General features: G+C 30.3%; 46 protein-coding genes and 1 tRNA gene (2 of these 47 running past the window's edge). 19 read left to right on the forward strand and 28 right to left on the reverse strand.

The features are described 5' to 3' along the window. The 15 genes from CHB63_RS07700 to CHB63_RS07770 all read right to left on the reverse strand — a co-directional run. Positions 1-1,166, reverse strand: partial view of an ATP-grasp domain-containing protein gene (locus CHB63_RS07700; RefSeq protein WP_089377873.1) — the 5' portion only. It extends 10 nt beyond the left edge of the window; only the first 1,166 of its 1,176 coding nucleotides appear in the window; its start codon is at positions 1,164-1,166; its stop codon lies off the left edge, out of view. 342 nt (positions 1,167-1,508) lie between these two features. After that, a complete protein-coding gene (locus CHB63_RS07705) occupies positions 1,509-2,396 on the reverse strand; it encodes a dienelactone hydrolase family protein (RefSeq protein ID WP_089377874.1) in 888 nt (295 codons plus the stop codon). Positions 2,397-2,541: 145 nt separating this feature from the next. Further along, positions 2,542-3,975, reverse strand: a complete 1,434-nt coding sequence (locus tag CHB63_RS07710) for a nucleoside hydrolase-like domain-containing protein (RefSeq protein WP_089377875.1) — start codon at positions 3,973-3,975, stop codon at positions 2,542-2,544. Positions 3,976-4,193: 218 nt separating this feature from the next. Further along, positions 4,194-4,829: a hypothetical protein gene (locus tag CHB63_RS07715; protein ID WP_089377876.1), complete on the reverse strand. Its 636-nt coding sequence runs from the start codon at positions 4,827-4,829 to the stop codon at positions 4,194-4,196. Positions 4,830-4,892: 63 nt separating this feature from the next. Continuing rightward, entirely contained in the window at positions 4,893-5,381 is a 489-nt protein-coding gene (locus CHB63_RS07720) for a hypothetical protein (RefSeq protein WP_089378130.1), read from the reverse strand. Between the two features lie 20 nt (positions 5,382-5,401). Further along, positions 5,402-6,244: a C-GCAxxG-C-C family protein gene (locus CHB63_RS07725; RefSeq protein WP_089377877.1), complete on the reverse strand. Its 843-nt coding sequence runs from the start codon at positions 6,242-6,244 to the stop codon at positions 5,402-5,404. 196 nt (positions 6,245-6,440) lie between these two features. Continuing rightward, positions 6,441-6,953 (reverse strand): hypothetical protein, encoded by a 513-nt coding sequence (locus tag CHB63_RS07730; RefSeq protein WP_089377878.1) that lies wholly within the window; start codon positions 6,951-6,953, stop codon positions 6,441-6,443. 177 nt (positions 6,954-7,130) lie between these two features. After that, a complete protein-coding gene (locus CHB63_RS07735) occupies positions 7,131-7,553 on the reverse strand; it encodes a hypothetical protein (protein ID WP_141107285.1) in 423 nt (140 codons plus the stop codon). A 95-nt stretch (positions 7,554-7,648) separates the two neighbouring features. Beyond that, positions 7,649-8,773 (reverse strand): restriction endonuclease, encoded by a 1,125-nt coding sequence (locus CHB63_RS07740; RefSeq protein ID WP_089377880.1) that lies wholly within the window; start codon positions 8,771-8,773, stop codon positions 7,649-7,651. Between the two features lie 162 nt (positions 8,774-8,935). Next, a complete protein-coding gene (locus CHB63_RS07745) occupies positions 8,936-9,502 on the reverse strand; it encodes a TIR domain-containing protein (protein WP_089377881.1) in 567 nt (188 codons plus the stop codon). 3 nt (positions 9,503-9,505) lie between these two features. Then, positions 9,506-10,006, reverse strand: coding sequence for a hypothetical protein (locus CHB63_RS07750; RefSeq protein ID WP_141107286.1), 501 nt, complete (start codon positions 10,004-10,006; stop codon positions 9,506-9,508). Between the two features lie 376 nt (positions 10,007-10,382). Continuing rightward, a complete protein-coding gene (locus tag CHB63_RS07755) occupies positions 10,383-12,872 on the reverse strand; it encodes a cation-translocating P-type ATPase (protein ID WP_089377883.1) in 2,490 nt (829 codons plus the stop codon). Positions 12,873-13,084: 212 nt separating this feature from the next. Continuing rightward, the gene (locus CHB63_RS07760; protein ID WP_089377884.1) at positions 13,085-14,512 is read right to left on the reverse strand and encodes a hybrid sensor histidine kinase/response regulator; all 1,428 of its coding nucleotides are present in this window, start codon (positions 14,510-14,512) and stop codon (positions 13,085-13,087) included. Between the two features lie 10 nt (positions 14,513-14,522). Continuing rightward, on the reverse strand, positions 14,523-14,966 hold the full coding sequence (locus CHB63_RS07765) for a DUF7793 family protein (protein WP_089377885.1): 444 nt from the start codon (positions 14,964-14,966) through the stop codon (positions 14,523-14,525). Positions 14,967-15,211: 245 nt separating this feature from the next. Next, the gene (locus CHB63_RS07770) at positions 15,212-16,126 is read right to left on the reverse strand and encodes a glutaminase (protein ID WP_089377886.1); all 915 of its coding nucleotides are present in this window, start codon (positions 16,124-16,126) and stop codon (positions 15,212-15,214) included. 169 nt (positions 16,127-16,295) lie between these two features. Here CHB63_RS07770 and CHB63_RS07775 point away from each other — a divergent pair, with 169 nt between their 5' ends. Both CHB63_RS07775 and CHB63_RS07780 read left to right on the forward strand, forming a co-directional pair. Next, a complete protein-coding gene (locus tag CHB63_RS07775; protein ID WP_089377887.1) occupies positions 16,296-17,030 on the forward strand; it encodes an NYN domain-containing protein in 735 nt (244 codons plus the stop codon). Positions 17,031-17,088: 58 nt separating this feature from the next. Continuing rightward, a tRNA-Ala gene (locus CHB63_RS07780) sits at positions 17,089-17,162 on the forward strand. Positions 17,163-17,166: 4 nt separating this feature from the next. Here the strand turns inward: CHB63_RS07780 and CHB63_RS07785 are convergent. Continuing rightward, the gene (locus CHB63_RS07785; protein WP_089377888.1) at positions 17,167-17,658 is read right to left on the reverse strand and encodes a hydrolase; all 492 of its coding nucleotides are present in this window, start codon (positions 17,656-17,658) and stop codon (positions 17,167-17,169) included. Between the two features lie 304 nt (positions 17,659-17,962). Next, complete coding sequence (locus tag CHB63_RS07790) at positions 17,963-19,276, reverse strand: DEAD/DEAH box helicase (RefSeq protein ID WP_089377889.1); 1,314 nt, start codon at positions 19,274-19,276, stop codon at positions 17,963-17,965. A gap of 169 nt (positions 19,277-19,445) precedes the next feature. On the opposite strand from CHB63_RS07790, the gene CHB63_RS07795 reads away from it, so the two are divergent. Continuing rightward, positions 19,446-20,255, forward strand: a complete 810-nt coding sequence (locus CHB63_RS07795) for a Cof-type HAD-IIB family hydrolase (protein WP_089377890.1) — start codon at positions 19,446-19,448, stop codon at positions 20,253-20,255. Positions 20,256-20,261: 6 nt separating this feature from the next. Here CHB63_RS07795 and CHB63_RS07800 read toward each other — a convergent pair whose 3' ends face one another. Continuing rightward, on the reverse strand, positions 20,262-21,827 hold the full coding sequence (locus CHB63_RS07800) for an NAD(P)/FAD-dependent oxidoreductase (protein ID WP_089377891.1): 1,566 nt from the start codon (positions 21,825-21,827) through the stop codon (positions 20,262-20,264). A 122-nt stretch (positions 21,828-21,949) separates the two neighbouring features. Here CHB63_RS07800 and CHB63_RS07805 point away from each other — a divergent pair, with 122 nt between their 5' ends. Continuing rightward, positions 21,950-22,936, forward strand: coding sequence for an aldo/keto reductase (locus tag CHB63_RS07805; protein ID WP_089377892.1), 987 nt, complete (start codon positions 21,950-21,952; stop codon positions 22,934-22,936). 11 nt (positions 22,937-22,947) lie between these two features. Here CHB63_RS07805 and CHB63_RS07810 read toward each other — a convergent pair whose 3' ends face one another. From CHB63_RS07810 to CHB63_RS07825, 4 genes are all read right to left on the reverse strand, one after another. Next, complete coding sequence (locus CHB63_RS07810) at positions 22,948-26,835, reverse strand: Ig-like domain-containing protein (protein ID WP_089377893.1); 3,888 nt, start codon at positions 26,833-26,835, stop codon at positions 22,948-22,950. 72 nt (positions 26,836-26,907) lie between these two features. After that, positions 26,908-27,192, reverse strand: coding sequence for a hypothetical protein (locus CHB63_RS07815; RefSeq protein ID WP_089377894.1), 285 nt, complete (start codon positions 27,190-27,192; stop codon positions 26,908-26,910). 82 nt (positions 27,193-27,274) lie between these two features. Next, positions 27,275-28,705, reverse strand: a complete 1,431-nt coding sequence (locus CHB63_RS07820; RefSeq protein ID WP_089377895.1) for a flotillin family protein — start codon at positions 28,703-28,705, stop codon at positions 27,275-27,277. Positions 28,706-28,713: 8 nt separating this feature from the next. Continuing rightward, on the reverse strand, positions 28,714-29,292 hold the full coding sequence (locus tag CHB63_RS07825; RefSeq protein ID WP_089377896.1) for a hypothetical protein: 579 nt from the start codon (positions 29,290-29,292) through the stop codon (positions 28,714-28,716). 155 nt (positions 29,293-29,447) lie between these two features. On the opposite strand from CHB63_RS07825, the gene CHB63_RS07830 reads away from it, so the two are divergent. The 3 genes from CHB63_RS07830 to recJ all read left to right on the forward strand — a co-directional run bounded on the left by CHB63_RS07830 (position 29,448) and on the right by recJ (position 31,802). Next, complete coding sequence (locus CHB63_RS07830; protein WP_089377897.1) at positions 29,448-29,867, forward strand: OsmC family protein; 420 nt, start codon at positions 29,448-29,450, stop codon at positions 29,865-29,867. 65 nt (positions 29,868-29,932) lie between these two features. Beyond that, the gene (locus tag CHB63_RS17415) at positions 29,933-30,058 is read left to right on the forward strand and encodes a hypothetical protein (RefSeq protein ID WP_262494207.1); all 126 of its coding nucleotides are present in this window, start codon (positions 29,933-29,935) and stop codon (positions 30,056-30,058) included. 46 nt (positions 30,059-30,104) lie between these two features. Next, positions 30,105-31,802 carry a single-stranded-DNA-specific exonuclease RecJ gene (gene recJ, locus CHB63_RS07835; RefSeq protein ID WP_089377898.1) on the forward strand — a complete coding sequence of 566 codons (1,698 nt, stop codon included), beginning with the start codon at positions 30,105-30,107 and terminating at the stop codon, positions 31,800-31,802. Positions 31,803-31,892: 90 nt separating this feature from the next. On the opposite strand, the gene CHB63_RS07840 is transcribed toward recJ, so the two are convergent. Then, positions 31,893-32,939 (reverse strand): endonuclease/exonuclease/phosphatase family protein, encoded by a 1,047-nt coding sequence (locus CHB63_RS07840; RefSeq protein WP_089377899.1) that lies wholly within the window; start codon positions 32,937-32,939, stop codon positions 31,893-31,895. A 126-nt stretch (positions 32,940-33,065) separates the two neighbouring features. Between CHB63_RS07840 and CHB63_RS07845 the strand changes: the two genes are divergently transcribed. From CHB63_RS07845 to CHB63_RS07860, 4 genes are all read left to right on the forward strand, one after another. Beyond that, the gene (locus CHB63_RS07845) at positions 33,066-35,819 is read left to right on the forward strand and encodes a TonB-dependent receptor (protein WP_089377900.1); all 2,754 of its coding nucleotides are present in this window, start codon (positions 33,066-33,068) and stop codon (positions 35,817-35,819) included. A 10-nt stretch (positions 35,820-35,829) separates the two neighbouring features. Next, complete coding sequence (locus CHB63_RS07850; RefSeq protein ID WP_089377901.1) at positions 35,830-37,887, forward strand: DUF5689 domain-containing protein; 2,058 nt, start codon at positions 35,830-35,832, stop codon at positions 37,885-37,887. Between the two features lie 352 nt (positions 37,888-38,239). Continuing rightward, positions 38,240-38,566: a hypothetical protein gene (locus tag CHB63_RS07855; RefSeq protein WP_089377902.1), complete on the forward strand. Its 327-nt coding sequence runs from the start codon at positions 38,240-38,242 to the stop codon at positions 38,564-38,566. Between the two features lie 320 nt (positions 38,567-38,886). Then, complete coding sequence (locus tag CHB63_RS07860) at positions 38,887-39,219, forward strand: hypothetical protein (RefSeq protein ID WP_089377903.1); 333 nt, start codon at positions 38,887-38,889, stop codon at positions 39,217-39,219. Between the two features lie 61 nt (positions 39,220-39,280). Here the strand turns inward: CHB63_RS07860 and CHB63_RS07865 are convergent, their stop codons facing one another. Then, on the reverse strand, positions 39,281-40,252 hold the full coding sequence (locus CHB63_RS07865) for an endonuclease/exonuclease/phosphatase family protein (RefSeq protein WP_089377904.1): 972 nt from the start codon (positions 40,250-40,252) through the stop codon (positions 39,281-39,283). A gap of 164 nt (positions 40,253-40,416) precedes the next feature. Here CHB63_RS07865 and CHB63_RS07870 point away from each other — a divergent pair, with 164 nt between their 5' ends. Together CHB63_RS07870 and hflX are read left to right on the forward strand one after the other, a co-directional pair. Next, the gene (locus CHB63_RS07870; protein ID WP_089377905.1) at positions 40,417-42,429 is read left to right on the forward strand and encodes a tetratricopeptide repeat-containing sensor histidine kinase; all 2,013 of its coding nucleotides are present in this window, start codon (positions 40,417-40,419) and stop codon (positions 42,427-42,429) included. A 48-nt stretch (positions 42,430-42,477) separates the two neighbouring features. Continuing rightward, a complete protein-coding gene (gene hflX, locus CHB63_RS07875) occupies positions 42,478-43,689 on the forward strand; it encodes a GTPase HflX (RefSeq protein WP_089377906.1) in 1,212 nt (403 codons plus the stop codon). On the opposite strand, the gene CHB63_RS07880 is transcribed toward hflX, so the two are convergent. The 3 genes from CHB63_RS07880 to CHB63_RS07890 form a co-directional block, all read right to left on the reverse strand. Beyond that, positions 43,686-44,783 carry a CNNM domain-containing protein gene (locus CHB63_RS07880; protein WP_089377907.1) on the reverse strand — a complete coding sequence of 366 codons (1,098 nt, stop codon included), beginning with the start codon at positions 44,781-44,783 and terminating at the stop codon, positions 43,686-43,688. The two genes, hflX and CHB63_RS07880, sit on opposite strands and share 4 nt — an antisense overlap. A gap of 146 nt (positions 44,784-44,929) precedes the next feature. After that, positions 44,930-47,671 carry an endonuclease gene (locus tag CHB63_RS07885; RefSeq protein WP_089377908.1) on the reverse strand — a complete coding sequence of 914 codons (2,742 nt, stop codon included), beginning with the start codon at positions 47,669-47,671 and terminating at the stop codon, positions 44,930-44,932. Between the two features lie 181 nt (positions 47,672-47,852). Beyond that, positions 47,853-51,686: a reprolysin-like metallopeptidase gene (locus CHB63_RS07890; RefSeq protein ID WP_089377909.1), complete on the reverse strand. Its 3,834-nt coding sequence runs from the start codon at positions 51,684-51,686 to the stop codon at positions 47,853-47,855. 154 nt (positions 51,687-51,840) lie between these two features. On the opposite strand from CHB63_RS07890, the gene CHB63_RS07895 reads away from it, so the two are divergent. The 3 genes from CHB63_RS07895 (at position 51,841) to serS (ending at position 54,766) form a co-directional block, all read left to right on the forward strand. Then, on the forward strand, positions 51,841-52,770 hold the full coding sequence (locus tag CHB63_RS07895; protein WP_089377910.1) for a bifunctional riboflavin kinase/FAD synthetase: 930 nt from the start codon (positions 51,841-51,843) through the stop codon (positions 52,768-52,770). Between the two features lie 137 nt (positions 52,771-52,907). Next, positions 52,908-53,429, forward strand: coding sequence for a hypothetical protein (locus CHB63_RS07900; protein ID WP_089377911.1), 522 nt, complete (start codon positions 52,908-52,910; stop codon positions 53,427-53,429). Positions 53,430-53,491: 62 nt separating this feature from the next. After that, positions 53,492-54,766 carry a serine--tRNA ligase gene (serS, locus tag CHB63_RS07905; RefSeq protein ID WP_089377912.1) on the forward strand — a complete coding sequence of 425 codons (1,275 nt, stop codon included), beginning with the start codon at positions 53,492-53,494 and terminating at the stop codon, positions 54,764-54,766. On the opposite strand, the gene CHB63_RS17145 is transcribed toward serS, so the two are convergent. Beyond that, positions 54,759-54,899, reverse strand: coding sequence for a hypothetical protein (locus tag CHB63_RS17145; RefSeq protein ID WP_176420300.1), 141 nt, complete (start codon positions 54,897-54,899; stop codon positions 54,759-54,761). The genes serS and CHB63_RS17145 overlap by 8 nt on opposite strands. 137 nt (positions 54,900-55,036) lie before the next feature. Between CHB63_RS17145 and CHB63_RS07910 the strand changes: the two genes are divergently transcribed. The 3 genes in view from CHB63_RS07910 to rsmA are tightly spaced (at most 7 nt apart) and all read left to right on the forward strand, a layout consistent with a single transcriptional unit that may run on beyond the window. Further along, positions 55,037-56,812, forward strand: coding sequence for a tetratricopeptide repeat protein (locus CHB63_RS07910; RefSeq protein WP_089377913.1), 1,776 nt, complete (start codon positions 55,037-55,039; stop codon positions 56,810-56,812). A gap of 7 nt (positions 56,813-56,819) precedes the next feature. After that, positions 56,820-57,152: a DUF4286 family protein gene (locus CHB63_RS07915; RefSeq protein ID WP_089377914.1), complete on the forward strand. Its 333-nt coding sequence runs from the start codon at positions 56,820-56,822 to the stop codon at positions 57,150-57,152. 4 nt (positions 57,153-57,156) lie between these two features. Further along, on the forward strand, positions 57,157-57,671 hold the 5' portion of the coding sequence (rsmA, locus tag CHB63_RS07920; protein WP_089377915.1) for a 16S rRNA (adenine(1518)-N(6)/adenine(1519)-N(6))-dimethyltransferase RsmA. It continues 262 nt past the right edge of the window; only the first 515 of its 777 coding nucleotides appear in the window; the start codon lies at positions 57,157-57,159; its stop codon lies beyond the right edge, outside the window.

Genomic DNA, 57,671 nt, shown 5'->3' on the forward strand with positions numbered 1-57,671 from the left:
ATTGTTATATATTTTTTTAGGTTTGAAGCTAAAATTTCACTTGTTTCGTCCTCATTATTTATGGAAGTTTCGGTAAATAAAAATCCAAAAACAGCATATTTTTTAAAATCAACTTTGCGCAAATTTAAGGGTTTTTCAAAGTCTTTTAAAAGTAAGTTGTAATTAAATGCTTTAATGTTGCTTTCTTTAATTCCAGAATTGTTGTCTAAAACTATTAAATTGTATTTTTTATCTCTTCTGGATTTTAAAATCTCGTTCCAATTTGGTGTTTTTTCATATAAAAAATGCTCGTAAGAGTTAATACCATAAGCAAAATAGGAAATATCTCCGGTGGTACACCAACCTCCAAAACGAAGTGGATTTATTTCTATTGGTTGCACTTTACCATTTTCATTAATTCTAACCTCAACGTGCATTGGAAAATTAGTTAACTGAGCTTTTTTACCAACTATTTGAAGAAAAGCTTCAATTTTAGGCTTGTGTTTTTCTATAATTTCTTTTGAAGTTATATACACTCGATCGCTCACATCTTTGGCAGATGAAAATATGTGGTGCATAATATTTAATACAACTGGCTCACCATTTTTATTAAAATAACAATCAAAAGCATACTCTTCACCTTCAATAAATTCTTCAATTATAAAATCGGTAACATCAACAACTTCTTTGGGGTACATTCCTTTAAAAGTTTCAATTTCCTGATCAATATTTTCAATAATGGTTTTCCATTCACCATGGTTATCAACTTTGTGAACTGCCAAACTAAAAAAACCAACAGCAGGTTTAATTATAAACGGATACTTTAATTTTGAAGCATCAAATGATTTTAAATCTTCAAATTTTATTCCTTTAAAAAAGTAGTTTGGATAATGATCTTTAACCATTTTTCTAAACAAAATTTTATTTTTAAAAAGTTGAATCTGGCCCGGTAATTTTGAGGTTTTTAAATGTTGTTCAATCCAGCTTATTGAATTTTCTGAATTGGTATACAACGGATAATTGTCCTGTTTTTCTATGGTTTTTATTGCTTCTTTTTCAGAAATCCAGTTTAAAGAATCATCAGCAATCATAGATTTTGCAACTGCAGTTGCTACAATTGGAAAGTTGTTTTCTTTGATAGTTTTCAATAAAAAATCTGAAGCAAAAGGTTTGTCTATTAATATCATTTTTAAAGTATGCTACTTTATAAGTTTATAATGTAAAAATACAATAAAGATTATTAATCATCTATTTAGTCAATGCGCAATAAATGCATTAATCTATGCGTAAAAGGCGCAAAGAAAATAGCTACCGTGCTTAAAAAACAACACCACTAAAAAGAGCATAAATAGAGGCAAACAACTTGGCCGAATCGGTGAACATTTCATTAACAGGTCCCATTTCGGTTAAAATCATAGCAGCGTTATAAATGCTATCCACCCAATTTAAATTTCCAATAAAATGATAGCCTAAAACACCTTTTTTGCAAACTCTTTTGGAGGTAATATATTATGATTCTTTCTTTTCATTTATTTAAGTTTCTCTTTAAAAAAATCAATAGTACGTTTCCAGGCTAAATCGGCAGCAATTTTGTCAAATCTTGGTGTTGTATTGTTATGAAAACCGTGATTTACTTTTGGGTAAAAATGAGCAATATGATCAATGTTATTTGCTTTAAGTACTTTTTCAAATTCTGGCCAGCCTTCATTTACTCTTGTATCTAATTCGGCATACTGCAACATTAATGGAACCGTTATTTTCTCTGCATCTTCATTTGAGGGTTGTCTTCCATAAAATGGAACAGCAGCAGCCAATTCAGGAACTTTTACAGCCATCATATTAGAAATCCAGCCGCCAAAACAAAACCCAACAACCCCTATTTTTCCGTTGCAATCTTCACTGGATTTTAGGTACTCAAAAGCTGCAATAAAATCTTCCAGCATTTCATTTCTATCTCGTTTTTGTTGTAAAGCTCTTCCATCGTCATCATTTCCCGGATATCCGCCAAGTGGTGTTAAAGCATCCGGAGCAATGGAAATAAAACCTTCAATGGCTGTTCTCCTGCCAACATCTTCTATATAAGGATTTAGACCTCTGTTTTCGTGAACAACAATTACACCTGGCAACTTGGCTTTTGCATCACTAGGTTTAGATAACAGCGCACGAATTTTTCCACCACCTTTTGGAGAATTATAGGTAATAAATTCCGAAGTTATTCTTGGATCATCTTGTTTAATTTCTTTGGTATCTCTATAATTAGGCGACATAAAACTTAACAGTGATGAAACTGTAAGTCCGCCAACGGCATAGAGCGACAGTTTTTCAATAAATTGTCTTCGTTCTAATTTATTATGTGCGTAATCATCATATAAATCAAAAATTTCCTGATTAATGTCTTCTTTCTTTAGTGGCTTCATAAAGTGAACTTTTTAGTATTAATTATAGTAGATTTTTAAATATACAAATTAATTTAATACTCGTGTAGTTATATGAAATATAAACAGTTACCAATTTAAACTTTTAATTATTATTGAAATTGATTGCTGTTTGTTTTAGCAACTGTTATTTAGGTAATATAGTTACAATTATTCTTTTATATCTAGATAATGACGGTATTCCTTTGTCAGTAACTTTCAGTATAAAGTGAGCAGTTTCTATTTTATCTACTATAGGAGCTTTCGCATTAGCAAGATGCACATTCTCGGCTCCTCCAATTTTTATAGGTTTTTTGTAGGTTCCAGCTTCTGGGTAATTAAACCAAAGAAAACTGATATTATCACCATCAGGATCAGTTGAAGAAAAGGCATCGAAACTTATATTTTCTCCGGATTTTACAGTTATGTTTTCTGAATGACTTAATACAGGTACCGGTGGATGATTGGCTTCCTTAAAACTTTTTGTACACCAATCCATACGAGCGGCAAAATCATTTTGAAAATCATCTCTCCAACGCCATAATGAAACTTTATTGTTGGTGAAAGTAACAGTATCTTGTTTTACTGATCTTCCAAATTCTTTGGGAGTATACGGAGTATAACTTTCAACGGCATCTGTCCATATTTCACGTGTTTCAGGTTCAAAAGGAACTCCTGAACCTCCCTTTTTCTGTTTGCTAAAATCGGGTTTGTACAATTCGTATCGTCCTCCCCAACCGCCCCATTCCGGGTGTTCTGCTACATTTAATCCGTTAGGTATTAATGATAAAAACGATGGAGTATCTCCTTCCACTCCCCAAGCTACATCTGGATAGGCTGCTCCTAAAACACTATGATTTTGTTGAATGTTTTTTGCGAGCCAATTATTACTAATTTTATCGTTATTTATTCCTTTTATTACACTATTAATTGCAACCCATGTTGCACTACCATAATCATCTCCAGGGCTAACGATGTAAAATAAGTTAGGAAAATTATTTCTAATCCAAATACCACTATCGTCTTGATCAGAGATGGTATAAACTCTAAGTTTTGCAATCAGTTTTTTTGCTTCGGATGCTGATTTTGTATTTTTAATTTTATAAAGTGCTTGTGCTAAATTATTTGAGCCTCCCCAAACAGGAATCCATAATGGACGCTCGTCTTTTTCTTCCAATACTTTTATAATCCAGTTAGAACCTTCTGAATCTTTTCCTTCGCCAACTCCTAGCATGCCATATTTTGGCAAGCCTTTTTTAACGAGTTTTAAAAGCGTTTCTTTAGTGGGAAATCCAGCTTCATGTTTTGTAAGGTTTGGTTGAACTTCACCATAGGCTTCAATTACTTTTACAATAGATTCAGGATCAATTCTTGTTTTATGCCAACAAGAAGTAGTTGCAATTAAACCCTTAATGTCAATTTGATTTGAATATAAAAATAAACGAACCAAAGATTGCGTATCGTCCGGGTCTGCTTCAATATCTGTTAATATTATTACACGGTGTTTTTGAGCTACTTGGGCAAAAAGAGATTGCGTACCTAGGATACATAAAAAAGCAACTAAATAGAAAGTATTTTTCATAATTTTAATTAACAGTTATTCTAACTTTAAAAGTATTAAAAATTTACATCTTTTGTTTAAACTTTTTAGCTTATATCTTTAATAATGCAATCAGTATTTTGTATTCTTACTTTAATTATTCTAAATAATTTATATTGGGGGAAGTATGAGATATATGAGTTACTAATGAAAGATTAATAACCCTTGTGTTTACGGTTTCTTATTTTTGATGTTAGTATTTAATTGTTATTTTTAAGCTCTTTTTTAAATAGAACTGCAAGGAGTAACATTGCCAATGGAGCTGTAATTCCCCAAGGAGCGCCTAATAAAAGTAATTTTTCTGAAAAGGTAGGGTAGAAGTATACAATTGAAATTAAAGGAATTGTAAGGGCATTGGCTATAAATGAAATTTTAACCCATTTTTGAAAACCTTTTTTTGAAAAAACAGGTACGGCTATTAAAGTTGCCAATCCCATAAAAATGTAACCAATGGCGTCATAATCCCAAAATAGCGAATGTGGTGTTTGTTCGAGAATTTGAATTTCATGTACGGCACCTTTAATTTTCATAGGAATTACTGTTGCCAGTTGCACAACATAATTTGCAATTACAAATACGGCATAAATTATTGAAAATATAAGAGCTGCGTGACTCCATATCTTTTTTTTAACAGGTGTTATATAATGAAGTGCAAGTATTTCTAATACAAAAGGAATAACAATGCAAAGAGAAGTGCCATAAATTAAAATTTCATCCATTGGAAAACGTAGAACACGTATTATCTGCAATATTTGAACAACTAAAAACAGCAAGGTTGCTATAAAAGCCATTAATCCAGACCAATAACCAATTTTATATATTGTTTTATTTACCATTTTACTAAAATTTTAAATTATTACCAATCTGCACTATAAACGTGATACGTTTTCAATAAAACCTTACCGAGTTACTTTCTTAGTTTTAGATATCCAAAGGAAATTCAAGTCATTATTTTTTAGAATAAAATAGATTGCTAAAGCTGCTATTAGGGATGAAGGAAAGCCAGAACCAATACCAAGAGGTGCAATTGCCAGAAAAAAAACGATGGCTCCAAAACACGCAATTTTAACAATCCGCCCTTTTAGAAATAATCCTATTGCTATTATACCCTGCCCAATTGCGATAAGTGAAACCATTGTAATAATATGCGATTTAAACCATCCATTAATAAAATTAGCGTATAAACTAAAAGGAGTAAGTGCTGCATAATTCAAATAATTACTAGGATTATTGTGAGCAGTAGTGTAGTTTAACCAACAAGCCCACATAAACAATATGGCAAAAAGCAAACGTGAAATTGTTGTTTTTTTAAGAGATAGTATTAAAACGATAACAGCAATTGTATTTGAAAAAATCCAAGGAATAAAATATTCTCTTAACAAATCCATATGCATAGTAAATTTATTAATTAGGACTCAGCAAGTGTATTGATGAGTTTGGCACAACCACCTTTTTTAATAAATGATGTGTGATCATCAAAATTCATAAAATGTTCTCCTGAGATATCAGAACATAAAATTTTTGAATCTGTTGCAAAGTAAAATGCTTCTAATACGTTTTTTAAATCTGGATTTTTTAACGGCGAGCTCTTTTCTTCTTCTCTGCACCATTCAAGAGATTTTATCCAAATTGCTGCACTTAAAGCACCGCAACCAGAACCACTTAAACCCAGTCCGCCAGCAAAACCTGCTACCATCATCATTTCTTCTGTGCTTGCACCCATTTTTTTTGCAACCTCTGTAGCGCAGCTAACGCAAATTTTAGATAAATAGGTTTCCTTATTTGTCAAACCTTCAATAGCCGATTGTACAGCTTCCGGAGCCCATTTTTCGGCCAAATTATAACAGTGTAAGAATCTTCCAGAGAAAAAATACTTTGCAAAACTCAATTTATTAGAAAAATCACATTTAGTAATTTCTCTACAGTTAATTGTTTGTTCTCTTTTTATAAATGATTCCATGATACTTTGTGTAGCATTTATAGCAACACAAATAGCTTGATTTTGGTTGTTGCATTTGCGATACGCTTCGGCACCAACAGCTAAGGAAGCTCCCCAAAGCATACCGCATTGATACCCTTGCTGCATAATACCACCAGCCAATGGATCGGAAGCACGCTCTTCTTGTTCTTTTGGGTGACCAAATTCTCGATTTAAAATATAAAAGAACGTACGAGAACAGGTTCCTAACTTTCTAAATACTTTTTTCCCGTCTTTAGGACCATCTTTAATATTATATATAGTTGAATCCATTTTAAATATTCTTTTGGGTATAACAAGAAAGATAAAAAGGGATAAAATGTAATCAAATGATATTGATCAGTTTATATATACGTTTTAATTGCTTATAAAGGGTTAGTATATGGAAAGTTGAGGTTTGAAAATAAAATTTACTGTTGTTTTAATTTGGTATTTTTTCTTGTATAGTTGCAGGTTTCTTTCTTATTGATTATTTATTTTTATTAAACAAAAGATCAGCTGGGCAGCCTAGTTCCTTCTGTTTACAATATTTACAGGTCAATTGCCCACGAATATAACTATTACCTATTGTTATTAATATAATTAGCAACAACAATTCAACTAATAGAATACAATCAAATTTTAAAATTAAAAGAACAATCCCAATAACTATAGGTATTAATGATAGTAGCATATCTGGAATCATATCTTTCCAAGTTATGCGCTTAATACAGAATTTAGAAATATCACCTTTTTTAAAAAACCATGAACTAATTTTACCTTTTCCAAATCCACAAATCTTACCCCAATAATAATAATTTGTACAACGTTTTTTTATCAGCCTGTATTCAAAAAATAAAATATACAATAAAAACAGCAATGAAAAAACGAATCCTAATCTAAAAATGATGAGAAAGCCTAGTACATAAATGGCCAAAGAAACTAAATTTGAAAGTATTACGATCCTAATCGGGTAGTTTTTATAACTTTTTATGGTTTCCATATCTCAATAATTTATGTTGCTTTATTTTATTCAATTGCAACGTTAGCGATTATGGGTGATTGGGTTTTGAAATCGTAATTTAGTACTATTTAAATTTAATGCTTTTTTGTTTTAGAAACAACCTGTATTACTGCATTTAGCTAAATTATGGTGTGTTTTAGCTATTAAATTGTCTTTTTAAAGATTTTTATCAATAGCAATTCTTATAAAAAGGAGGGATAAAATAATTGTAATTGGGGTAAAAATTAGGGTTTCTAAAGCGTTTATCGATTGTAAATTCCCAAGGGTGTTTAAAGCGAAAAATGCTGCAAAAAACCAAAGCAACACAGTTATTAAAATTTTGGGAATGTTTAATTTTATATAATTGCCTTTTATAGCAACAACAAAAATAATGAGTAGCGTAATTAATACGCCTATAGACTCAAAAACCAACATTTGCTTTTTGCTTTCCAGTCTGCCTCCCCAGGCATATTGATAAGAAATAACACCACTTAGTATTAGCAAATGGTAAATTAACATGCAACTTAAAAGTACAATTATAGTTTTAATTGCAACTTTAAAATTGATATATTTAAGTACTCGCATATGATAATAAAACATCTAAATTTTGTTACTTAAATTTAGGGTTTTTATGTTTTAGGAACAAGCTATTTTACTGAATTAAGCAATTTTTTTATGCGTATTGTTGGGCGTTGTTATTTAAATATATTTATTCGATTTTCATTTTTTGGATCTTTGATGTATTCAGAGGAGTTTGATTCACTTTCAATAAATGAGTATTTTTTACTCTCGAAAGGGGAATCATTGACAAAATCAACAATTAAATGTGGACTTTCATTATGATAATAATCTCCAATCTCATCAACAACCAATATTCTGTCAAAATGAATAGATTGTAATTCAAAATAATATGCTTTATTCCGATTATCTAATTTATTCCAAATATCATAAGCTTTGAAATATTCTTCATTATTCTTGTCGTAATAATTCACGGGTAAATGATCTAATTCTAGATGGTTTGGGAATGAATCATCATAGGACTCAATAATGTCCCATTTATTATTTTCCCAATCCACATATGCAAAATGTTTTTTAACAACTAATAATATGCTATCCACGGGCATATAGCCATAGACATAGTAATATCTCCATTGGAAATTCTCATTTGGTGAAACTTTGGGATAATTTTCACAAATTGTAGGTTTTATAAATACGATTTCATTTCTTACTTGTCCTATTTCTCCAATAGCTTTTATTAATTTTCTTTTAGTAGTTAATCTTGATGAAATTTGAGATTTTAAGTTTCTTTTTCTTTTTTGCAATGATATTCCAAAATAAGCAAATAGAAGGTGGTCATATTTTGGAAGAAATAATAAATCTTCTATTTCAGCTTTACCTAAGATAAAAAACTCATTAACACCTAATTTGTTTAGTGTTAATTTGAAAATGTCTCTAGATTTTTTAGAAAAATTAGAAGAAGCAACCAAAATATATCCATATGGAGGTAAATCTTGTTGTTCAATATCATTTTTAATTATAGATTCAACTTTTTTAGGGGTTATTTTTTGTTCCCTTTTGCATTGTATTATCCAATCTCTTTCTTCAAGTTGGTATTCGTTATTTTCAGAATCAGCATTGACCAATGTTACATAATTCTCTATTGCAAGGATGTCAATGCCATTATCAGAACCCATTTTACCTGTAGCTTCAATTGATTTCCATTCTTTAAAATCATACATCAATTGTCTAACTAAATCTTCAAATCTATGAGGTTCTAAATCTTCAAAGTGAAGAGGGTTAATCGTTCTTGTAATTTTCATTTCATTTTTTTTGTTAAAATACCGCCCAACGGTTTTGTGGATGATTTCGTTGCGTGTTTCAGCAACTAAATTAGCAAATACAAACCGAATAGAAAATCCGCGAGGATTTTCGTAAGTAGGCGAGTACTAGCAATGAATTATACACGTTGTTGCCAACAGTTTTTATATTTCATTCGGCTGATAAATTCGGTCATAAACCGAGTCCTTATAACCTCCAAAACTAAAAGTAGGTAGTTTATTGTGATTATATTCGTTTATCGCTTCATTAATTATTCTCTCTCTAAATGGAATATGTAGAGTTTTAACGGTATCATTATCCATTCTGTCTTTCAATGATTTAGGAATTAAATTAATCAAATTTTGAGGACAATGAGTTGATATTCTTGTTCTATGATTAACATAAGAAACAATAACAGGCAAATTACATTTATCAATTGCATATTCAATTTCGTATGGAACAAAGTCAGTATCCAATTTTGTTGTGTTACCAACAAGTAACAATAATCGACTACTGTTATCAAGTCTTGCTCGTAAAGTCCTCTTTATAGTTTCTTCTTTACTCCATTGTCGAAGCATAGCTCCTTTTTCGTGAGGATTGATTAATTTAAAATCCTTTCCTTTCATTTTATTCCAACCTTTTAATAAGTTGTAATACTTAATATCTGATTTAGTTATATCTGTATTTCCATCTGCTGCAAATGCAACATATGTTCCGTTTCTGTAAGCCATAATTTATGTTGTAGATGAAGTTTGTGGTATTGATTTACCTAATATTATTGTTAAGAATATGAAACTTATTATTAGTTGAGTGATAGTCAAATTAATTCCAACTTCAGTAATTGGTTTTACATATTCATAGTCTGCTGTGATAGAATTAGCATAGCTAAACCACAATGATTTAATATTTAAAGCTAAATCGTTACTCCATTTAAAGTCGGTAACATAAGGAAGACGAAATAAATAAGCGAAACATAAATTAGAAAATCCTATCGATAACAATAATGTTATAAATCTTCTCCTTACTCTATCAATAGTATAGTTGTCAGGATTTAATGATTCAGCTTTCCAGACGTGATAATAGAAATAAGTATATATGTTTGATATTATTAAATACCATACAATAAAAGTTAGAAATGAGTTGTTAATAGAATATTTAAGTAAGATAATTACAAAAGTCCACTTTAATATTATAAAAGTATCGACTGCAATTCGAGAAGTCTTTACAATACTCAAAATATTGGATTTATCTGCGAAAATTTTCACAGATAGATTTTTGATTAATTCCACAAGTGATAAATACTTGAGATTATCAAATATAAATTTTAGTATAGTATAAATTATTCCATTTTGCATTGGCTTTGGTCAAATTGTTGGCAACTTGTTATATGTTAATAAAAAGTGTATTTATCCCCAATAAATTTAAACTGCAAAACAGCCAAAAAATGGATTCTAAAAAGTTATACAAACTTGTATGTAATGGATAAAAGCAATTTTTACACGTTAAATATACGTAAAAATAAAATATGTAAACTATTGAAATAGTGATAATTATCAGGGTGTGGTATTTTTAAAGCTACTTTTTGGGTAATTTAGTTGGTTTTATTTTATGTTAAACCTGCTTTCTGGTTTTTAAATATTTTAGCGTTTCCAAAATTACCAACATAACAATAGCTAAGGCAACAGAGCTAATAAAGTGTTTGAAACCTGGGTTGTGAAAATTAAAAAGGCTTTGTAAATAAGGCACGCCAATTATTAAAAACAACATAATAATTGCCACAGATAATATAATAATAACGGCATAATTTTTTTCTTTAAAAACGGCTATAAAACTTCTTGTTTTAGAGAGGTTAGTTAGTATTAAAAAAATATTACCAATTATTAAAGCAGCGAATGTAATGGCACGTACTTCTTGGTTGCTATGCCCTTGGTAAATAGCATTAAAATACACTGAAACCACCATAAAAAACAATAGAAAACCGGCCAGTGCACTGGTAATCATTTTTTGTTGTCCAAAAAATTTAGTGTTGGGGTCTCTTGGTTTTCGGTTCATAATACCTTTTTCTTCCTGTTCGTATTCAAAAGCAATAGCACAAACGGGGTCTATAATTAACTCCATAAAAACAATATGCAAGGGCAGCAATAATATTGGTAGCTCAGCAAAAAAAGCAGGTAATAAAGTAAGGCCAATAATAGGCACATGAATTGCAACTATATAAGACATTGCTTTTTGCAGATTGTCAAAAATTCTTCTTCCAGAACGTATTGCAGCTACTATAGAAGCAAAATTATCGTCTAATAACACTAAAGAAGAAGCTTCTCTGGCAACATCGGTTCCTTTGCTTCCCATTGCAATACCAATATGTGCCGCTTTTAATGCTGGGGCATCATTTACGCCATCGCCTGTCATAGCCACAATTTCGTTATTGGCTTTTAAAGCGTTTACAATTTGTAATTTTTGCTTAGGAACTACGCGGGCAAAAATGGTTGCCTTTGTTATTTTTTCTTGTAGTTCATCGGCGTTCATATTTTTTAGTTCGTCGCCTGTAATTAGTACATCAGATGCCAAGCCAATTTGCCCAGCAATGCTTTTTGCCGTTGCCGGATAATCTCCGGTAATCATAATTACTTTTATTCCGGCATGGTTGCATTCTTTTATGGCTTGTGGTACTTCTGGCCTAATAGGATCTTCAAAACCAATAAAACCAAGAAAATTGAAGTTAAAATCACCTTGTTTTTTGGGAAGTACTTTGTCTTTTACCGAAGCGGTTGCAACTGCAATTACCCGAAACCCCTTTTCAGCCATTTTATTAAGAACCAATAGGTGTTTTTCGGTTGCTGTTTTAGTGAGCTTACAAAAGCCTAAAACTGCTTCTGGGGATCCTTTAATTGAAGCCGAAATTGATTGGTCCTCAATTTTTTCCAGCACATGGGTCATTGTAAATAATTCTTTACTTAAGGGGTATTCTTTCAATAATTTATAGCCATTTTCTTTTTGTGTTACATTTAGACCAAATACATTGTCAATAGCAGTTTCCATTGGATCAATAGAATCCTTTTGCGAAGCAAGTTGTGCGGTACTTATTAAGCCAAAAAGCTGTTTTTGGTTTTTATAGAAGTCTTTTTTTACAAAGGTTTTTTCACCATTGTACAAAGCAGTAACTTCCATTTTGTTTTGGGTAATGGTTCCTGTTTTATCGGTACATAAAACGGTTGCAGATCCCAAAGTTTCAATTACGGAAGGATTTCTGGTTAATACGTTTTTTTTTGAAAGCCTCCAGGCACCCATTGCAAGAAATACAGTAAGTACCATGGGAAATTCCTCAGGTAAAATTGCAATTGCGGTAGACAACCCATTTAACGTTGATTGTACTAGATTTCCTCTGGTGAAATAAAATGCTAAAACAACTCCAATACAAAGTAAAACCCCAATAATAAATAATCTTTTTACCAGTACTTTCATTTCTAGTTGTAATCGGGTTTTATCTTTTACAATTTCCTGAAGTGAGGTTCCAATTTTACCAAATTGTGTTGAGGTACCTGTAGCAATTACTTTTACCAATGCGGTTCCCTGCACAACCAAGGTTCCGCTAAATACAAGATTTGAGGCATTCTTTTCATCACCAACAACACTTTTTGTTACCGGAATTGATTCTCCTGTGAGCATAGATTCATCTACCACTAAGTTTACGGTTTCCTGTAGTTCTGCATCTGCTGCTATGCGATCGCCTTCATGTAAAATAAGAATATCGTCTGGTACCACCTGATTACCGGGAATTCTGGTTTCCGTCCCGTCTCTAATTACTAAAGCTCTTGGCGAAGCCAGTTTTTTTAATGCATCTAAGGCTTTTTCGGTTTTTTGATATTGATAAAATGTGATGGAAATTATAATTAATATGGTTATAAGCAGGATAACGCCTTCGGTGTGGTCGCCAAGAATTATGTACAACATACTGCTGGTAATTAATAAAAGAAACATGGGTTCTTTTACCACTTCTAATGCAATATACCAAACACTTTTAGGCTTTACCGTTGGTAATTCATTACGACCAAAGATTTTTAACTTCTTTTTTGCCTCCGCTGTGGTTAGTCCTCGAATCACGGTGTATAAAATTAATAGTGTTAATTATTCAGCATACAGTGTTGCACCGTATTTTCTGAATAACATTTTATTACAAAATAATATTGCAATAACTGTTAAAGTTAAGAAGCTTAACGTATGGATTTAATGATATTGGTCAACAATTAAGATTAAAGAAGGGTTTTATGGAATATTAATTTCTAATTCTAAAATATGTTTGGCTTAAATTAGAGCTAGATAATCACACTATTTTTTAATATAATTTTAGTGATCGTTTTATTTTGTGAATTGATGATATTTTTCTTTTTAAGTTGATTTTTTACTATGTTTTTTAATTGAACAGAATTAACAGGCTTAGCAATATAATCGTTACAACCTGCAGCAAGGGTTTTTTCTCTATCACCACTCATTCCAAAAGCTGTTTGCGCAATAATAATTACGTCCTTATTAAATTTTCTAATTTCACGGGTAGCCTCATAACCATCCATAAAAGGCATTCTCATATCCATTAAAATTAAATTAATATCTGGGTTTTTACGGCATTTGTCTATGGCTAACAAACCGTTTTCTGCTGTTAAAATTTCTTTACTAAACGTAGTAATTGCATTTGTAATTAAGAATTCCGAAACTTCATCGTCTTCAACAATTAACGTTTTTAAATTTAAGAGTTCATCGTCAGTTTCAGGAGCTTCTATTTCAAGATTATTAATTGTTATTTTTTCTTCTTTTACATAATTGTAAGGAATGGTAAAATAAAATTCAGAACCTTTTCCTTGTTCGCTTTTAACCCATATGCTACCTCCTAACATTTCTACATACGCTTTGCTAATTGCCAAACCTAAACCTGCACCTTCGTAACCGCTGGATAAAGAAGTATCAGTTTGTATAAAACGATCAAAAATAGAGGTATGGTGTTTTTCTGCAATTCCAATTCCTGTGTCTTTTACATAAAATTCCAAGAATTCTCCTTTTTTCTCATAACCAAATTCTATAGTTCCAGAATTACTGTATTTAATGGCATTTTTAACAAGATTGGTTATAATTGCATAGAATTTTTCGCGATCCGTTTTAATAATAGATTCGTTTTTTGACAATCCATAATTAACTAATAACTGCATCTTTTTTGCTTCCACTTCGGGTTTAAAAAAGTTATAAATATATTCGAGTCGGTTATTAATATTTGATTTTGAAATGGAGGCTTCTACTTGTCCCGATTCTACTTTTGAAACGTCAATAAGGTCGTTAATAATATTAAGCAAACGATTACCGCTTTTTTGAATAATATCTATATATTTTGTTTGGTTTTCAGGTGTAAGGTTTGGTGTTTTTAATAGATCAGTAAAACCAAGAATACCATTCATAGGAGTTCTTATTTCGTGACTCATATTGGCTAGAAAGGCAGATTTTAATCGGTCGCTTTCTTCAGCTTTGTCTTTTGTTATTTGAAGTTGAGCATTCAATTCAGTAATTCTATCATTTTCCAGTTCAACCTCATGATTTTTTTTTATATCATCAACCATCATATTAATACCCATAGCTAAGGCATCTAAATGATTGTTTTTTTCTGAAACTTTAATTTGAGCAGAATAATCACCTCTGGCAACCTGCATAATTACTTCAATGAATTCATTTATTCTATCTTTGTTTTCTGTTGAATTCATAGGGAGTGTTTTAATAATTGTTATTTAAAACCTTTGGAGCTTCGATATTATTTTTTTCTGATAAATATTTCAATCCCTTTTCTTTAGTTTTAAAAAAACGCATGTTGTTTTGATTGTAAACTCCAATAACAAATGATGCAATTACTCTTGCAACTGGGTTTAGACCAAAGGTTGCAACTTTATGGGTGTTTTTATGAGAACTAAGCTCTATCCATATTTTTCTTGCTTCAGGAGAGTTTTTTCCACATTTATTAAGGTCTATTAAGTAATTAGTTTTTCCGTTTATTTTCGATGAAAAATTTAAACAAACAGATTTGTGGGCTATTGCCATTTGAGAAGTTTGCTCACCAACGGAAACAACATAAATTATGTTATCATTAATAAGCGAAAGTTTATTTTTACCAACCCAAATTTCGTTTTCACTAATTTGATTTATTTTAATATTTTGTAGCATAGATCATTGAGGGGAAATGTAATATTTTAGTTTACATGGTATGAAGAAACCTATTGAATAAAAGGTCATTCTATTAATTTCAGTAATAAATATATTTAATTAATATTGATTTTATTTAAAAAAATACTAACAAATTAGTAAGGTACAAATGTCTCTTTTTTATTTTAATGATTCTATGATAATTATCAATTATATTAAACCAATTAGCTTGCATAAAGGTTGTTATAATTCCGAATAATTACCTCTTAAAAAATGGAAGATTTTGTTTTTGTAGTAAAAAGTTCTAGGAACCGCATTCCTTTTTTAGAATTTCCTTTTTTATTTAATCGGGGACTCCAAACTACAATACTATATTTATTAGGGTGTATTGCAACTATACCACCTCCAACACCACTTTTACCTGGCAGCCCAACCTTAAATGCAAATTCACCAGCTTCATCATAAAAACCACATAATTGCATAATAGCATTAATTCGTTTTGATTTGCTTTCAGTAAGTATTTTTTTGTTTGTAATAGGATCTATACCATCAGTTGTTAAAAATAAAAAGGTACGAGCAAGTTCTTTACAAGTCATTTCAATAGAGCATAAATTATAATAAAAATCCATAACTATATTTATGTCATTTTTAATGTTGTTAAAAGATTTCATTAAATTCACTAAAGCAACATTTCTAAAGCCAGTTATTTTTTCAGATTCAGCCATTCTTGAACAAAAATCCAAGGTAGGATTTCCTGAGAGTTCTCTAATAAATTTAAGAAAATCACTTTTAGGGCTTTTAAGATTGCTAATAAGAATATCACAAATTACAATTGCTCCAGCATTTATTAAAGGGTTCCGCGGAATTCCATTGTTATATTCTAATTGAACAAGTGAGTTAAAAGGAGTTCCAGAGGGTTCAACACCAATACGCTCCCATAATTTTTCACCTTCTATTTTGTATGCTAAGGTTAAGGATAACACTTTTGCAATACTTTGTATAGAAAATTTCTCGTTAGCATCTCCAATGCTGAAATGTTTATTGTCTATTGTTGTAAGGTGAACCCCAAATTTATCGGGATCAACTTTGCTTAATTCAGGAATGTATGAGGCTACTTTTCCTTGAGCCTTTTTCTTATTTAAAGAATTATTTATTTCTGAAAATAGGTTGTTATAATTCATAATTTAAGAGGAATCAAAGTGTTTTCGTTACTTTTAAAACGATGTTAAATGTATAAAATATTTTAGTGTAAAGTTTATGTGTAGCATTATTTAGTAAATAGATTATAAAAGTTTTTAATGTTTTAAATGTAGTTTTAAGTTTAAGTGAAATTTTATATCTTTATCACTTATGATAAAAGATATAAAATTAGCGGTATTAATAGACGGCGATAATATTCCTTCAAGATATATTAAAGAAATGATGGAAGAAATTACAAAATATGGTACGCCAACTATAAAACGTATTTATGGAGATTGGACCAAACCGCATTTAAGTAAATGGAAAACTATTTTGCTTGAAAACGCAATTACACCTATTCAGCAATACGGATATACAACCGGTAAAAATGCTACAGATTCTGCCATGATAATTGATGCTATGGATATTTTATATTCAGAAAAAGTAGATGGATTTTGTTTGGTTTCTTCTGATAGTGATTTTACAAAATTAGCTACCCGGCTTAGAGAAGCTGGTTTGGTTGTGTATGGAATTGGCGAAAAGAAAACACCAGACCCGTTTATTGTAGCTTGTGATAAATTTATTTATTTAGAAATTTTAGATACAGATGATGAACCCGAAAACGGGAAACAAAAACCTAAAAAGGCGAGTATAGATAAAATAACACCAAAGGTTATTAAATTGCTTAGAAATTCTGTTGATGATGCCGCAGATGATGATGGCTGGGCTTTTATGGGCGATGTGGGTTCCCTTATTTTAAAAAAACAACCAAACTTTGATGCTCGTAATTTTGGCTTCCAAAAGCTAACACCACTGTTTAAATCTTTACCACAATTTGAAATAGAACAAAGAGACAGAACAAGCGGGCGCTTTAAATTAATTTATGTTAGAAATAAAAAGAAATAGTTAGTCGTTTTTTATGTTAGAATAATTAAAAAAAAGCGCATATTTGCTTAAAATTATCGGGGATGTAGCTCATCTGGCTAGAGCGCTTGACTGGCAGTCAAGAGGTAGTGGGTTCGACTCCCATCTTCTCCACAAATTAGGCTATTTCTGCAAATAACACCATATAATTATTTCCATATTTTTTAGCACATTTTGGGCAATAAGCATAATGAACATAGTGGTTTTTAGCCTTTTTCCCTTGCTCACTTAAATATGTATTTAGTTGTTTTATAAATTTTGGTATTGAATTATAAGGGCCATCAAAAACTTTACTCATAAAAACACCAGTTAAAGAAGTGTTTTTGGCATTGGTTACATTACCAGTTACAGATAATAATAAATCTGATTTAAAAGGACTTGGATCTGTAAATAACAACAAAGTATCTTCAATATTTTCATCTATTTTTTTTGATTCTTCCGCAAGTTTCATCATCCTTGTTACTTTTTTACCAATCATTCTGGGAATTGGAATATGAAAAAAAGTAGGTATAGATGATTTTATAAATGGTTTTTGGTTCCAATTAAATGTTTTTTTATCCCATTTTTCTGTGCTGAATTTAGGACAACATTGATTACTTTCTTTTTTCATGAGTTCTAGATTTTAATGCTAAAATTTAGAGTGTGAAAAAAACGTGTGCAATGATAATGATCAGTTTAATAAAAATTAAGTTTACAAGGTTTTGAAATAAGAGAAAACGACATAAAAAAACCTACTACATTGCTGTAATAGGTTTCTAAATATTAGTATTAACAAAAATATTTAATTAGGAGAGAGTCCAAAATCACTATCTACAATAACATTTGTATCACGGTGATCTAAATGTTTTTGAACCGAACATTCAGCTACTGAAATTACGCTGCCTCACAAGTTTTATAGGATTTCAACTAAAAATCTAACTCCTTTTTCTTGGGCTAAAATTACGACGCTGAGGTTTGTTAGTGTTTTCAGCTTCTTTTGTTTTGTTAGTGTTTCCTCCTTGTTTTGGCTTATTACTACTATTCTGCCTTCTGTTTTGTTTTTTACGTTGATTTTTTGAAGGTTTTACAGGTACAGGAATTTCTTCATTTTCATCCAAAGGAAAAGGATGCTCAGTTATTAATGGTATTTGTTGATTTATTAATTTTTGAATATCTTTTAAATATGCTTTTTCTTCCTGATTGCAAAAGGACACAGCAATTCCACTTGCTTTTGCACGTCCGGTTCTACCAATTCTGTGAACATAAGTTTCAGGTATATTAGGTAAATCATAATTAATAACTAACGATAATTCTTCAATATCAATCCCTCTTGCAGCAATATCTGTTGCAATTAAAACATTTAGTTCACCTTTTTTAAAATTACCTAATGCACGTTGACGTGCTCCTTGAGATTTATTACCATGAATAGCTGCTGATTTTATATGGGCTTTTGTTAAAAAGCGCACAATTTTATCAGCTCCATGTTTCGTTCTCGAGAAAACTAGTACACTTGATTCTGGATTTTCTTCCAATAAATGAATTAGTAATTTGGTTTTATTTGATTTACTCACAAAATAAACAGCTTGTTCAACTTTTTCGGCTGTAGCTTGTTTGGGTTTTATAGTAACTCTTTCATATTCGCCAAGAATTTTTGTTGACAGTTCAGCAATTGCAGGAGGCATAGTTGCCGAAAAGAAAAGTGACTGTCTTTTAAAAGGTAGTTTGGCAATAATTTTTTTTATGTCGTGAATAAAGCCCATATCTAACATTTGATCAGCTTCATCTAAAACAAAATATTTAATGTCTTGTAAACTTATAAATCCTTGTGAAATTAAATCTAACAAACGACCAGGAGTTGCAACCAAAATATCGGCACCTCTTCTTAATGCATCTGTTTGTCCGCCTTGTTTAACACCTCCAAAAATCACAACATTTTTTATTCCGGTATATTTACCATAAGCAGTAATACTTTCATTAATTTGAATGGCTAATTCTCTGGTTGGAGTTATTATTAAAGATCTAATTTTTCTTTTTCCATTATGATCTTGTTTGTTATTAAACAAGTGTTGTAAAATAGGAATTGTAAAAGCTGCAGTTTTACCTGTTCCGGTTTGTGCGCAACCTAATAAGTCTTTTCTATCTAATAAAATAGGAATTGCCTGTTCCTGAATTGGTGTTGGATGTGTATAGCCCTCTTCTTTAAGGGCTTTTAAAATTGGTTCAATAATTCCTAAATCTGTAAATTTCATGTAGTAGTTTATAAAGCGGCAAAGGTAGGTGATTTGTTTTGATATTCAGTTTTTACTTAAAATCACTATAAAATTGATACAAATACATCGATTTAGTAGAAATAAAACATAGTTAATGTGGGTTAAAAAAGGTTTGCTTATTTTTGCCAACTTATTAATAATCCGCTAAATGAGTTATCAATTAATTTGTACAGATATAGACGGTACACTTTTAAATAAAGACCGTGAATTATCAGAAATAACGATTCAAGAAGTACAACGAATTTCACCTATTCCGTTTGTATTAATTTCGTCACGTATGCCTAAAGGAATGCGACATTTACAAAGTGAATTTGGAAACACTACTACACCGTTAATTGCATATAATGGTGGTTTGGTGTTAAATAGTAAAAACGAAATTTTACATTCAACAGCAATTTGTAATTTAGTTTTAGCAGAAATAATAAACCAATGTGATAATACAGAGATCCATTTAAGTTTATTTCATGCAGATGAGTGGTATGTGCCTTCAATGGATTATTGGGCAAAGCGAGAAGAGAACAATACAAAAGTAACTCCAGTTGTAAAATCGAGTACTGCTGTTTTATCATCATGGAAAGAAGAAGGAAAAGGAGCGCATAAAATTATGTGTATGGGTGATGCAGAAGAAATAGATGCATTATACAAAACTTTGGAAATATCTTTTTCAAATGAAATTATGTTGTATCGTTCTAAAGACACCTATATTGAAATTTCACATAAAGAAATTTCTAAAAAAACAGCTATTGATGTGTTGTTGAAAAATTATTATACCAATGTTACTATGGATAAAGTAATTGCTTTTGGAGATAATTATAACGACATTGAAATGTTAAAAGCCGTAGGATTAGGTGTGGCAGTTGCAAACGCAAATCTTGAAGTTTTAAAAGTTGCGGATGCAGTAACAGATACCAACAAAAATGATGGTGTTGCCAAAGCAATTAAAGAATTTATTAAGTAGTTATATTTATTTAATAGCAAAAGTTTTTACTGCTTCTTCAGCGCAACGCTCACCATCCATAGCAGCTGAAACAATTCCACCAGCATAACCACCTCCTTCACCACAAGGAAATAAACCTTGTAATTCAGGATGTTCTAAGTTTTCATTTCTTGGAATATTTACAGGTGATGAGGTTCTGGATTCTACACCAACTACATTTGCTTCTGCAGTATAATAACCGTGCATTTTTTTTCCAAAGGCCTCAAATCCTTTTCGTAATTTACCACCAATTAATTTTGGTAATAGCGAATGTAATGGAGCCGATTTCAACCCTGGCTGATAGGAAGTCGGATTTAAATCTTTTGATAACCTACCTTCAACAAAATCGGTTAAACGTTGTGCTGGTGCGGTCTGACTTCTTCCACCTGCATTGAAAGCTAATTTTTCTAAGTCTTTTTGAAATTCTAGTCCTTTTAGTTCTCCAAATTTTTCATATTTAAACAAATCTTTTTCGGCATTTATTTCAACAACAATTCCCGAATTTGCAAATAAATTATTTCTTTTAGAAGGCGACATTCCATTTACAACAACTTCACCATTTGCAGTTGCTGCTGGCACTATAAATCCACCAGGACACATACAAAATGAATATACACCTCTATCATTTATCTGGTGCACCAAGCTATAGGATGCTGCTGGTAATAATTCATCTCTTTTACCTTTGCAATGGTATTGAATGGAGTCTATTATTTCTTGCGGATGTTCAACCCGAACTCCCATTGCAAAAGACTTTGCTTTTATCGCAATATCTTTTCTTTTTAATAAATAATAAATATCTCTAGCCGAATGTCCTGTTGCTAAAATTACCGCATTTACAGTCATTTCTGTGCCATTTTGAAGTTGAATTGCTTTTAATTTTTGGTCTTTAATAACAAAATCAACAACTCGGCTTTCAAAATGAATTTCTCCACCATATTTTAAAATAGTTTCTCGTATGTTTTTTACAACTTTTGGTAGTTTGTTTGTTCCAATATGTGGATGTGCATCTACTAAAATCTGGTCAGTTGCTCCGTGATACACCAAGTTTTCAAAAATTCTTCTAACATCTCCACGTTTTAAACTTCTTGTGTATAATTTCCCATCAGAATAGGTTCCTGCTCCACCTTCACCAAAACAATAATTAGAATCTTCATCAACAATATGAAACTGATTTATTGCACGTAAATCACGACGCCTATCTTGCACGTTTTTTCCTCTTTCCAAAACAACAGGTTTAAAACCTAACTCAATACAGCGCAAAGCGGCATACATTCCGGCAGGACCAAAACCAATAATATGGATTTCTTTAGCTGAAGAAACATCTTTATAATCAAAAGAATATTCAGAAGCATCAGGGATTTGTTCACCTATATAAACGGCAAGTTTATAATTAAAAATAATGGCAGCTTTTCTGGCATCAATAGATTTGCGTAACACTTTTACAGCAGTAATTTTATTGACATCAATTTTTAAATGACGAGCAGCACTTTTTTGAAGAAATCCTTCTTGCTTTTCTTGATAAATTGGAACTCGTATTTGAATCTCTTTAACCATATCGGCAAAATTACTCAAATTTGGTTGAAATAACTATTGCTATAAAAGTGTGTAATAATTCAATTTATTTTTGATTGCAGTTTTTTTGAATTACTTTTATCAATCTAAAATTAGACACGAAAATGAACTACAGAACATTAGGAAAAACGGGACTTAAAATTTCAGAAATAAGTTTAGGAACCTGGCAGGTTGGAGGTAAATGGGGAAGTAATTTTAATGAAAAAACGGCTGAAGAAATCATAAATACAGCAATAGATAAGGGTATTAATTTTATTGACACTGCAGATGTTTATAGTGATGGGTTGAGTGAAAGAGCTGTTGGTAAAGTAGTGCGTTCACGCTCTGAAGAAGTTTATATCGCTACCAAATGTGGAAGGCAGTTAAATCCACATAACAATGCTTCCTATAATGTTAATGTATTAAGAAAATTTGTAGAAGATAGTTTGTCTAATTTAGGTGTTGAACGGATAGATTTAATCCAATTACACTGTCCGCCAACTGAAGTTTATTATCGACCAGAAATATTTGCCTTGTTTGATGATTTAACAAAAGAAGGGAAAATTAGAAATTATGGAGTTAGTGTAGAAAAAGTGGAAGAAGCTTTAAAGTCTATTGATTATGAGGGGGTTGCAACGGTTCAAATAATATTTAATATGCTGCGTCAACGCCCAAGCGAATTGTTTTTTAGAGAAGCAAAAGCCAAAAATGTTGGTATTTTAGCAAGAGTTCCATTAGCTAGTGGTTTGTTAACTGGAAAATTTAGCAAAGATTCTAAGTTTTCGAAAGATGACCATAGGAACTTTAATATTGATGGAGCTGCCTTTGATAAAGGGGAAACTTTTTCGGGAATTGATTATAATTTAGGCCTAAAAACGGTTGAAGAATTAAAACAGGTTTTTGGGGAAGACCAAAGTTTGGTACATAAAGCATTGCAATGGATTTTAGCTTTTGAAGAGATAAGTTGTGTAATTCCTGGAGCTTCAAATGTATCTCAATTATTAAATAATTTAGAAACTTATAATTCTAAACCATTATCAAAAACGGAATTTGAAAAAGTAAATGCTATTTATACTAAAAACATTAAAAATAGCGTGCATCACTTGTGGTAATTAGAAGATTATTACCTTCTAATTAAACTAAAATGACCTTGTTTACTGCGAGATTTTCCTGTTTTATCTGTTAGTTCAACGGTAAACCAATAATCTGTAGAAGGTAATTCTTTGTTATTGTAAAAACCATCCCATCCATTCATATTTGGGTTAATTTGCGCCACTAATTTACCAAATCTATCAAAAATATTAAGTAGAGAGTTTGGGTAATATTCTGAACTAATTCCAATAATATTCCAGGTGTCGTTTTTGCCATCATTGTTTGGTGTAAAGAATTTTGGATAGCCAATAATTGAAACTTCTAAAGGAACAGTTCCACAATTATCGGTATCTCTTACATACAATATATGTAGGCCAGCAGGAACATTATCAAAATAAGGCTCATCTTGAAATGGTCCAAATTCATCGTTTAAAGAATATTCATAATCGTCATCACCTAAATTGTTATTGGCATCATTTATTGTAATTGTATTGTTGTTAGAATCGTCTACAATTGTAAGATCATCCAAATCAATATTTGCAACATCAGATTTTTCAACAAAAATGGTTCTTGGTAAAGATTCGCAACCTAAATTAGAAGTTGCAATAACTGTAAAAAACCCTCCTTCAAAAGTAGGGTAAGAAGTTTGGTTGCTTACAATACTCCCATTGCTATCAAACCATTCATAGGTATAATTTCCGTCTGGATTTATCGGTTCTAAAACTGTTGGAGGTGTGTTTAAGCACAATATTTGTTCAGGTAAAACTTCAAAACTTGGTAACGGATTCACAACAAAATTCAAAGTAGTTGAAATACTACAAGTTGGGTTAATTGGATTTTGAATTTCAACGCTAATAACTTGTGTTTTTGTAATAAACGGATTTGGTAGCGGACTTGGTAATGGGTTATTATTTGAATCAAAATAAAACACTTCCATAGAAGTTTGTCCGCCTAATAATTTAGTCTCAATTGTTGAAGTGTCAAAACTGGAAAAACCATCAGTTGTGTCTTCTCCATCATCACATAAAGGTTCAATAATTACTGGGTAAATTTCAGGAGCGTCATTCACAATAAATTCCAAGGTAGTTTCGTCAAAACAAGCAGGACTAATTGTTGAGGTGCTGTTTTCTACTTTTATAGTAATTACCTGACTTTTTGTTAAAAACGGATTTGGTAATGGACTTGGTAATGAATTTCCAGCTTCGTCAAAATAACTAATTGTAATGTCGGTTTGTTCGTTTCTAACCGTTTCTTCAATTGTTGAAACGTCAAAAGGAAATAGCCCATCCTGATCATCATCACATTGTCTATCTATAGTTACCGGATTTGCAACTGGTAAAGGCTCCACATATAAAGTTATAACGTGGTTTAAACCTAAACAAGCATTTACATCGTCACTATCAATTCTAATATAAATTTCTTGTTCCCAGGGAGTAGTGTTTTTATAATTTGAAATATCTGGAATTGCATTTATTTCAGAGAGGGCATCTTCTAAACTTTCAAAATAAGAGATTCTAACTTCTTGTGAAGAAAATAGTGGTTTGGTATCAATTAGTTTTTGCTCGGCATCACTAAAATTAAAAGTAGTGCTACCATCTTGGTCGTTTGAAGGGTAATCTTCACACAAATAATATTCTAAATGAAAATCGCTTGGAATTTGAGTTGCACCAACTTTTAAATTAATTTTAGCAAATCGTTCGCAATTGTTTATGGTTTTAATTTTAACAAAAACTGAACTATTAATAACACTTGGATTTTCATAAGCTATTGGATCTTCAATCAAATTGGTATAAGCAGCGTCTCTATAAAATTTAAAAGTTTCATTTTGATAATCTGCAGATATTAATTCATTGGCTTCATTCAAGTTAAAAACACTAAAACCATCATTGGTTTCATCGTTATCGCATTGCTCTAAAGTAACTTCAGAATTAATTATAACAGGTAATTTATATACTTCAATTTCAAAAGAACTTGTAACGCTACATTTAGTTAAATTTTTGTTTTCAATCTTAAAATAAATAGTTTGAGGTCCGCCAATTGTTGTGTTTTTATAATTTGAAGTATTTGTAATTTCCACACTTAATGCTGCATCTGAATAATAATAAATATTAAAATTAGCAGCGTTTTTTCCATTTAAAATAGATGATTCTCTTTGAGTTAAATTAAAAAATTCAATTCCGTCGGTATCAGTCCCAAATGAATTTGAATCACAAACACCTATTTTTTCAATTGGATCAATAGTTTCAGGCATTTCATAAATAAAAACTTTAATTGCTAATCGAGCTGCACTTTCACAACCATTAATAGTTTGTGAAGCAAAATAAGTGGTGTTGTTTTTTAAATCCTCACTGCTAGTTAAAGCAGTTGTGCTTGTTGCATTTGCATACCATAAAATAGCAGTTCCATTAATTGATAAATTAGTTAAAGTAGCATTTTCTATATCACAAAAGTGTTGTTCAGGTTTTGCAGTTGTTGGGGCATCCAAATGAACAACAGTTACAGTTATTGGTTTTCGAACTGTTGTAACACATCCATTATCTGTGGCGTCAACATAATAAGTCGTTGTATTATTTAGAACGGGAGTTGTAAAATTAGAACCAGTAAAAAGAGCAGAGCCACCTGTTAATGAAGTATACCAATTAATTTCCCCAGCTGAAGCTGTTGCAGATAGTGTTCCTATTCCATTTTCACATAATGTATCTTCAGATATGTTTGTGATGGTTGGAATGACATTTACAATAACATCAATTTTAGTTCTTACACCTGTTTCACATATACCATCTGATGACGCCAAAGCATAATAGCTTGTGCTTGTTGAAATTGGTGAAGGGCTTATATAGGTATCTCCACCTCCTAAATTAGTCCCGCCAGTTAAAGCATCAAACCAAAGAACAAAACCTGTATTGGATGTTGCAGATATCGTTGCTTTTCCAGAACCACAAATAGGTGCTGGTGCAATAAGATTTGTAATTTCAGCAACTTTTAAGGTAGTTTCATTAATTCCAAAATCAACCACTGGGTCTCCTGACATTCCGCCGTATTCAACAATATATCCACTAATGCTTGAGTTGGAATTTGGATAATCATTCCATCTTCCGTTATCATATACATGAGCATAATTTTCTTCTCCTTGTATTCCCGAGTTCGGCCAATCATTGGGTTCATTTGAACTCCAATAAGCAAATGGAGGGCTTATATCTGTCCCATTTGTTGTACCGTTAATACCACCTATCCAGAAGGATTTGCCTGCTTCAGGTCCTGTAACCCATTTCCAAGTTCCTTCAACATCATCATCACTTCCACCTATCCAACCCTGGCCAGTTGCTTGTTCACCTGCGAGTTGTGCCTCTTCTAATGAAGTTATGGTTGCTAAATAACCTATTAATCCATAATAATCTTTGGTTTGAGCAGCGATTTTTGCATTTGACCAAGTAATACCAGCAGCGCTAATGTACTCGTAATAGTGCCCAGTTGATGGTAAATAGTTTTTTTCATTAATTGTGAAAGAAAACTTTTTTTCTCCAGGAACTGAATTTGAGCTGGTAAAATAAACATCCTTAACAGCATTTTCCAAATCAGCCACAGCTTCACTTCCTGTTTTTGAAGAAGATAATGTTAATTTTCCTTCAGAAATATTAAAAGTGGCTGATACTGGGTGACTCCCATTTAATTTTAACCTATCCTGAGAACTAATATATCCTTCTGAGATTTGAATAAATAGTTTAGTGATTTCAATATTATCAGGATTTGAAATAGAAAATGAAGTAACTATTTGTTGTTCTGTAGATGGACAAAAGAACGAATTTCCAATAGCATTTATTTGAGGAGGTTTACTTTGTGACCAAGTATAATTAGTAATGCAGCTTAATAGAAATACTAAAAGTAAAAATTTATATAATTTGGTTCTAATAAACCACATAATAATTATAATTGAAATGTAAAAATAAGGAATTATGCACGAATTATAATTACTATTTTATTCTCTATTTTTTTAGTAATAATTAAATAGTAGAATAATTATTAAAACAGCAACAGCGCCAATAATCCAAAAGAGTAATTGCTTTTTATTTTCTAGTAGCGCTTCTTTTCGAATTTTTTTCTTTATTTCTGAGAAATTATAACCGCTAGTTTTGGGAAAATTGTATTCAGTTTTTATGTTTTTTACATTTGAATAATTATTCCCACCTCTAAATTCTTTTTGGCGATTAGCTTTGCGAATTTTACTGTTTCTTAATCTTTCTAGATAACCCGGTATGGAACCTGATCCAAAACTCATAATAAATTGTTTTTTAATTTAAAAATCCATATTTCTTAATACAGGAGATATGGATTTTTAAAATTTTATAAATTAAAGATGGTTACTCTTTTTTATCTGATTTATTTTCAGAAGGCTCTTCATTTGTAATATCTTTAACCTCTTCTCCTTTTAAATAACCAGGTAATTGCATACCAGCCATATTAAACATTTCTTGTAAAGGAGGTACTGCTTTGTACATTCCAGAAATAAAGTTGGAAGTGGAAGTTTTACCATCTTTTCCTCCACCATTTTCCCAAACAGTTACTTTATCAATTTTAATATTTTTAATTGCTTCAGCTTGTGTTTTAACCAATTCAGGTAATTTATCAGCAACTAATAATAATACAGCATCTTTGGCATCATCACCGGCAGCTTTTACAATTTGTTCTAAACCTAAAGCTTGTTTGGTTAAAATCTCATACATACCTTTTGCTTCAGCTTCTTTTTTCATAAAGATTGCATCCGCTTCACCTTTTGCAATACGTCTGATTTGTTCAGCTTCAGCTTCAGCATCAATTTCAATTTTTTGCTTGTCAATTTTAGCAGGCACAATAATATCAGCTCCTTGTTCGGCTTCTTTTCGTTTTGCTCTTGCATTTTCAGCAATTTGCTCAGCGGCATAAGCTTCTTCTAATGCTTTTGCGGCTTGAACTTTTTCTGAAGCAATTGCAATTTTTTCAGCTTCGGCTTCACGTGATCTTCTATCTGCATTTGAATTTGCAACCTGTACTTTTGCAGTATTTTCTCCGTGCACTGCATTTGCATTAGCAGCAGCCACCTGAATACGTTGATCTTGCATTGCGTTGGCTTCACCAATAGAACCATCTCTTACTTTTTGAGCAACAGAAACTTTTGCTTCGTTTATAGCTTTTGCAGCCGCTTCTTTACCTAAAGCTTCAATATAACCTGATTCATCATGAATATCGGTAATATTTACGTTGATTAATTTTAAACCTACTTTTTTTAATTCCGCCTCAACACTGTGTGTAATATGTGATAAGAATTGATCTCTGTCTGAATTAATTTCCTCAATATCCATTGAAGCTACAACCAAACGTAACTGACCAAAAATAATTTCTTGTGCTAAATCTTGAACAGCATCTAATGTTAAACCTAACAAACGTTCAGCAGCATTTTGCATAACACTTGGTTCAGTTGAAATACCTATTGTAAAACGAGAAGGTACATTTACACGTATATTTTGTTTACTTAATGCATTGGTTAAATTAACTTCAATTGACATTGGAGTTAAATCCAAAAACTCATAATCTTGTATAATTGGCCAAATAAAAGAGGCACCACCGTGAATGCATTTTGCCGATTGGCCGCCACCTGTTTTTCCGTATACAACCAGTATTCTATCAGAAGGACAACGTTTGTATCTTCTTATCATAGAAAAGAAGAAAACAACTATTATAAATATAATGGCTCCAACTAAATATACACCTGTTAGTCCAGCTTGTAATGGTAATAAAATTGATAATAAATTCATAGTTATTTTTATTTAGATATTTTTTCAACAAGTAATATTTCGGCACTTACAATTTTAGAAACTTTAACCATTGTACCTGTTTTTAAATCTTCAAGTTCATCAGTTATTGCTTCCAATTCGCGTAAACTTCCTTGTACTTTAATTTGTACTTTTCCCATTTTAGTTCGATTAGCTCCAATTGGTAAATAAACTTCTCCAATAACTCCAATGGCATTTTTCATTTTTAAGGTACCCGATTCAGCTAATTTATGCATCCAAAAGAACAATAAAGTTGTTAAAACCATCATTGCTAAACCTGCAATTGTAGAGATAATTAAAGTTGCAGTTGTTGAAAGGTCGTTATCAACACAAGTAACACCTGTCCAACCAAAAATGGTAAAAAATGCAACTATATTTTTAAATGTAAAAAATTGAAAGCCTACACCACCGTCATCTGCTTCAAAATCAGAAGCATCGGCTTCCATATCTGCATCTCCACCGCCAATAAAAGTTAAAATAAAAACGATTAAAAAAACTACAGAACCTATTAAAGCAATAATCCAATAAGTTTGTTCTAGGGATGACATACCGTCAAAAAATTCTTTCATAGAGTACAATTTTAAATAAGTAATCGAATATACTAAATAATGGTTGAATATTAAATAATTATCCTTTCATATTTATTGGTAGTTATTTTGTTAATATTGTTACGTTTAAAGGCAAAAAATTAATTTAAATTTGTGGTTCAAAAAATAATATAACAATGACAAATAAAATTGAAGTTAGTTGGAAAGGTCAAATGCTTTTTGAATCTGTAGCTCCCGAAGGAAGCGTAATGATTGATGCTGCTGAAGAATCTGGTGGACAAGGAAAAGGATTGCGTCCAAAAGCAATGATGTTAACTGCCTTGGCAGGTTGTACAGCAATGGATGTTGCTTCGTTACTTAAAAAAATGCGTGCTGAAGTCGATGATTTTAAAATTGAGGTAGTAGCAAATCTTACCGATGAACATCCAAAATATTACGATAAAGTACATGTGATTTATAAGTTTTTCGGAAGTGATTTCAAAAAAGATAAAATTGAAAAATCAGTGAACCTTTCTGTTGATCGCTACTGCGGTGTTATAGATATGTTTCGTCAATTTTCTAAATTAACTACCGAAATTATTTATATAGAAAAGTAATAGAATTTACTTTTACCTAAACAGTGATGTAGTTGTTTTGTCATTCTGAATGCAGTGATAACGTAATGAAGAATCTTTGCGAACTGTTATTGAGTGGAATTGACACATTCCACGATGTTGCATTTGCAATGACAGATGTTTCCTGTATTCACAGGAATGACATTTGGTATAAAAACAAACAACCCGAATAATTTTAGTGTTTAAAAATTTACCTATTTTTGAACAAAAAATAATGCTATGCGCTGGAGATTAAAGCCTGAAACAAACCCTGAAATTACACTTAAATTAGCTCAAGAATTAGGAATTGAGTCCACGTTGGCTAAATTATTAGTACAACGTGGAATTGAAACTTTTGAACAAGCCAAAGCCTTTTTTCGACCAAGTTTAGAAGATTTGCACAATCCATTCTTAATGAAAGATATGGATAAAGCTGTTGAAAGAATTGAAACGGCAATTTCAAATGGAGAAAACATCCTTGTTTATGGCGATTATGATGTAGATGGTACAACGTCTGTTTCATTACTTTCTTCCTATTTAAAAACGATTCATCCAACTATTGCCACTTATATTCCAGATAGATATGAAGAAGGCTATGGAGTATCTTTTCAGGGAATAGATTTTGCCGAAGACAATGACGTTTCACTAATTATTGCGTTGGATTGTGGTATTAAAGCAATTGATAAGGTGATTTATGCCAAAGAAAAAGGAATCGATTTTATTATTTGTGATCATCACAGACCTGGAAATGAGATTCCGGATGCAGTTGCAGTTTTAGACCCCAAACGTGAAGATTGTGAGTATCCATACAAAGAATTATGTGGTTGTGGAGTTGGTTTCAAATTGATACAAGCATTGGCAAGTAAAAGAGGTGAAACTATTGACGATTTAATTCCATATTTAGACTTGGTTGCTATTGCAATTGCGGCGGATATTGTGCCAATAACTGGTGAAAATAGAGTGCTGGCTTATTTTGGATTGCAAATAATCAATAAAAATCCAAGAACGGGAATTAAGGCAATGATTCATCAAATTGAAAAAAATGAATTAACGATTACCGATGTTGTTTTTATAATTGCGCCAAGAATAAATGCGGCGGGTAGAATTAAGCATGGTAATTATGCTGTTGAATTATTAACGGAAATTGATTTTGATACGGCAGTTAAATTTGCTTCAGAAATTGAAAAAAACAATAATGATAGAAAAGATTTAGATAAAACGATAACAAATGAAGCTTTACAACAAATTGAAGATAATAATGAGCAACAAAATTTTTCAACGGTTGTTTATGCTGAAACTTGGCATAAAGGTGTTATTGGTATTGTGGCTTCTAGACTTATAGAGAATTATTATAAACCAACCTTAGTGTTTACAAAAAGTGGCGATAAATTAGCTGCTTCGGCTCGTTCTGTTAAAGGGTTTGATGTGTATAATGCTTTAGAGCAATGTGCTGAATTTATAGAACAATTTGGAGGTCATAAATATGCAGCTGGTTTAACTTTAACTGAAGAAAACTATCCAAAATTTAAAGCGAAGTTTGAGGAAGTTGTTAAAGAAACATTGCCCGAAGAATTAAGAACTCCTGAGATTTCTATTGATACGGAGATTAACTTATCAGAAATTTCGCCAAAGTTTTTTAGAATTATGAATCAGTTGGCTCCTTTTGGGCCTCAAAATTTAAGACCTGTTTTTATGGCTTCAGGCTTAAGAGATAATGGGTATGGTAAAAAAGTTGGTGCAGATCAGACGCATTTAAAACTAAGTATTTTTGAAGGAACAAATCAATCAACCTATAATGCTATTGGTTTTAGTATGGGTGATAAATATGAGTTAATTCAAAAAGGAAATTCTTTTAAAGCAGCTTTTAACATTGATGAAAATCATTGGAATGGAAATACTTCTTTGCAATTGATGATAAAAGATATTCAAGAAGGGTAATTTTTAATTCTTACAGATAAAACACTTCGACAAGCTCAGTGTGACAATGAATTCATTAGTCAGTCTGAGCTTGTCGAAGACTTTTCAATGCTATTTCTTCTCCTTAATCAAATACATATATACAGGATAATGATCGCTGTATCCATTTATAAAATTACTTCCTGAAAAACTTCTATGTGGATACCCTTTGTATTTTCCCTTTTGCGTAGTTAAATATTGAGGATTAAAAATGTTGGTTTTATACATTTTATATGTTGAGAAATCTTTTTTTGTAGTTAAAAGTGGTGAAGTAAATAATATCTGATCAAACAAATTAATATTATCTCTATACACTAAGGTGTTTTGTCCACGTCTAAACATATCCTCCATTGGATTGTATATATCACCTTCTTTTACTTTAGATTTTTTAGATTTGGTTTTTAATATCTTTTTTAGACTTGAATTAGTAGGGTCGTCATTTAAATCGCCCATAATAATCACTTTTGGGTTTGTATCTGTCAATTTTATTTTTTCAATTATCTGAGTATTTAAATAAGCTGCTTTTTCTCTTTTCGATCTGCTTTTTTCTTCTCCTCCACGACGAGACGGCCAGTGATTTACTATAATATGTATTAATTCATCATCTAAATAACCTGAAACTAACAATTGATCTCGGGTATAAATTCTAAAACCATTTTCATCCCACAATTTTAGTTCAAAAGTTTCATGTTGAATAGGTCTAAAATACTTTTCCTGATATAATAAAGCAACATCAATTCCTCTTAAATCGGGTGAATCATAATGAATAATGCTGTATTGTTTGTTTTTTAAATGGCCTGTGTTTAATAAATCTTCTAAAACTTTATGATTTTCAATTTCAGCAACTCCAATAATTGCGGGACTATTTTTAGTTTCTTTTGCTCCAATTTCTGAAACAACTTTAGCCATATTGTTAAGTTTTTTTAGGTAAATTTCTTCTCTATTTTCTTTAATACCCATCATAGGGCTTGCTTCGTCGTTTTTTTCTGGGTCATCAACGGTATCAAACAGATTTTCTAAATTATAAAATGCAACGGTTCTAATTTCATAATTTTTTTGACTGAAAACTGTAGTTGAGATAAAAAATATGAAGGTGACGTATAAATAAAATCTTCTCATAAGTAATTTTTAATGGTGTGCTAATTTAATAACAAAATTCGAACCAATAATTGTTTGGTCATCAGTAAATTTTAGTGGGTTTTGTAATTAAACAATAAATTTTATTAAATTGTAGAAAAATTGCAAATGAAAAAACTAATTCTATTAGGTTTTTTGTGTTTCCTCTATGGGCATATCTCAAGGGCACAATCAACTTTTAATATTCGAGGAAAAACTCTTGATGCCATCTCTAAAAAACCTATTGAAGAGGTTGTTGTAACTATTAAAAACACAAAATTTATTACTGAAACAGACCTTAATGGGAGTTTTTTAATTGAAAATATTCCTATTAATAACTTTGTGCTTCTTATAACTAGGGAGGATTATACTTCTATAAAAATTCCAATAACAGTCAATGAAATTAATTCAATTGATTTAGGAATTATCTATTTAGAAAATTCAACTTTAGAACGTCAGGATAATAGTTTAATCTCCTTAACAGATGATGATTTATTAGATGATGGCAATAGCAATTCTGATTATACTGCTGGATTATTCCAATCTTCTAAAGATGCGTATTTAAAAGCGGCATCTTTTAATTTTAGTCAGGCTTGGTTTAAAGTTCGGGGTTACGATTCCGGTTATGGTTCTATTTTAATAAATGGAATCGAAATGAATAAATTATATGATGGCCGACCACAATGGAGTAATTGGGGAGGATTAAATGATGCATTTAGAAATCAAGAATTTTCGGATGGAATAAAAGCATCTGAAAATAATTTTGGAGGAATTTTAGGAAGTACAAATTTTATTACAAGAGCTTCAGAATCTCGACAAGGTGGAAAAATTTCTTATGCCTCGGCAAACAAAAGTTATAATGGTAGAGTAATGGCAACGTATGCAACGGGGCTCAATAAAAAAGGTTGGGCACTAGTTGTTTCTGGTTCAAGAAGGTTTGCTCAAGAAGGTTATTTAGAAGGAACAACTTATAATGCTTGGGCTTCTTTTATAGCGGCTGAAAAGAAATTTAATAGTAATCATAGTTTAAACTTAACGGCTTTTGTAGCGCCAAACCGAAGAGGGAAATCGTCTCCAAACACACAAGAAGTATATGATTTAAAAGGATTAAAATACAATGCTTATTGGGGGAAACAAGAGGGGGATCTTAGAAATTCTAGAATGAAAGAAATAGTTGAACCTGTCCTTATGCTAAGTCATTTTTTCGAAAAAGATAAAACTACATTAAAAACAACTGTAGCCTATCAGTTTGGCCATATTGGGAATAGCAGATTGGGTTATTTTAATGCTCCAAATCCAGATCCAACTTATTGGAAATATTTACCAAGTAGCTTTTTACGTTTTCAAGATGATTTAGATTATTCAAATGCGTATTTAACCGAGCAGGAGTTTTTAAATAATGGACAATTAAATTGGAAAAATTTATATCAGGTAAATGCTGACAATGGTAATTCGCTGTATTATTTGTATGAAGACAGAGTAGATGATAAACAGCTATCTTTTAGTTCAGTTTTAGCATCAAACTTAAATGATAATTTAAATTTAAATGTTGGAGTTTCTTTTAAAAATTTAGTATCAAATAATTATGCAAATATGCTTGATTTATTAGGTGGAAATGGCTTTATGGATTTAGACCAATATGCAGAAGGGACTGCGCAACAAAACGATTTAAACAATCTGAATAATTTGGTTGGTGTAAATGATGAATTTCAATATAATTATACAATAAATGCAAGTATTGTAAACGCTTTTGCTCAATTACAATTTTCACAAAAGAAAGCAGATTATTTTATCGCGTTAAATTATAAAAATACAAATTATCAAAGAGAGGGTTTATATAGAAATGGAACTTATTCAGATAGCTCTTTTGGGAAAGGAGAAAAGCAATCTTTTTCTGATTTTAGTGCAAAAGGAGGAGTTACTTATAAAATAACAGGTCGTCATTTATTAAGTGCAAATGGAGCTTATGTTTCAAATGCACCAACAATAAGAACTGCTTTTTCTAATTCAAGAGTAAATAATAATATTACTCCAAATTTAACAAGTGAAAAAATTATTGCTGGAGATGTTAATTATATTTTTAGGTTGTCAAAAATTCAATCGAGAATCACTGCTTTTTACACAAAATTTAGTAATGGGATAGAAACTTCTTTCTTTTTTGCGGAAGGGTTATTAGGTGATCAAGCCGATTTTGTAAATGAAATAACAACTGGTGTAGATAAGAGAAATATTGGAGCAGAGCTAAGTTTTGAATATCAAGTTATTCCAACAGTAAAATTGATTTTGGCAGGTTCAATTGGACAATATACTTATGATAACAATCCACAATTGTATTTGCAATCGGAAAGTTTAAGGGATGAGAATAGTGATTTCGGGACTACTTATTTAAAAAATTATCGTATTTCCGGAACCCCACAAAGAGCGTATTCATTAGGTTTCGAATACAGAGATCCTAACTATTGGTGGTTTCAAATTAATGGAAACTTATTAAGTCATAACTATTTGGACATCACACCATTATTGAGAACAGATAATTTTTATTTGGATACTGATAAAGTTTCGTTTTTAGATGAAGAAACAGGTGTTGAAGTATCTCAAGAGCAAGTTAATACATTGCTAAAACAAGAAAAATTTGACGATGCCTTTTTGATGAATTTAGTTGGAGGAAAGTCTTGGAAAATAGATGATTATTATTTTGGTTTTTTCTTGGGTGTAAATAATGTGTTGAGTGAAGTTTTTAAAACTGGCGGTTTTGAGCAGGCTAGAAATGCAAATTATCCAGAATTAAAGCAAGATAGAGAACTCAATAAGCCGATTTTTGGTTCAAAATATTGGTACGGGAGTAAAGCTTCGTACTATTTAAATTTATATGTAAGATTTTAAAAAATAAGCTATGAAAATTTTTAAATATTTAACAACAAGTCTATTCGTTATTTTGGCATTTTCAGGATGTGTAAAAGATGCTGATTATTCAACTCCAATTGTGGATTGTAGCGAGCCTTCAATTATGGTAACAAATACAATTAGTCAGGTTAAAGATATGTACACATTTGGAGGTGCTACTAAAATTGAAACCGATGTTGTTATTGAAGGTTATGTGGTTTCAAGCGATAAATCAGGTAATATTTATAAGTCACTTTCTATTCAAGATAAACCAGAAAATCCTACAGTAGCAATAAAGATTTCAATAGACAGAACCGATATTTATACCACTTATAATGTTGGGCGAAAAATTTACATCAAGTTAAAAGGTTTGGCAGTTGGTTATAGTTTTGGAAGTGTCCAAATTGGGTTAGCAAAAGATACTGATTTAGGGAGAATTCCATCGACAGAGGTTGATAAATACATTTTTCGTTCTTGTGAAGTTGCTGAAATTGTTCCAAAAAAAGTAACTATTAATGAACTTGATAAAAGTATGTTAGAAATTTTGGTGGAAATTGAAAATGTTCAGTTTAAAGCCAATGAAATTGGAAATCCATATGCCAATGTTGATAATACAACTACTGTAAATAGGGTGCTTGAAAATTTTAATTCGAGTTGTAATTTGTTAGATGAAGTAATTGTTAGAAATAGCGGTTTTTCCGATTTTAAAAATCAATTATTGCCAGAAGGAAAAGGAAGTGTTGTTGCGATTTTTAGTAATTATTACGATGATTATCAGCTGTATTTACGTGATACGGATGATGTTAAATTTTCCGAACCTCGCTGTGATTATTCCAATGCTTTACAACCAAACATAACAATTGCTGAAGTTGCGGAAATGTATACTGGTAATTTGTTCGAATTTGGAGTAGGTAATAATTATGTTATTGAAGGTTACTTGGTTTCAAGTGATGAAAATGGAAATTTTAAAGAGCGTATTGTAATTCAGGATGAAATTAAAAATCCGACTTCAGGGATTCAATTATTAATTGAGAATGAAAATATTTTTGAACACTATAATATAGGTGATAAGGTTTTTGTAAAATTGGATAAATTGTATATGACAAAAGAAAATGGAGCTTTAACTTTAGGTTACGCCAAAGGAAGTAGTGTCAAAGAAATTAATGAAGAGGAAGTTGATAAGTTTATTTATAATAGTGGAGAAAGATTTATTATTGTACCAACTGAAATAATAGTATCAGATATTCAAAATCCTGCATTTCAAAATACTTTAGTAAAGGTTTTAGATGTTCAGTTAGTTGAAACTGAACTGCAATCTGCTTTTGCATTTTTTAGTGGAACAAATGATGGAACTCGAACATTAGAATCTTGCAATGAGCCTACAAAATTATCAGTATTTACTGATGGGGATGCAAATTTCGCAAATGAATTGTTCCCAACAGGACACGGCTCAATTGTAGGTGTTTTAAACAATCATTTAGAAATTAGATCAATAGATGATGTAATTTTTAATGAAGCTTTTGAAGTATGCCCTATAATTGTTCCAAAAATTATGATAACTGAAGTAGCTGACCCTAAAAACAGTGTTTCTTCAAGGTTTGTTGAGCTTTTTAATGCTGGTGAAACAGCTATTGATTTATCCGGATGGAAATTAAATAAGTACCTCAATGGTTCAACTTCGGTATCAGGAAGTGGAGTTAATTTAACTGGACTCACTATCCCAGTTGGTGGTTTTGTAATTATTGCAAATACAGGATATTTAGAAATATTTAATAGTATTCCAACTTTGGAATCTAATTATATATCAGGAAATGGGGATGATGTTTATGAATTAATTGATAACACAGGAGCAACAATAGATATTTATGGAGTTATTGGCGAAGATGGAAATGGAACAAATTGGGAATATTTAGATGGACAAGCAGTAAGAAATTTAGATGTTTTAGAACCAAATCCAATATTTACGTTTGGTGAATGGACTGTTTATTCTAATGCAACAAATAATTTGATAAATTATCAAAATACTCCAAAAAACGCTCCAAATGATTATAATCCAAATTATAGATAATGCAAATCAAACGCTTAAAATTGTTAAAATATTATCATATTAATACCTTGTCGATTATTTGTAATTAGTGAATGAACTGTGCATTCAGATGTGTAAAATAATTTAATAAATTATCAAAATACTCCGAAAAACGCTCCAAATGATTACATTTAATATTATTAATAATGTAAAACAATAGCTTAAAAATGTTAAAATATTACCATATAAATACACTAAAACGTATTCTAATTACAATAATTATAAATTATGAATTAAACGTTATACATGAATTAAATATTCTAATAGCATAAAATAAAGGTCAAATAGTCGTAAATTTGAGTAGTTAAATTAACGTATCTTAAAATTAAATATTATGAATAAATTTAAATTATTAGCAATTGTCTTAATGATGGGAGTAACAAGTTTATTTGCAAGTTCAAATATAAACCCAGATATATCTAAAGATGAAATTAGAAAACAAATTATTGAATTAGTACAAGATTCAAGTACATCTCTTGAAACACAAACTTTTGTTAAAGTAACATTTACATTTAATACAGAAGGTGAAATAGTAGTTTTAAAAGTAAGTTCTAGAGATAAAGAAATATTAACATTTATCCGTGAAAACTTAAATAGTAAAAAATTGGAAAACCCTGGTAAAGTTAACAGACATTATACTATGGGAATTGACATAAAATAATAACTTTTTAATAATTATTAAAAAGCTCAAACTAATTTAGTTTGAGCTTTTTTTTGTCTTAAAAATAATAAAATGGATATTTTAACATAATTTAAGTTAATAAAATGACTAGTTAAATTTATGGGATCTATCATAATTAAGTTATTAAAAGCAGTATAGCAGTTGTACACATCATATTTACGTTATTTGACAATTTTTTTAATCAATATCATATTATTTTTTTCGGTTAAAAATTTGTTAATCACTTAAAATCAGCAGGTTTTAGGTGTTTTTCATTCTAAATTTATGTAATAATAAATGTTTAACTAAAACCTATTAAAATGAGAAAATTAAAATTATTGGCCTTGGCCTTAGTAATTAGTACAGCTGGATTATTTGCTGCAAATACAGAAACGCCTGATGTTTCAAAAAAAGAACTTAGAAACCAAATTGTAAAACTTTTACAATCTCCAGAATTTATAGTTGAGGAAGATATGACTGTAACACTTAAATTTACATTTAGTTCAGAAGGAGAAATTGTTATTTTATGTCCTGGTTGTGAAAACCAAGATGTCGTAAAGTTTATTCGCAAAAATTTAAATTATAAAAAATTCGAAACTCCTGGTGAAAGAGATAAGGTGTATACGATACCATTAACAATAAAAGCAGTATGAAAAAAGTATTAAAAATTTAAAACTCAAACTTTATAGGTTTGAGTTTTTTTATGAAAAATTTTTAATTCTTTTTTAAATATACATACACAGGAAAATGATCACTAAAACCTCCCTGATACCATTTCCCAATAAAAGTTCTAAATGGATTTCCTTTATATTTTCCTTTCCATTCCTTTAGAAATGTTTTGTCAAAAACTTCGGCATATTTAAAGGAATGTTTCTCTTCCTGAACACTTATAAAGTTTTTAGAAAAAATAATTTGATCAAATAAATGCCAGGTACTTTTATAATTTAAAGTTCCATTTCCTGTATTAATTAACCGTTCCATTGGGTTGTAAAATGTGTCATTAACTAAATGTTTTTTAACGCTCGTACTAGTTGGATCATCATTAAAATCACCCATAATTATTATTTTGGCATCTTCGGTTTCATTATAAATTTTATAAGTAATTTCAGACACTAATTCTGCGGCTTTTATTCTTTTTTCTTCAGTTAAATCTAAGCCACTTCTTCTAGAAGGCCAGTGATTTACTAAAATATAAACCAACTCACCATTTAAATTTCCTTTAACCATTAAAACATCTCTTGTGTAGTCTCTTTCGCCATTTTCAGCATTTAAATAAAGTGCAAAAGTTTCGGAGTGCAGCAATTCAAATAATTCTTTTTTATAAAGTAACGCAACATCAATACCACGTTCATCAGGTGAATCGTAATGAACAATGCCATAATGTTCATTTTTTAAATTATTTGTGTTTACAAGATCAATTAATACAGATTCATTTTCTACTTCTACAACTCCAATAATTGCTGGTGAATGATAAGATCTTTCAGTACCTAACTGAACCATAACACGTCCTAACTTTTTTAATTTTCTTTTATATCGTTTATAGTGCCAGTTTTTTTTTCCTTTTGGAGTAAAATCATCGTCTAATGTTTTGGGATCGTCCTTAGTATCAAATAAATTTTCAAGATTATAAAAAGCAACCGTGTAGGCTTGATTGATTTTTCCAGGAGATTTGAAATATGAAAACATAAATATTTATTAAGTTGAAACGCCTAATTTACTCAATTATATTTTTAGATACTAATGTTACAAAAGTGCCTAAGTTGATAAAAGTCACTTTAAATAAATTAAGAAATTTTTAAATTGCCCGAGATTCTATTTTTTATTTAATAAATATAAACCCCTCGTAGTTAATGACTAAATATATTTATTTTATTTTCTTATTAATTTCAGTTAATATAGTTTATTGTCAAGGCTATAAGGACATCGAGTTAAATAAGTTAAACACTTCTAAAAATGATACTTTAAAAATTCAAGTATTAATTGATAAAGGAGACGAGTATTATCGAACATATCCTGATACTGCTTATACTTTTTATAAACAAGCCTTAGATTTATCCAAAGAGACTAACAGCATAAAAAATGAAGCAACCTGTTTATTGCGAATAGGTAATTTTTTAAATTATAAAGAAGAATATAAAAATTCATTAGAGTATTATTTGAAATCAATTGAACTATATAGATCAATTGACGATGATAGAGGTGTTGCGGATGCATATTACTATATCGGAGAGAGCTTTTCGTATCTTAGTTCATATGACAAATCCTTTGAATATTATTTCAAATCCTTAGATATTTATAAAAAAATAAATGAAAAATATGGGGAAGCTGATGTTTATATTCAATTTGGAAATGCATATTATAATCAAAATGCATATGAAAAGGCAGAAGTGTATTTTTTAAAAGCTCATGAAATATATTGTGATTTGGATTCTAAAGAGGGGCTTGCGACAAGTTCTATTAACATGGGAAATGTAATTGCGGATCAAGGAAGGATTGATGAGGGCATGGTTTATTATTTAAAATCTATCGAGTTATGTGAGGAACTTAATGATTTCGAAGGGATAGCAATAAATTACACAAACATTGGAGATTGTTATTTTGTTAGTGGAGAATATGAAAAGGCTTTAGAGTATTTCAATAAATCTATTGAATTATCTAAACGATTTCAATATAAATCTTTAGATCCATTAAACTATGCGAATATTGCAGTTACTTATTTACAATTAAAAAAATATAGAAAAGCCATTTTATATTCCAACAAGAGTTTAGAAAGTTCAAAACATGTTTCATGGAAGTATAAAGAATATAATAATCATGATTATTTAAGTACCGCTTATGAAGCATTAGAAGATTATAAAAGTGCTTATAAAAACCAAAAGATATTTAGGAAATACACAGATAGTATTGCAACTATTAAAGAAGTAGAGGAATTGGATAAGTTAGAAGTTTTGTATGAGCTTGAAAATCAAGAAAAACAAATTGGGTTACTTACTAAAAATGAAGAAGCAAGAAAGTTGGAATTAATCAATCAAAAAAAACTAAATACGTTCCTTGTAGTTTTAAGTTTACTCTTTTTAATTTTAACTTTTTTGCTAGTTAGACAAAGAAAAGAAAGAAAAAAAGCATATAGTTTATTAGCAATTGAAAAAGAAAAAGTTGAAGAAAGTGATCATTTAAAATCTGCCTTTTTAGCAAATATGAGCCATGAGATTAGAACTCCAATGAATGCCATAATGGGTTTTTCTAGCTTTTTAAAGAATCCAGATTTAGAACCTGTAAAAAGAGACCGGTTTGTAGATATTATTAATAATTCGGGAGAAAGATTAATGACAATTATAAATGATATTATTGATATTTCTAAAATTGAATCAAATCAATTAAAAGTAGATGTACAAGAAGTAAATGTTAAATCAACTTTAAAAGAGATTATTGAAATTCAGAAAAATTCAAATATAGATTTGATAAAAAAGGACATTAAACTTTCGTTAGCGGTACCGCTATATCAAGAGGATTTAATAATTAAAACAGATCAAAATAGATTTATTCAAATAATAAATAATTTAGTTAATAACGCAATTAAATTTACGGATGAGGGTTTTGTTGAGGTTGGATGTAAAATATTGAAGATTAATAACAAACCTCATGTTGAGTTTTATGTAAAAGATACAGGTTGTGGAATTTCAAAAAACAAATTTGAAATTATATTTGATCGATTTTCTCAAGCTGGTGAAAATAATTTTAAAGAAGGCAATGGTTTAGGACTGAGTATTTGTAAAGGACTAGTTACTTTATTAGGAGGAAAGATTTGGTTAGAGTCTGAAAAAGGAGTTGGAACAACCTTTTATTTTAATTTACCTTATTAAAAAATATCATTTGGTGTTTTCAAATAAACTTATTTGTAAATTTGCAACATGATAGAAGAAAAAAAAGTGACATCTGAAGAAGCCGTTTTAATAGGAGTTGTAACTCAACACCAAGATGAAGATCAGGCAAATGAATATTTAGATGAGTTGGAATTTTTAACATTAACGGCAGGAGGTGTTGCTGTTAAACGTTTTACTCAAAAATTAGAAATGCCACACCCTAAAACCTTTATAGGTACGGGGAAGTTAGAAGAGGTTAAGCGTTATATGGCAACTCATCATATTGAGACTGCTATTTTTGATGATGAACTTTCTTCTTCTCAGTTACGCAATATTGAAAAAGTATTGGATTGTAAAGTGTTGGATAGAACAAATTTAATACTCGATATTTTTGCAAAAAGAGCCCAAACAAGTTACGCACGTACTCAGGTGGAATTAGCACAATGCCAATATTTATTACCCAGATTAACCAGACTTTGGACGCATTTAGAACGTCAAAAAGGAGGAATTGGTTTAAGAGGGCCTGGTGAAACAGAGATTGAAACTGATAGACGTATAATTAGAGATAAAATTGTTTTGCTAAAGGCAAAACTAAAAGTAATAGATAAGCAAATGGCCGTGCAACGTAAAAACCGCGGTAAAATGGTGCGTGTTGCTTTAGTTGGTTATACCAATGTTGGGAAGTCAACCTTAATGAATGTAGTAAGTAAAAGCGATGTTTTTGCGGAAAACAAGTTGTTTGCAACTCTGGATACCACCGTTAGAAAAGTTGTAATTAAAAACATTCCTTTTTTATTAACCGATACGGTTGGGTTTATTAGAAAGTTACCAACGCAGTTAGTTGAATCTTTTAAATCTACCTTAGATGAGGTGCGTGAGGCTGATTTATTATTACATGTTGTAGATATTTCTCATCCTAATTTTGAAGATCATATTGCTTCAGTAAATAAAATTTTGGACGAAATTAAAAGTGCAGATAAACCAACTATTATGGTTTTTAATAAAATTGATGCATACCAGCATGAAACTATTGATGAAGATGATATAGTAACCGAAAAAACAAAAGTACATTATACCCTAGAGGAGTGGGAAAAAACGTGGATGAATAAGTTAGATAATAACTGTATTTTTATTTCAGCCTTGAATAAAGAAAATTTAGAAGATTTTAGAGAAAAGGTTTTTAAAGAAGTAAAGAAAATTCATATTACTCGTTTTCCTTATAACGATTTTTTATATGAAGAATATGAAGAAGGAAATTAATTTTCTTCTTCATCTGTCTTTCTCTCTTCAATTAAACCTATTTTTTTAGCTCTGGTTTCCCAACTTTTTCGAGCCATAGACTGTAGATCTGCAACATTATCACTTTCGTCCATTATTTCTAAACCTAACAGCGTTTCAATTACATCTTCCATAGTTACCAAACCACTTAATGAACCGTATTCATCAACAACTAAGGCAATGTGTTCTCTTTTAGCAACAAATCTTTCAAATAAATTAGGAATAGGTAAATTTCTATTTGTTACTAAAATTTCACGCTTAATTTTTGATAGTTTATCATTTCCATTCCCTATAATTATCTCCTCTAAAACTTCACTTTTTAAAATAAATCCGGTAATATTATCAGAAGTATTGTTGTAGATAGGGATTCTGGAAAATTGAAGTTTAGGATATTTTTCAAAAAATGCTTGAATGGTCATTTCTTCTGAAGCAATTATCATAACAGTTCTTGGAGTCATAATGTCTTTTGCCAAAACTTCTTTAAACGAAAGTAAATTTTTAATTATAGCACCTTCACTTTCTTCAAAAACACCTTCTTTTTGTGCAATATCAGTCATTGCATGAAAATCTTCTCTACTTAAAATTGAGCCATGTGCTCCCTTTCCGCCAATTAATTTTGTTGTTAATTGTAAAAGCCATAAAATTCCTGTCCATTTTAAAGGGAATATTAATACAACCAATGCTTTAGCTGTAAAATTAGCCAGTTGTTTCCAATAGGTTGCACCAATTGTTTTTGGAATTATTTCGGAAACAACTAAAATTAAAAAAGTCATAATTGCCGAAACAATACCAACCATATTTATTCCAAAAAAATTGATTTTAAAATCAAGAGTATCGGCTTGAACTCCAACTAAAATAGCACCTACCGTATGAGCTATTGTATTTACAGTTAAAATTGCAATTAAAGGTTTGTCAACATCTTTTTTTAAGGTGGTTAGGGCATCTGCAAAACGTTTACCTTCTTGTTTTTTAATTTTAATAAAAGTAGGAGTAATGCTTAATAATACAGCTTCTAATATTGAGCATAAAAATGAAAAAAAGATAGATAAAGATGCGTAAAGTAAGAGTAATGACATTTTATATATGTTTAATTGCTAAAATAGGTAATTAAATTTAGTTAATATTTTGCAGAAAAATAAATTTTAAATCCTTACTGATATTTAAACCAAAAAAAGACATTCCTTAAAGTTAAAAGCAATGTCTTTTTTTGACTTTTGGTTAATTATTCTTTAATTATTTTTAATAAAACAGGCTCCTCTAAATTCACTTTTACCATATATAATCCGGTAGGTTTAGTTTCAATATTTAATTGAACTTTACCATAAATTATAGGATATTCTTTTATTGAAATCAATTGTGATTGAATATTATAGATTTCAATAGTAACTTCTTTCTGAGAAATTGGTAAAGCTATTTCAAAATTCCCTTTTGAAGGGTTTGGATATGCTAAAATTTCACTAAACGAATCAACTGTTTTAGAAAAAACTCCTTCACAGGAAACACTAGATTTAACTTGGATAATATCTCCATGTTTTGCATTAATTACAAATGTTGGAGAATATGTTTCTAAAGTTTTTTGGTCATTTACAAGCACTATAAAAGGAGCAGTACCTTGTTCAATATCAAACGAAACTTTACCGGAAACAGATGTTGACTTCCCAGAAATTGTTATTCCTTCATCAATTTCAACGTTAAAACACTGCTCATAATTTTCACCTGAAATGGTAATACAAATATCATATGAAGCGGGAGGTAAATTATCAACAGTTAAACCGGACTTTGTAAAATTATAGTTGGTTCCATTAATAGTTGCAACATAATCAAATGTTTCAATAACGGTTATTAAAATTTGACCGTTATTTTTATTTGGACAAGTTTCGCTAATTGATTCAATTTTAAAATTATTAGAAGTTAATTTGAAACATCCATTGGTATCAACATTACTTCCTACTGTACTATTCGGACAAAGGTCATCATAGTTTATAACCCCATCGTTATCATCATCCAATTGCCCATTAGAACAACCAGCTGCATTTACAATTTCTCCATTCGGTGTATTTTCACATAAATCTAAATTATTCATAACTCCATCTTCGTCATCATCTAACTGACTTTCTGCGCAACCAGAAGTATTTACAGTTGCTCCAATTGGCGAACTTGGGCATAAATCGTCACTGTTTTGTACTCCATCATTATCATCATCTAATTGTCCCATAGAACAACCATTAGCATCTACACTTTCGCCAGCGGGTGTTCCAGAGCATAAATCATCTTCGTTCAAAACACCATCATCATCAACATCATCATTATTATCTGCAATAATTTCAAAATTATCAACAGTCCATCGAGTTGGATCATTATTTGAGTAGTATTTAAAAGCAAAATAAACGGTTCCAGTAATAGAACTTATATCAATATCTGAAAAGGAATAAATTTCTTCTGTTCCGCCACCATCAGAATGAACTGGAATTGTAATGTTTGGAACCGATACCCAAGTAAAACTTTCTGGACTACTTAAACCATCATAATCAGTTGAATAAACCAATTCTAAAGGTGTTGTTCCATAAGCGGCATCAGTATAAAAACTGATTTTTTCACCAGTATTTTCGTCAAAATTAATTGAAGTGTTGGTTATTAACCAATCTCTACTAAATACATCTTGTTGATAACCGTTAATACCCATAGAACCTGAATTGTTTTCGCCAAATTGAGTTTCACAAGCCCAGTCTTTATTACTTTCTTCACTGTATGTAAAAAAGTTTATGGTGCTACAATTATTAAAATCTTCTGAAAACAAGACTAAAGGACCTTCAAGAGTTTTAATATTTATTAGATTACTTTCAAGAGATAAATTGGATGCGGCATCTCTCGCTTTTACTGAAATAGTATAATTGGTATTTTCACTTAAACCTGATATAATTAAAGTTGTAGTATATGCTGTTTTAAAATAGATTCCATCTAAATATATTAAATAATCAACCACTCCAATATTATCTGTTGAAGCAATCCAATTTATTTCAACAGTATCATCTGTAATATTTGAAGATGTTAAATTAGTTGGAGCTAAAGGAGCTTCAGAATCTGTAATGTTATTTAAATTCCATGTATCTTCGGCGTTCACTCCTCCCCAAATAAGCGTTGCTAAATATGGGTTATCAATAAAAGGGTTTCTATTCCCTTGAACAGTTTCAATATAATCATTTCTTTGATTTTCAAAATCTGAAACAGGGTCTTCGATATTCCAGTTTAAAAATAGGTCAATCATATTTGAATCTATGGTTAAAGGTGTTCCAAAACCAACATCTATAGGTAAGCACTGAGTTTGAGAAATTTGAGATCCATCACCGTGATATCTTAAATACATGTACATTATTACACGTGCAACATCTCCTTTCCATTCATCACCTGGATACCAGCCACCATTGGTTGATATTATTTTTGAGTCTCCATTTCCAGTAGTAAATTTTCTATTGCTTCTTAATGAATTTCTATCAGCATCTGCTGGTTTTAGATTGTTAACATCTGTACCAGGTCCGGGTTCATCAGTACCCAAATTTGGTTTGGCTAAAGATTTTGCAAAAACATGTTCTCTATTCCATTTACCAGGGTCACCACCACCTGTATCTTGCAAGTTTTTATCTCTAGTTCTATCCGTATCTGAAATTCCATCATTATCATCAAATCCATAAATAAGTAAAACATTATTAGCGTTCGTAGGGTCTTCATCAACCGTCTTTAAAACATCCCATGTGTCAGTGGACCCCGAAGTATAAGGAATTGCGGTATGAGTTGAAGATATTCGATTCGATAACTCTACAAATAATTCATTTTCAGTTTTTGTTAAATCAAGCCCGTTATAATACGATTGAACTTGGCCATAAAATGGAATTACGAATAAAAACAAAAAAATAGAATTCAAAAGATTCTTAAATGCCTTAGTGTTTTTTGTGTTTGTTGAATGCATTAAAAGTATTTTTATTAAAATTCATCTAAATTATAGGATAAGATTTCACAAACTTATTACTAATTTTTGAAAATAAACAATAAACTTAATAATAAGGTTTTTTCATTAGAATTATTTGTAAAATAAAAGCCCTTTCAACTTTAGTAATTGAAAGGGCTTTTTCTAAATTTAAAATAATTTTTTACTCTTTTATAACTTTAAGCAAAACAGGCACATCTAAGTTAACTTTTACAAAATATAAACCTGTGGCATTATTGTTAATGTTAATTCTAACTTTTCCAGAAACCACATTATAATTTTTTATTGAAATTAATTGTGATTGAATATTATAGATTTCAATTGTTACTTCTTTCTGAGAAATTGGTAAAGCTATTGTATAATTACCATTTGAAGGATTTGGATACGCTAAAATTTCACTAAATGAATCAACTGTTTTGGAAAAAACTCCTTCACAGGAAACACTAGTTTTAACTTGGATAATATCTCCATGTTTTGCGTTAATAACAAATGTTGGAGATAATGTTTCTGAAGTTTTTATATCATTTACAAAAATTGAATATGGAGCCGTACCCTGCTCTATATTAACTGAAATTTTTCCAGAATCATTATTTGCTTTACCGGAAATTGTAATTCCCTCTGCGATTTCAACCTGGAAACATTGCTCATAATCTTCACCCGAAATAGTAATACAAATATCATATGAATTAGGAGATAAATTATCAACAGTTAAACTATTGTTTGTAAAATTATAATTGGTTCCATTAATTGTTGCAACATAATCAAATGTTTCAATGGCAGTTATTAAAATTTGCCCATTATTTTCATTAGGGCAGGTTTCACTTATTGTCTGAATTGAAAAATTATCACCAGCTAACGAAAATATTGGACAACCCGAGCTATCCACGGTACTTCCTAATGGTGTATTTGGACAAAGATCTAAATTATTAGGGACCCCATCTTTATCATCATCCTCACTAATCACATCTAATCCACATATTTCTATGCTCCAATTTTCTATAGTTCCAATATCTTCAGGACCAGAATCAACAACTTCTAATATCCATTCTCCATAGGATTCTTCAGTATTAAAACTTGATAAATTTCCTTGGGGACTATAGGTTCCTGTGAATGGTGCTAATCCAGAGCCAATGGTTGAAATTGCATCATCATCAAAAATAGTATTTGTGTATCCAAGACCTTCATCACCATTATTTGCAGATAACAATACTGATGTACCATTTGGACTAACTAATGTTAAGGTTAAGTCACCAACCCATTGATGAGGAATATTTATTGTTAAATTAACATCAGTAATAATTTTATTATGAGTTATATTTATAACAGAACTAGCCCCACTAACATTATTATCTGGAATCTCAACAGGAATGTCTATAGCGTTGAAAGAATCACAAACAATATTAGCAGTAGTAAAATTATAAACAGTTGAGAAATCACTTTCTCCACACTCATTCTTCCCTTTTACTCGCCAAAAGTAGTTTGTATTTAATTCTAATTGTAATGGACTGTAGTTATTTGTTTTTAATGTAGCGGATTCTATAATTGTTGAAAAAGAATTATCAGGTGAAATTTCGATTTCATAGTCAATTACATTTTCATCTATAACCCAACTTAAAAAAATAGGATCTATTAACTCGCTGCTATCATTTTCTGGAGAACTTAAAATTGGTTGCGTAAATTGAGATGAAAATATATTTAAAAAAGAAACTGTATTTTTTTCAATTGATGAAGATGTGCCTTTTACAGAGATATTATATAATCCAGTAGCGGTGGTGTTTTCAATTCCACTAACAACCATTTCTACAGTAGTGTTGTTATCAGTTGCAGTAGCAGGATTAAATGTTACAGTTGCGCCTTCAGGAAAACCTAAAGCTGAAAAAGTTGTTTCCTCATTAAAATTTGAAAAGGTATTATAAGTAAACGTGTAAATAGCATTATTTGGAGCGCAAATATTTAAATTATTAGAATCAAAATCCATAATAAATTCAGAAGACTGAATTTCAATATCAGCAAGATTTACATTATAAAAAACGTTGCCAACACTTTCAACTTTTATTCTTGCCCGTCTAGTTGTTTCGTTAGGAACTATAATTTCTTGGGAGCCATCATTTGGGACATTTGAAGCCAATACTATTGGATAAGTATCACCGCCATCAGTTGATAGTAAAATATTCACATTTGAACAATTAACAGGTGCAATGTTGGTGTTTGCAACATTCCATGTAATTGTATTGGCAGTTCCTGCGCTCCAAGATTCAGCAGCTGTTTGTGAAGTTAGCATAAAACTACCTGAATTAGCATCAAATGTAATAACGGATTCATCACTTGCTGTTTGTCCGCCATTTTCATTATTATCTCGAACAGTAAGTCCAAATTTCATTGTTCTAGAAACAGATGGTAAAACCTCCCAATCGTTTGATGTATTTCCTGATAAAACAGTTTCTGTACTTGGGAAATAACGTGTAGGATTTTCACTTGGTTTTATGGATCTAAACGCAGGCCCTACATTTGAAGTAGCTGTTAGCGGATAGGTAGCTGATTCCGTGTCTAATTGTTCCCAGGTATATGTTAACAAATCACCATCAATATCTGAAGCATCCGCAGTTAAAGCGAAAGGAGTAGAAATTGGAATTGTATAGTTTTGAACCGGATTAATTATTGGAGCACTATTTCCCGTTGCGGTTAATATTCCACAAGTGCTAATACCATTACTAATATTAGCCCACATTTCTCTAATACTTACTAAATGAAAATAATCATCACTTAAACTTACCACATTGTCTGGAGCACACAATCCAGAATATGCCATAATTGTGGATCCACTACCAGTTTCAACTGCTGTACCATAATTGATATTGCCAGAACAATTCCCTGCTTCACTATTAAAAGTATGGTGAGCACCATATTGGTGTCCCATCTCATGAGCCACATAATCAATATCATAACCAGGTCCAATAGGATTTGGTGATCCTGTAATTCCTCTTGCTTTTCCATTAGGAGTACAAGGGGAGTTTAATTGTGCTAATCCTCCACCTCCAGTGCTAAAAGTATGGCCGATATCATAATTTGATGAGCCTATAACACTATTAATAACAGTTTGACTCTCTTCAATTAAATCTGATGAGCTATCATTTGTAAAACCATCTGTATCTTTATTTAAATAAATAATACTGGCATTGTTATCAACTAAAATCATTGTTAGTGCAACATCTCTCTCAAATATAGCATTTACATGGGTCATTGTTGTTGCAATAGCTGATAATACCGCTGATTTTTTAACCTCATCCGTTGCAGTTGGATCAATTCCTTGTTGGTCTAAGTGGAATTGAGAATATTCTCCAGTAGTTGCAACAGCCAATCTAAAAGTTCTTAATTGTCCATCATTTGCATTGTTAGCTTTTGAAGAAGTATTGGAATTTGTTCCTGTAAGATTGGATTTAAGATCTTCAAATTTGCATTCAAAAGGTTCAGTTTCTGCAGGTAAATCAGACTTTTTATAAACTAAATAAGATTCTTTGTTTTTGGTATATGTCTCAATAAAAGCTGTTTCTTTTGAGTTTTGAAAAACCATTGCGTTTAAGCCTAAATCTGTGATACTAAATCGAATGGAAGAAGTAGAATTTTCAATTCCATTTCCAACATAAGATCTTATATTTGGGTACTTCTTTTGAAGACTTTCTTCCAAAATTGAAGCTTCAAAAATTTCATATTTTTCTAATTCCCCTTCTCCATTAGGGAATTGTAAGATAACATTTGATTTTTTTAAGTTACTTTTTCTTTTAGGAATATTATTTAGAGATTTTTTAAGTTTTGCAATATTTAGGTCAAAAACTTTAAATTCTTTTGGTATTGATTTCTTTTCAACAATTAAAGAAGGTTCTTGGATTAATTCCCTTTTCTTTGTCCATAAGTTATTTGTTTCCTGAGCAGAAACAGATAGAAACTGAATTGTAAAAAAAAGAAATAGAATTATTAATTTATTAAATATAAATTTCATGTGTTATTTTGTTTTTTTGGATCTTGAAAACTCACAAATATAAAAGATAATAATTTGATTACAATATCAATGCCATTTTTATTATTATTGGTATCTTCATTTTAATTAAATAAAGTATTTTTGTTTTTTATTGTAACCAATTCTGTTTTCAATTTTGAAAATTTTCACCAATTTAGATAATTATAAATCAACTAATAAAACTTTTGTTACCATTGGCACCTTTGACGGAGTTCATATTGGGCATCAAAAGGTTATTAAAAAACTAATAAATAGTGCTAAAAAGAATAAAAAATCTTCGGTTTTACTAACTTTTTTTCCACATCCTAGAATGGTTTTACAGAAAGATTTAGATATTAAATTAATTAATACAATTGAAGAGCGAACTAAATTACTCGATAAATTAGGATTGGATATATTGGTAATTCACCCATTTTCTAAAGAGTTCGCAAAACTTTCAGCGCTGGATTTTGTTAGAAATATTTTAGTAAATATCTTAAATATTTCCAAATTAGTTATTGGTTATGATCATCATTTTGGAAAAAACAGAGAAGGAAATTTTGAGCAGTTACAAGATTACGGCAGAACTTACAATTTTAAAGTCAAAAAAATTTCTCAGCAAGATATCAGTAACATAGCAGTGAGTTCTACCAAAATTAGAAAGGCTGTTGAAAATGGTGAAATAACTAAGGCAAATACTTATTTAGGATATAATTTTATGTTAAATGGTAAGGTTGTTAAAGGTAAAAATCTAGGTGAGAAAATTGGGTTTCCAACAGCTAATTTATTTATTAAAGAAACTTATAAATTATTACCAAAAACAGGTGCGTATGTTGTTAAATCTATAATTGATAATAAAACTGTTTTTGGAATGATGAATATTGGGTTTAGACCAACAGTTAGCGGTAAAAGTCAAACTATTGAAATTCATTTTTTTGATTTTGATGAAGATCTATATACTAAAAACATTCAAGTTGAGGTGCTTACTTTTTTGCGAGATGAAGAAAAATTTGAATCTATTTCAGAATTAAAAAATCAGTTGGGAAATGACAAACAAAAATCATTAGATTTTATAAGTGGCATTTAATTTGATAAAGAATAAATAGTTGGTTTTATTATATTTTTTCTACTATCGATTCAGTTTTTAGATAAGATTACTCCAACTCAAATATAATAAGCTTGTTTTTAACAATTTAAATACAAATAATTATAAAAATTATTAAGATGAAAAACGTTATACCTTTATTAATTTTGCTAGTTGTTTCCTGCAAACCAAGTTTTATAGTTAGTCAACAAATTAGTCAAAAAGCAATTAGTTGTCCAGAAAATGAGAATTGCTCTTTTGAATTAATTCCTAATAAATCCATCGAGTTTGCAAGTGATAATTTTGGTATTTTATATCCTGTTATTTCTGATGGTGAAAAAACCTTATTGAAATATACGTATAAGAAAAACCCAATTGAAAACACCCAAGACAGTAATTATACAGAGATTATTTACGCAGAACTAGATAAAGAATTTTCCGAATTAAATCTCACCAATAAAGATCTTCAAAAGGTAAAACTTTATTTTGGAAGATTATGCTATTGTAAAGGTCAAACGGGTTATTACCCGGTTAAAAAAGGAGAATTTAGAATTACGAAATCCGGAAAAAACACCGTAAATTTTAATCTTAATTTTAATTTAGAAGTTGTGCCTCAAATAATTTCAATTATAAATGAAACTATTTCTTTAAAATCAAATTAAACTAATTCGTTTCTTTTGATAGCAATTTATTAAATTTGGCGTTCAATTAAAGGAGAAGAACTATGTTACAAGTTGGATTTATTCGAGAAAACAGAGAAACTGTTTTAAACGGTTTGGCAAAGAGAAATTTAAAAAACGCGGAAGAGTTAGTTGATAATACAATTTCAGCTGATGAGGAGAGACGAGCAATTCAAACAGAATTAGATATTGTTTTAGCTGAATCTAATAAATTATCAAAAGATATTGGACAATTATTTAAATCTGGAGAGCGTCAAAAAGCTGAAATACTAAAGAAAAAAACAGTGCTTTTGAAAGAAAAATCAAAAGATTTAACTGAAAGTCTTCAAAATAAAGCAAACGAATTACAAGAATTATTATACCTGATTCCTAATATTCCAAATGAAATTGTTCCTGCGGGTTCTTCAGAAGAAGATAATTTAACTGTTTTTGAAGAAGGTGTTATACCAGTTTTGCATGAAGGAGCATTACCTCATTGGGAGTTAGCTAAAAAATACGATATTATAGATTTTGAACTTGGTAATAAAATTGCGGGTGCAGGATTCCCGGTATATAAAGGTAAAGGAGCAAAACTTCAAAGAGCTTTAATTAATTATTTTTTAGATAAAAATACAGATGCAGGTTATAATGAGGTGCAAGTGCCACATTTAGTAAATGAAGCTTCTGGGATAGCAACTGGACAATTGCCAGATAAAGAAGGTCAAATGTATCACGATGCGCAGGATAATTTATTTTTAATTCCAACAGCTGAAGTTCCTGTAACAAATATTTATAGAGATGTTATTTTAAAGGAAACTGAATTTCCAATTTGCAATACAGCTTATACTCCTTGTTTTAGACGTGAGGCAGGTTCTTACGGAGCGCATGTGCGTGGTTTAAATAGGTTACACCAATTTGATAAAGTTGAAATAGTTAGAATAGAACACCCTTCTAATTCTTATACAGCATTAGATGGAATGGTAAATCATGTGAAGGGAATTTTACAAGAATTAAAAATGCCTTATCGTATTTTACGTTTGTGTGGTGGGGATATTGGGTTTACTTCTGCTTTAACGTATGATTTTGAACTATTTTCAACAGCACAAGATCGTTGGTTAGAAATTAGCTCAGTTTCTAACTTTGAAACATTCCAGGCAAATCGCTTAAAACTTCGTTTTAAAAACAGTGAAGGAAAAAGCGAATTGGCTCATACGCTTAATGGTAGTTCATTGGCCTTACCACGGGTATTGGCAGGATTATTAGAGAATTGCCAAACACCTGAAGGAATAAAAATCCCTGAAGTGTTGGTGCCGTATTGTGGATTTGAACTAATTAATTAGCGCTAACTGTTATCATTTTTTTGTAATGATTCATTTCAATTAAGGCATCAAAATATTTATTGATTTGTCCTTTTCTCATGAATTTTAACGCTTTCTTTTTTGCAGTTTCGTATTGTTTGATTAATTCTTTCATTTGGGTAATATTTAGTTGTTTTATATAGTTAAGACAATTTCTGTGCCAAAATGTTACAATGCATATTTTAAAATTGAAACTATTTATAAAAACTTTAACACTTGATTGGTTATCTTTGGTAGAATTTAAAACACAATATGCGTAAAATTTTAATCATAATTATTAGTTGTTTTTCCTTGCAATTATATGCACAGGATGCTGCGATAGCATTTCTGTATTTTAGAAATGGGGAATACGAAAAAGCCGCTTCTACGTATAAAATTTTACATGAGAAAAACCCAATTAACAGCAATTATTTAAGGTTATTAATTGAGAGCTATCAACAGTTAGAAAAATTTGAAGAAGTAAAAAACACATTAGATAAACAATTATTAGAGTTCCCTAATCAATATTATTTATTTGTAGAATTAGGTTATAATTATCAATTGCAACATCAGCAAGATGCGGCAACCTTATTATATGAAAAGGCAATAAGTACTATTGAAAAATCAAAAAATCAGGGTTATTTAATTGGAAAAACATTTCAAAATAATCACCTTCTCGAGTATGCATTAAAAGCTTATAAAAAAGCTATGGAAGTAAATCCAAATGCAAATTATAATTTTCAAATTGCAACTATTTACGGAGAAAAGGGAGAACTGGAAAATATGTTTAATACCTATTTAGATATGGTTGAAGCTGAAGTTAAATATTTACCTTCAGCCAAGAGTTATATTGGTCGATATTTAATTGATGATAGTGAAAATGAAGGAAATGTTCTATTAAAGAAAGCCTTGATTAAACGAATGCAAAATAACCCTCAAAATAGTTGGAATCAATTATTAAGTTGGTTGTTTATGCAGCAAAAAGATTATGATAAAGCATTGGTTCAGGAAAAAGCATTGCATAAAAGAAATCAAGGGGAATTAAAAGGTATTATTGAAATTGGTGAAATTGCTTTTAATGATAAAGCATTTGATGTTTCACAAAATTGCTTTAATTATGTATTAGAAAATACCAATAATTTAGAAACAGAATTAACGGCAAAATTATATTTACTTCAAATTGATATTGAATCTAATAGTGAAATAAATAAAATTGAAACTCAATTTCAAGAATTATTTAACACCTATGGGAAAAATAAGAATACTATTGGAATACAACTTATTTATGCTGAATTTTTAACGTTTAAAAAAAATGAACCAGATAAAGCTATTTCTATATTAAAAGAAGCATTAAAATTGCCGATTAATGAATTTCAAAAAGGACATATTAAAACGAAATTAGCGGATGTACTGGTTTACACAAGTAAATTTAGTAGTGCTTTAATTTATTATACACAAGTTCAAAACGATTTAAAGAGTCATTCAATTGGACAAACGGCACGATTTAAAATAGCACAAACTTCTTATTTTAAGGGAGATTTTGACTGGGCACAATCACAATTAAAAGTACTTAAAAATTCAACTTCACAATTAATTGCAAATGATGCCTTAGATTTAAATTTATTGATAACAGATAACGGAATAAAGGATAGTTTGAAAATTGCATTAAAAAAATATGCAATTGCAGATTTACTTTCATTTCAAAATAAAAATCAACAAGCAATAGATACCTTGCAAGGTATATTAGCAAATTTTAAAGGACAGCCAGTAGAGGATGAGGCATTATTTAAACAAGCCAAATTATTTGAAAAAATAAATCAATTTGAAAAAGCAGCATCTAATTATTTACAAATTATTGAAATTAATAAAGAGGATATTTTAGTTGATGATGCACATTATTATCTTGCTGAATTATATTTGAATAATTTAAATAAAATTGAAAAGGCAAAAGAATATTATCAAAAAATTATATTTGAATATCCATCTAGTATTTATTTAGTTGATGCTCGAAAAAAGTATAGAAAATTAAGAGGAGACGAACTTAATTAAAATTAAAATGTATATCTATAACGTAACAACAAATGTAGACGAATCCATCCACCTAGAGTGGCTAAAATGGATGAAAGAAAAACATATACCAGAAATGCTTTCTACAGGTAAATTTAGTAATGCAAAAATGAGTCAGGTGATGATTGAAGAAGAAATGGGTGGTGTTACTTATTCGGTTCAATACACCACAGATAGTGTGGAAACATTAGAAGCATATTATAATGAAGATGCACAAAAATTAGGGGATGAGGCAATGAGTCTATTTAAAAATAGAATAGTAGCTTTTGGAACTGAGTTAAAAGTAATAAGTGAACAATTTAGTATGAGTGTAAAAAACTAAATTTATGAGTGTAAGAGCAAAAAAACACCTTGGACAACATTTTTTAAAAGATGAATTAATTGCGCAGCAAATAGCTGATAGTTTAACAGAAAAAGGCTATAAAAATGTGCTGGAAATTGGTCCTGGAATGGGTGTGTTAACAAAATATTTACTTAAAAAACCGCTCACAACACATGTTATAGAAATTGATAAAGAATCGGTTGAATATTTACAAGCTCATTACTTAAATTTAGCAAATAGAATTATTTCAAAGGATTTTTTAAAAATTAATTTATCAGATTATTTTGGAGATGAGCAAGTAGCTATCATTGGTAATTTTCCTTATAATATTTCTACTCAAATAGTGTTTAAAACGCTCGAAAACCGTCATCAAATTCCTGAATTTTCTGGGATGTTTCAAAAGGAAGTAGCGAAACGAATCGCTGAAAAAGAAGGGAGTAAGGTGTACGGAATTTTATCAGTTCTTACGCAGGCGTTTTATGATGTTGAATATTTATTTACGGTTCCGCCAACAGTTTT

Source organism: Lutibacter flavus, assembly GCF_900188355.1.
In the GTDB taxonomy this organism is placed as follows: Bacteria; Bacteroidota; Bacteroidia; order Flavobacteriales; family Flavobacteriaceae; genus Lutibacter; species Lutibacter flavus.

Bases quoted from the DNA above. Each gene is read 5' to 3' on its own strand.
- CHB63_RS07775 (WP_089377887.1), top strand. From the start codon at position 16,296: ATGATAAAAGATATAAAATTAGCGGTATTAATAGACGGCGATAATATT.
- CHB63_RS17415 (WP_262494207.1), top strand. From the start codon at position 29,933: ATGAAGAATCTTTGCGAACTGTTATTGAGTGGAATTGACACATTCCAC.
- CHB63_RS07810 (WP_089377893.1), bottom strand. From the start codon at position 26,835: ATGTGGTTTATTAGAACCAAATTATATAAATTTTTACTTTTAGTATTT.
- CHB63_RS07745 (WP_089377881.1), bottom strand. From the start codon at position 9,502: ATGGCTTACAGAAACGGAACATATGTTGCATTTGCAGCAGATGGAAAT.
- CHB63_RS07795 (WP_089377890.1), top strand. From the start codon at position 19,446: ATGAGTTATCAATTAATTTGTACAGATATAGACGGTACACTTTTAAAT.
- CHB63_RS07720 (WP_089378130.1), bottom strand. From the start codon at position 5,381: ATGGATTTGTTAAGAGAATATTTTATTCCTTGGATTTTTTCAAATACA.
- CHB63_RS07770 (WP_089377886.1), bottom strand. From the start codon at position 16,126: ATGAATTATAACAACCTATTTTCAGAAATAAATAATTCTTTAAATAAG.
- hflX (WP_089377906.1), top strand. From the start codon at position 42,478: ATGATAGAAGAAAAAAAAGTGACATCTGAAGAAGCCGTTTTAATAGGA.
- CHB63_RS07830 (WP_089377897.1), top strand. From the start codon at position 29,448: ATGACAAATAAAATTGAAGTTAGTTGGAAAGGTCAAATGCTTTTTGAA.
- CHB63_RS07705 (WP_089377874.1), bottom strand. From the start codon at position 2,396: ATGAAGCCACTAAAGAAAGAAGACATTAATCAGGAAATTTTTGATTTA.
- CHB63_RS07855 (WP_089377902.1), top strand. From the start codon at position 38,240: ATGAATAAATTTAAATTATTAGCAATTGTCTTAATGATGGGAGTAACA.
- CHB63_RS07740 (WP_089377880.1), bottom strand. From the start codon at position 8,773: ATGAAAATTACAAGAACGATTAACCCTCTTCACTTTGAAGATTTAGAA.
- CHB63_RS07800 (WP_089377891.1), bottom strand. From the start codon at position 21,827: ATGGTTAAAGAGATTCAAATACGAGTTCCAATTTATCAAGAAAAGCAA.
- CHB63_RS07850 (WP_089377901.1), top strand. From the start codon at position 35,830: ATGAAAATTTTTAAATATTTAACAACAAGTCTATTCGTTATTTTGGCA.
- CHB63_RS07730 (WP_089377878.1), bottom strand. From the start codon at position 6,953: ATGGAAACCATAAAAAGTTATAAAAACTACCCGATTAGGATCGTAATA.
- CHB63_RS07790 (WP_089377889.1), bottom strand. From the start codon at position 19,276: ATGAAATTTACAGATTTAGGAATTATTGAACCAATTTTAAAAGCCCTT.
- CHB63_RS07890 (WP_089377909.1), bottom strand. From the start codon at position 51,686: ATGAAATTTATATTTAATAAATTAATAATTCTATTTCTTTTTTTTACA.
- serS (WP_089377912.1), top strand. From the start codon at position 53,492: ATGTTACAAGTTGGATTTATTCGAGAAAACAGAGAAACTGTTTTAAAC.
- CHB63_RS17145 (WP_176420300.1), bottom strand. From the start codon at position 54,899: ATGAAAGAATTAATCAAACAATACGAAACTGCAAAAAAGAAAGCGTTA.
- CHB63_RS07825 (WP_089377896.1), bottom strand. From the start codon at position 29,292: ATGAAAGAATTTTTTGACGGTATGTCATCCCTAGAACAAACTTATTGG.
- CHB63_RS07870 (WP_089377905.1), top strand. From the start codon at position 40,417: ATGACTAAATATATTTATTTTATTTTCTTATTAATTTCAGTTAATATA.
- CHB63_RS07885 (WP_089377908.1), bottom strand. From the start codon at position 47,671: ATGCATTCAACAAACACAAAAAACACTAAGGCATTTAAGAATCTTTTG.
- CHB63_RS07725 (WP_089377877.1), bottom strand. From the start codon at position 6,244: ATGGATTCAACTATATATAATATTAAAGATGGTCCTAAAGACGGGAAA.
- CHB63_RS07760 (WP_089377884.1), bottom strand. From the start codon at position 14,512: ATGAATTCAACAGAAAACAAAGATAGAATAAATGAATTCATTGAAGTA.
- recJ (WP_089377898.1), top strand. From the start codon at position 30,105: ATGCGCTGGAGATTAAAGCCTGAAACAAACCCTGAAATTACACTTAAA.
- CHB63_RS07785 (WP_089377888.1), bottom strand. From the start codon at position 17,658: ATGAAAAAAGAAAGTAATCAATGTTGTCCTAAATTCAGCACAGAAAAA.
- CHB63_RS07845 (WP_089377900.1), top strand. From the start codon at position 33,066: ATGAAAAAACTAATTCTATTAGGTTTTTTGTGTTTCCTCTATGGGCAT.
- CHB63_RS07765 (WP_089377885.1), bottom strand. From the start codon at position 14,966: ATGCTACAAAATATTAAAATAAATCAAATTAGTGAAAACGAAATTTGG.
- CHB63_RS07820 (WP_089377895.1), bottom strand. From the start codon at position 28,705: ATGAATTTATTATCAATTTTATTACCATTACAAGCTGGACTAACAGGT.
- CHB63_RS07805 (WP_089377892.1), top strand. From the start codon at position 21,950: ATGAACTACAGAACATTAGGAAAAACGGGACTTAAAATTTCAGAAATA.
- CHB63_RS07860 (WP_089377903.1), top strand. From the start codon at position 38,887: ATGAGAAAATTAAAATTATTGGCCTTGGCCTTAGTAATTAGTACAGCT.
- CHB63_RS07865 (WP_089377904.1), bottom strand. From the start codon at position 40,252: ATGTTTTCATATTTCAAATCTCCTGGAAAAATCAATCAAGCCTACACG.
- CHB63_RS07715 (WP_089377876.1), bottom strand. From the start codon at position 4,829: ATGGTAAATAAAACAATATATAAAATTGGTTATTGGTCTGGATTAATG.
- CHB63_RS07710 (WP_089377875.1), bottom strand. From the start codon at position 3,975: ATGAAAAATACTTTCTATTTAGTTGCTTTTTTATGTATCCTAGGTACG.
- CHB63_RS07900 (WP_089377911.1), top strand. From the start codon at position 52,908: ATGAAAAACGTTATACCTTTATTAATTTTGCTAGTTGTTTCCTGCAAA.
- CHB63_RS07880 (WP_089377907.1), bottom strand. From the start codon at position 44,783: ATGTCATTACTCTTACTTTACGCATCTTTATCTATCTTTTTTTCATTT.
- CHB63_RS07915 (WP_089377914.1), top strand. From the start codon at position 56,820: ATGTATATCTATAACGTAACAACAAATGTAGACGAATCCATCCACCTA.
- CHB63_RS07735 (WP_141107285.1), bottom strand. From the start codon at position 7,553: ATGTTTTATTATCATATGCGAGTACTTAAATATATCAATTTTAAAGTT.
- CHB63_RS07840 (WP_089377899.1), bottom strand. From the start codon at position 32,939: ATGAGAAGATTTTATTTATACGTCACCTTCATATTTTTTATCTCAACT.
- CHB63_RS07910 (WP_089377913.1), top strand. From the start codon at position 55,037: ATGCGTAAAATTTTAATCATAATTATTAGTTGTTTTTCCTTGCAATTA.
- CHB63_RS07815 (WP_089377894.1), bottom strand. From the start codon at position 27,192: ATGAGTTTTGGATCAGGTTCCATACCGGGTTATCTAGAAAGATTAAGA.